The organism is Mucilaginibacter sp. (assembly GCF_035492695.1).
Taxonomy (GTDB): Bacteria; Bacteroidota; Bacteroidia; order Sphingobacteriales; family Sphingobacteriaceae; genus Mucilaginibacter.
Genome location: NZ_DATJJC010000006.1, coordinates 288,358 through 346,028, shown reverse-complemented (window position 1 = coordinate 346,028; position 57,671 = coordinate 288,358). Strand labels below are relative to the sequence as shown.

The window sequence follows — 57,671 nt, the reverse complement described above, 5'->3', positions numbered from 1 at the left end:
CTGCTTGAAATAAAAGTGCTGGACACTGGCATCGGCATCAATGCAGATAAGCAGGAAAAGATATTTGAAAGGTTTTTTCAGGATAATATGCCCCAAAATCTGTTAAACCAGGGCAGTGGCATAGGTTTATCCATCACACGTGAATTCGTAAAAATGCATGGCGGCGATATCTCTGTCGAAAGCGAGGTTGGTGAAGGAAGTTGCTTTACCATTCTTTTGCCTGTTATTGCTGAACATCGGGTGCCGGAAACGGACGGACAGCAAAAAATGGCGCCGGAATCGAAAAAGGCCAAAGAACATACAGGCGATCCGGCACGGAAGCCACTTGTATTGTTGATAGAAGATAACGACGATCTGCGCTTTTATCTTAAAGACAATTTAAAACACTTGTTTACTATTATTGAAGCAAATAATGGCAAAGAGGGTTGGCAGAAAGCTTTGGCTTTACACCCCGGCATCATAGTGAGTGACATTCACATGCCAGAAATGAACGGCATAGAATTATGCGAAAAAATAAAAGCAGATAGCAGGACAGCGGACATACCGGTAATACTGCTTACCGCTTTGTGCGAGGAGGAAGACCAATTGTCGGGACTGGGAAGCGGCGCTAATGATTACGTGATGAAGCCTTTCAACTTTGAGATATTGCTTTCCAAAATGCAGAACCTGCTGCATTTGCAGGAAACGCTGAAAAGGACCTATCAAAAACACGTCGAAGTAAACGTACAGCAAATGGAGATCGAGTCGGAGGACGAGAAATTCATAAAAAATGCGGTTAATATCATTGAAGCAAATATTACTAATTATAATTTCTCGGTTGAGGAATTAAGCCGGCTTCTGCTAATGAGCCGGGTATCTTTATATAAAAAATTGCTGACTCTTACCGGCAAAACACCCGTCGACTTTATCAGGTCCATCAGGTTGAAAAAAGCGATCCAATTATTGCAGAAAAGCAAGCTGAATATTGCAAGTGTAGCTTATGAAGTAGGATTCAGCAACCCTACCTATTTTGCCAAAGTATTCCGTGAAGAATTCGGAGTGCTTCCCTCAGATTACGTCAACCAGCTTAAGAGGAATGAGGCCAGCCACGAAAGGAGCCTGGCCGGGGTTAAATAGTATCATCATCTGATGCTATCTCTCTTACGAACACGTGATCTTACACGGATTTAACATTTATTATATTTATTTTAACTTTTGTTGCAGGTAAAAAAAAATGCTTCAAATAGTTTTACAGCATATTGTCATTGGATAAATTCGATGACTCTTTTTTAGTTTACTTGGGCGATACCTGATATGCTGTTTAACCTGGATTTCAGAAATATTTTCAGACCTGTTTGTTGCGCAATATTGGCATTGATCCAATCGACGGCATTTGGTCAATATAAATATCCATTTCAGAACCCGAACTTACCTGCTGAAACACGCATAACGAATTTGCTTTCATTAATGACCATTGATGAAAAGGTAGACTGCCTGGGCACCAACCCAACGGTCGAACGGCTTGGCGTGAAAGGTACCCGCCATATTGAAGGACTTCATGGTGTTGCAATGGGTATTATTGGCAATTGGGGTGGCAAAACGCCTGTGCCTACAACTATATTTCCGCAAAGTATTGGCCTGGCCGAGACCTGGAGCCCCGAATTGTTGGAGCGCGCTGCATCAATAGAGGCCAATGAAGCAAGATATCTTTTCCAATCAGAAAAATATAAAAAAGGAGGACTGGTGGTTCGGGCGCCTAATGCCGATCTCGGACGCGACCCGAGATGGGGCCGCACTGAAGAGTGCTATGGAGAGGATGCTTTTTTTAATGCAACAATGGTTGTAAGTTATATAAAAGGGCTGCAGGGCAACGATCCGAAGTATTGGGAAACCGCGGCCCTGATGAAACACTTTTTGGCCAACAGTAATGAAGATGGTAGGGACAGTAGCAATTCGGTATTTGATAGCAGGTTATTTAACGAATATTATGGGTACACTTTTCGCAAGGGTATAGAAGTTGGCGGTTCAAAGGCGTACATGGCTTCTTATAATAAAGTTAATGGCATCCCGCAGGCTGTAAATCCTATGCTTAAAAATATTACGGTTGACCAGTGGGGACAAAATGGCATTATATGTACCGATGGCGGTGCCTATAAGCTTTTGATGACTGCCCATCATTATTACACAACTCCGGAAAAAGCTGCTGCGGGATGTATCAAAGCGGGTATTAACCAGTTTCTCGATAACTACAAGGCTGGTGTAAAAGGCGCGCTGGATAACAATTTAATAACAGAATCGGATATCGACCAAAACCTGCGCGGCGTGTTCCGGGTGATGATCAAGCTTGGTCAGTTGGATCCGCCTGAGATGGTACCTTATTCAGCAATTAAAGATGGACCTGAACCCTGGTTAAGCAAAAGCCATCAGGATTTTGCACGGTTGATCACTCAGAAATCGATCGTATTACTGAAGAACACGCAAAACCTTTTACCGCTTGATAAGAACAAACCCGGAACTATAGCGGTAGTCGGTCCCCGGTCAGCAGAAGTATTACAGGACTGGTACAGCGGCACCCCACCGTATAGTGTGAGTCCGCTGGAAGGAATAAAAAATAAGGTCGGGACGGGCGTGAACGTAATTCACACTACAAATAATTTAGTTGCCATAAGTATGGCCAAAGCTGCAGATGTCGTTATCGTATGTGTAGGTAACAATCCTTCAGGCAATTTGGGGTGGAAAAAGGTGGACGGACCGACCGAAGGCCGCGAAGCGGTTGACCGGCAGAGCATAGCGCTTGATTCGTTACAGGAAGAGTTTGTTAAGAAATTGTATGCTGTTAACCCGCATATAGTAATGGTGTTGGTTAGTAGCTTCCCATACGCTATTAATTGGGAACAAGAGCATATAGCTGCTATTCTCCATGTGACCCACTGCAGCCAGGAACTGGGCAGTGCACTTGCCGATGTCATTTTTGGCGATGTTGATCCCGGTGGAAAACTGGTCCAAACCTGGCCTGGATCGGTAAGCCAACTACCCCAAATCATGGATTACGACATCCGGCACGGGCGCACATATATGTATATGAAAGATAAACCGTTGTATCCTTTTGGCTTTGGATTGAGCTATACCACTTTTAAATATTCGAACTTGCGGGCACCGGCTAAATGCGATGCAAAAGACAGCCTTTCAGTTACTATCGACGTGGAAAATACAGGAAAGCGGATTGGCGATGAAGTGGTGCAGCTATATGTTAAACATTTGGGATCGAAAGTTGAACGCCCGTTAAAGGAGTTAAAAGCCTTTAAACGGATAAGCCTGGAGCCCGGAAAAAAGCAAACGGTACAATTAAAATTTGCGGCACAAGACCTTGCTTACTGGAACGATCGGAAAAACGATTTTTTAGTGGAAAGCGAACCTGTGATGTTAATGGCAGGAAGTTCTTCGGCCGATATTAGGGAAACAGCGACAGTACAAATAAAGAATTAATTAAACCAATAATACATTTTCATGATCAGTAAATACCTCCCCAACTACTCCCCTAAGTTGCTAATTATAAGTTTGGCCCTGTTTTGTGCCGATATAGCCCGCGCGTCTGTCAAAAGCTATCACAAAGACGACGATGGCGTAAGCTTTACGCTTGACAAAGGGTTGATGAAGATTAGGGTTTGCAAACCAGATATTGTTGAGGTGAAATACACGGTATTCGAAAAGATGCCTGTGTTTAACTCGCTGGTTGTGAATAATGCATTTAAAATGCCATCGAAATTTACAGTCACCCAGTTTGCTAATAGTATTGATATCAATACCGGAAAGCTTATCATCAGGGTAAATCGCAAGACCAACGCGATCACCTATCTAGATGCTGCCGGGAAGATCATAACATCCGAAGACAAAAGCAATAAAGAGATGCATCAGCAAACCGTGGCGGGCATCGATACTTACAGTTGCAGCACAACTTTTAATTCGCCTGCCGACGAAGCCCTTTTCGGATTGGGGTGCCATCCAACAGATTCTTTATCTATCAATTACAAGGGTCGCAACCAGGATATGGCTATTAAGTATATGACCGGTGCCATACCTGTGTTGCTATCAACAAAAGGTTTTGGGCTCATGTGGGATAATTACTCCGCATCAAACTTTTATGGAACCGAAGCCGGTAATACAAAATTTAAATATGTTTCGGAAAGCGGAAAACAGGTCGACTATTATTTTTTCTACGGCCCGGCCTTTGACCATATTATCGATCTGTACCGCATTACCACTGGCAAAGCGCCAATGTACCCCAAATGGGCCTTCGGTCTGTTCCAGTCACAGGACCGGTATTTGAGCCAGAAAGAAATACTTTCAGTTAAGGACAATTATCGTAATAACCATATTCCGGTAGATGTAATCGTGCAGGACTGGTACTATTGGGATCCTCTGCCTATTGGTTCGCATGTGATGAAACCCGAACGCTACCCGGATCCAAAAGCTATGGTAGACGAATTGCACAAAGCTCATATACACGGCATGATATCCATCTGGCCGGTGTTTGGTAAGGGAACACCCAATTATGATGCCCTGGATAAAAATGGCTTCCTGACAAGCATTACCTGGGATAACGTGGTTACGCACACTTTCGATACCTATTACGACGCGCATAACCCTGCCGCCCGCGAAATGTATTGGGACCAGGCACGCGACAGCCTTGTAAAACGTTATGGCTGGGATGCATGGTGGGTAGACCAATGCGAACCCGATAATGGTACACTGCTTGATGAACGCCGCAAAGCCAATTTTTCAGTTGGTAAAGGCATCGATTACTTTAATACCTACTCGCTTGAACATTCCAAAGGCTTGTACAAAGGCTGGCGGCGGGATATCCCGGGCAAAAGGGCCTATTTTCTCATCAGGCAGGCATTTGCAGGAGAACAGCGAAATGCGGCTACCTTATGGTCATCGGATATCTCCTGTTCATACCAGGCGCTGAAGAGCCAGGTGCCGCAAGCCATTAACGCATGCGTATCAGGTATCCCCTATTGGACATCTGACATTGGCGGCTACCATTACCACTGGACCGCCCCGGATTGGTCGAAACCTGAGTTCCAGGAATTATTTACCCGCTGGTTCCAGTTTGGCACCTTCAGTCCTATTTTCCGGATACACGGGAAGGGCGAAAGAGCACTATTCTCAAAAAACTGGAGCGACCAGACCAAAGCCATATTACTAAAATATGATAACCTGCGCTACAGGCTGCTTCCTTATATCTACTCATTGGCGGGCAGGGTAACACAGGAAAATTATACTATTATGCGTTCGTTGGCATTTGATTTCAGGAATGATAAAAACGTATATGATATTCCAGATCAATATATGTTTGGTTCCGCATTCCTGGTAAACCCGGTTACGGAGCAATTGTATTCGGGTGAGAATGCTGCATCAGGCAAACATACGCGTGAAGTATACCTGCCTGCCGGAACTGCATGGTATGATTTCTGGACGGGCAAAAAATACTCGGGCGGTAAAAAAATGGAAGTAAACGTACCGATAGAAACTATGCCGCTGTATGTAAAGGCCGGTTCCATTGTTCCAATGGGCCAGCACATGCAATATGCAACAGAGAAACCCGCGGACAAAATCGAGCTTCGGATATATCCGGGCGCTGACGGCGAGTTTAAGTTTTACGAAGATGAGAACGATAACTACCATTATGAAAAAGGCAGATACGCTACTTTCAAGATCACCTGGACCGACAAATCACACCAATTGAGTATTTCTGATACCAAAGGCAATTTCCCCGGCATGCTTAAAAAGCGGACATTCAACATCGTGCTTGTAAAAGATGCCCATGGCAGCGATGAAGGGATAACAGCAACAGCTGACAAAACTATAACCTATACAGGCAAAGCGATGGTTGTAAAATTATAGTTTAGTACAGCAGGGAATCGCTTTAAAAATAGGGTTAACATGGTTAACACAATTTCATATAGCTGCCATTATAAATTATTGATTATCAATTATTTAATCAAATATCGCCTGAAAAAGTGTTAACCATAAAATAGTGATGCTGGCGAATTACCCCTGTTTCGTCCAGGCAAAATGTAAAGTCACTGCTAAAATTGCTATTTGATGGAATTTTTAAAAGATTTGTCATTCAATCCTGTTGTTTGTCATCCAAATTCCATTTAAAGATAATTTTTGATGCAAAAACATAAAAACATTTGGAAGATTATTCAAAACCGTATTACTTTTGCTAACACCGTTAGGTTATTGACATGGGAATTGTAGAGCGCAGGGCGAGGCAGAAGGAAGAGGTTCGGAATAATATCATCTACACCGCCTGGGACATGGTAAAAAAAGACGGGTGGCAGGCTTTATCCATCCGCAAAATTGCCGAAGCTATTGAATATAGCGTTCCGGTCATTTACGATCACTTTGAAAACAAGGAAGCGATACTGCTTGAGTTCGGTAAAAAAGGGTTTCGTAAAATGGGCGATAAATTAGAATTCGCCAGGAACCAATATACCAACCCGTCCGATCAGATAAGGGCCATGGCCGACGCTTACTGGGAGTTCGCACTTAACAATGTTCAGCTTTATCAATTGATGTTTGGCATTGGAATGGCGTCCTGCGAAAGTGAAAAATGCACCTGCGAATACAACAGGTTTATTGACATCATGATCGAACCTATTGAAAATGAATTGAAATTAAATAATAGAACTGATGTGAACGCCTGTCTTAAATATCATACCCTCTGGTCGGTACTGCACGGGTTGGTTTCCATCAAAATAACAGGGACATCCCCGGCAGACGATGAGCTTACCAAAGTCGTACTTGACGACGCCATAGCAGGCTACATAAAAAATTTGAAATAAAATTTTTTCCAGATAAACCTAACATCGTTAGGAAAAATAACATCATAAAATTATCATTAAGTAATCATTAATTCTCACGCATATGGAAACCACCACAATCATCAGATCGATCAGGCATTATTTGCCTCTATTTATAGCGATCGCCGCCATTGCACTGTACACCAGTTGCAGTTCGTCAACGGCCGGCAACACCGCGCCGCCACCACAGGAACTACCTGTTGTAAGCATAACCAGCAAACCTGTTACTGTTTACAGCGAATTTACTGCTTCGTTACAAGGCAAGCGCGATATCGAGATCCGTCCACAGGTAGATGGCAATCTTGACGCCATTTATGTCGACGAAGGCGCTTATGTTCACAAAGGGCAGCCACTGTTCAAAATAGATGCCCGCCCTTACACCGAGCAACTGAACAATGCAAATGCTACTTTGCTTTCAGCAAAAGCTTCGTTAGCGAATGCTTTGATCAATGTGAACAAATTGACACCACTTGTACAGAACAATGTAATATCAGATGTTCAGTTGCAATCTGCTAAAGCAGCTTATGATGCAGCAAAAGCTAATGTCGAGCAAGCAAAAGCGCAAGTAGAATCGGCTAAGATCAATGTTGGCTACACCACCATTACTGCTCCGGCCGATGGGTATATAGGTACCATTCCTTTTAAGACCGGAAGCCTGGTAGTTAAATCACAGGCAGATGCATTAACTGTATTATCCGAAAACAAGGAAATGCACGCATACTTTACCCTGAGCGAAAGTGATTTCATCAACTTCAAGTCGCGTTTTGCAGGTGCAACCCTGCAGGACAAGATAAAACACCTGCCCGAAGTAGAGCTGGTGCTTGCCGACAACTCCATCTATCCTGAAAAAGGCAAAGTTGAACTAGCCGAAGGGCAGTTCAGCAAAACAGATGGCACGATAAGTTTCAGAGCTAATTTTTCCAACCCGAACGGGCTATTGCGCTCGGGCAATACAGGAAAGATCAGGCTGTCAAACACGGTCACCAATTCATTGCTGGTACCGCAGGAGGCAACTTTTGAATTACAGGATAAGGTATTTGTTTACGCTTTGACAGATAGCAACAAGGTTATTGGCAAGCCATTGACGGTAACAGGTACAAGCGGCAACTTCTATCTTGTTTCGGGAGGAATAAAGGCAGGCGACAAGATCGTTTACCAGGGTATCGACCGGTTGCACGACGGGGTTATCATTAAGCCCAAAACTATGCCGGCCGACAGCTTGTTCAAAACAGCATCGCTGTAAGCCACAAAGCCCGCTCACATTTTGTTTAACTGTAACCCGGGAGCATTTCCGGGTTACGCAACTCACAAACTATGTTACGAAAATTCATAGAAAGGCCAGTCCTTTCGACAGTGATATCTATTCTCCTGGTTTTGCTGGGCATCATATCACTTTTCACGCTGCCTATCACGCAGTTTCCGGATATAGCGCCACCTACCGTACAGGTAACTGCCTCGTACCCGGGTGCTAACGCCGAAGTGGTAGCACGCTCGGTGGCTACCCCTATCGAGGAAGCGGTAAACGGTGTGGAGAACATGACCTACATGACGTCCAACTCGAGCAATGACGGTTCCATGAGCCTGAATATCTATTTTAAACAAGGGACAAATCCTGACATTGCGGCCGTCAACGTACAAAACCGGGTTTCTAAGGCTATCAGCCAGATACCGCAGGAAGTGGTTCAGTCCGGGGTATCAACCCAGAAAGTGCAGAACAGTATTATCATGTTCGTTGCACTGACGAGTAAGGATACCAGCTACAACGAGACGTTCCTGCAAAACTATATCAAGATAAACCTGATACCCCAGTTGCAACGTATTCCCGGCGTGGGACAGGCTCAGCCATTTGGTGCGCACGATTATTCCATGCGCATTTGGCTGAAGCCGGACAGGCTGACCGCCTATAACCTTTCGCCACAGGATGTTACCGCTGCTATCAAAGATCAGAGCCTTGAGGCAGCGCCTGGCCGTTTTGGCGAAAGCAGTAAGGAATCCTTTGAATATGTTTTAAAATACAAGGGTAAATTAAATAAGAACAAGGATTTTGAGAATATCATAATCCGCGCCAACAGCGATGGGTCTGCAGTGAGGCTAAAAGACGTGGCACGTGTCGAATTCGGTTCGTTCACTTATTCATCCAATAGCCAATTGAACGGCTTCCCGACTTCAGGCCTCGCAATATTCCAGACGGCCGGCTCTAATGCGAACGACATCCTGACAGAGGCACAACGCCAAATAAAAGAGTTTTCCAGTACCCTGCCAAAGGGTATCGAACCAGTGGTGATGTACAACTCCAAAGAGTTTTTGGATGCGTCTATCGACCAAGTAAAACACACCCTGATAGAAGCATTCGTGCTGGTATTCATAGTTGTGTTCGTTTTCCTGCAGGATTTCCGGTCGACACTGATACCGGCAATTGCCGTACCCGTAGCTATTATCGGCACTTTCTTTTTCATGCGCCTGTTCGGCTTCAGCATTAATTTGTTAACGCTGTTTGCGCTGGTACTTGCTATCGGTATCGTTGTGGACGACGCTATCGTCGTCGTCGAAGCGGTGCACGCCAAAATGGAAAGCACCACGCTTTCTGCCCGTAAGGCAACTATCGAATCGATGAGCGAAATATCCGGAGCGATCATTTCCATCACCCTGGTAATGGCGGCGGTGTTCGTCCCTGTTGGCTTTATGCAGGGCCCTGCTGGTGTATTTTACCGGCAGTTTGCATTCACGCTTGCCATCGCGATTTTGATATCGGCTGTAAATGCATTAACCCTCAGCCCTGCCTTAAGTGCTTTATTTTTGAAAAACACGCATAGCAGCGAAGGGCACGACACCAAAAAAGGCTTCGGCGCCCGTTTCTTTGCAGCGTTCAACGCAGGTTTTACCGCGGTTACGAACAGGTATGTAAGGTCACTTCAGTTTTTGATCAAGCGTAAATGGGTAGCCTTATCGGCGTTGGCATTGATCTCGGCGGTTACTTTTGTTATGATCAAAAAGACACCAACCGGATTTATTCCTACCGAAGACCAGGGTTTCCTGCTGTATGCCGTGAATACCCCTCCGGGCAGTTCATTGGAAAGGACACACAAGGCGATGCAGGAGATAAACGATATTGTGAAGAACGACCCGATAACCAAAAACCATTACATCGTTGAAGGTTTGAACTTTATTTCCAACGCAAATGCATCACCTTATGGTGCCGGCTTTATCCGCATGAAACCACAGGGCGAACGCGGTCCGGTGCAGGACCTTAACCAGATAACTGCGATGATGACCCAAAAGGTGGCCTCGCAGGTAAAAGGGGCAAATGCTTTCTTCTTTACCTTCCCTACCATCCAGGGTTTCGGTAACGTAAGTGGTTTTGAGTTTATGCTGCAAGACCGTACTAACGGCACCATGGGCAAACTCGATTCAACAACCCATGCCTTCCTGGGGGCGCTGATGCAGAAAAAAGAAATTGCTTATGCGTTTACCACATTCGCTGCTGGCAATCCTCAATACGAAATTGAAGTGGATAATGAAAAGGCCAAGCAACTGGGCGTGTCGATAGCCGATCTGCTCCAGACCATGCAGGTATATTACGGCAGCAGCTTTGTAACCGATTTCAACCGCTTTGGTAAATATTATAGGGTAATGGCCCAGGCCGATGCGCAATACCGGTCGAACCCGCAATCGCTTGACAACATCTATGTGAAGAATAACCAGGGACAAATGGTGCCGGTAAATGGCATTGTTAAGTTAAAAAGAGTCTACGGGCCCGAAACCGTTACCAGGAACAACCTGTTCAACGCGGTGACGATAAACGGCGTACCAAAACCGGGATACAGTACGGGCGATGCTATCAAAGCAATTGAAGAAACCGCAAAGGAGACGCTGCCGCGCGGGTATGGGTATGAATGGACCGGTATGACACGCGAAGAGATCAATTCGGGTTCACAGATATTGTTAATATTTGCGATGAGCCTCATATTTGTGTACTTCCTGTTAGCTGCTCAATACGAAAGTTACATTCTTCCGTTTGCTATTATCCTGACCATACCACTCGGCGTATTCGGATTGATGCTCTTTATCAATATGATGGGTATCGACAATAACATTTATGTGCAGGTGTCCCAGATCATGCTTATTGGTTTGCTGGCTAAGAATGCCATCCTGATAGTAGAATATGCGGTACAACGCCGCAGGGCCGGAATGAAACTGGTTGCCGCTGCGCTCGAGGCTTCCAGATTGAGGCTCCGCCCAATCCTGATGACATCATTTGCATTCATCGTTGGTCTTATCCCGCTGATGAGAGCAACCGGCGCATCGGCTTTGGGTAACCGGTCGATAGGCACAGGCGCCGTGGGCGGTATGCTTACCGGTGTACTGTTGGGTGTGTTTGTGATACCGGTGCTCTTTGTTGCGTTCCAGTACCTGCATGAGCGTATCAGTACAAAGAAAATAGAAGAACCCGGATCGGTTGAGGAAGCTGAGCCGGAACTGTTAAATGCTTAATAATATTATCATGAACAAGTATAGGATCATTATATACTCCGCTTTACTTATAGTGCTGTTCAGCGCTTGTAAGGTTGGGAAGAATTACCAGCGACCTGAGGTCGATCTGCCTAAGCAATTTAATACTGTTGCTTATGCAGATACGAGCAGCATAGCTGATGTGGAGTGGCGAAAATTTTTTACCGACACCACGTTGCAAGGTCTCATTGATCGCGGCATCAAATACAATTACGATCTGTTGATCGCGCTTAAGCGCATCGATATTGCCGGTCAGCAGGTTAAACAGGCCAAACTACTACTCACCCCTGAGTTGAATTTGCAGGTGAGCGGCCAATATAACCGCTTTTCAAAAAATGGCATAAACGGAGTGACGGCCGATATTACGGGCAGCAATCACTACGAAGATTATAATGCCAGTTTAGGATTGTCGTGGGAAATAGATACTTGGGGCAAAATACGCAGGCAAAAGGAAGTTGTGCTGGCGCAATACCTGCAAACTTATGAAGCTACCAAGGCTGTACAGACTAAATTGGTTGCTGACATAGCGCAGGATTATTATAACCTGCTGATGCTGGAAAAACAGTTGGATATAGCAAAGCAAAATTTGAAGCTTGCCGATACCACGGTTAACCAAACCACTTTGTTAAAAAATGCAGGCGAAACAAACCTTCTTGCTGTACAGCAAGCAGAGGCGCAACGTCAAACTACGGCCTTGCTTATACCTCAGCTGGAACAAAATATAGCTATCCAGCAAAATGCACTGCAAATTTTGACCGGGCAATTGCCAGGGTCCGTAGCTCATTCAACTAACCTCGACAATGTGCAGATACCAAAGCAACTACCAACCGGGCTGCCTGCAGCCATTTTGAGCCGCCGGCCGGATGTCAGGTCGAACGAAATGGCATTGGTTGCAGCTAACGCTAATGTTGGTGCAAAACAAGGTAATTTGTATCCATCGTTAACTATCACAGCTGCCGGCGGTATGGAAAGCTTGCGGGCAAGTACCTGGTTCAATCTCCCGGCATCATTATTCGGAACGGTAACTGGTTCGGTGCTTCAGCCTATATTTAATCACCGGGAATTGAAAACCCAGTTTGAGGTGGCAAAAGTACAGCGTAAGCAAGCAGTGTTACAGTTCAGGCAGTCAGTATTAAATGCGACCGGCGAGGTTAGTAACGCGCTGGTACAAAACGAAAAGCTTGAGCAACAAATGACCATAGCCGGCCAGCAGGTGGCAACAACACATAAAGCGGTCAAAAATTCACAATTGCTTTTCAAAAGCGATCTGGCCAATTACCTCGAAGTAATAGCAGCGCAAACCAATGCCCTGCAAGCCGAGTTAAACCAGGCTTCGATAAAACGACAGCAAATGGGTGCAGTGGTAGAATTATACCGTGCCCTGGGTGGTGGCTGGAAATAAATAAACTACAACCAATTGCAAAAAGCGGTGCGGATCTTCCGCCCGCTTTTTTGCGTTTTGCACGATTTACAGACGTTTGCGGCCTTAATTTTAATTTAATTTATACGCAAGTATTTTTTTTAAAACCGGATATACTACTTTTGGGTTTTACGAATCAGTATCTCAAAGCAGAGGTACTCTCCATTATTGCCTGAAAAAATATTTTATAATACTGCTTATTGAATTAGAATATGTACGATTATAATATTCTTGAGGATAGTGAATTGATCCAACGGCTTTCTGCGGATGATAATCATGCATTTACCGAAATATATAATCGTTACTGGAAGAAACTTTTTACCGTAGCTGCCAATAAAATAAACGACCTGGATGAGGCCGAAGAAATTGTGCAGGACATATTTATTTCGCTATGGAGAAGACGCGAAGAGCTTACTGTAATTGATACACTAAGCTCTTATCTCGCGGTATCTGTAAAGTATAAAGTGATCAAATTGTTAGACAAGCGAAATACCAGGCAAAAGTATTTGGGTTACAGTAAAGACCATATCAGTATTGCCGATAATTACACCGAAGAGTGGCTGGAGTTTGAAGAACTAAAAAGTCGCCTAACGATTTTTGTAGCCGAATTACCCGAAAAATGCCGCATGGTTTATCAACTCAGCCGTGAATCGGGATATTCTCAAAAAAAGATAGCAGCGGAAATGGGTATTTCCGAAAAAACTGTTGAGGCTCATCTTGGCAAGGCCCTCAAAACCTTGCGTGCACGGTTAAGCCAATTTCTTCTCTGAACGCATCCCGCAAGACTTCTTAAAAAATATTTTCAGTTACACTAAGGGATATCATCCTACTGGCGGACTTATATATTAAAGCACGCTAAATGAACAGTAACGGATCCTTAGACAGATACCAGGAACTGGCCAAAAAATGGCTTAATAAAACCATTACTCCTGCCGAGCAGGAGGAATTTGCAGCGTGGTACAACACAGGTCAGGACATGCCGGTAGATATCCCGGCAGGTTTTGCAGAAGATGAAGAATCGCACCGGGCCAGGATATTAAACAAGGTAAACGAGGCTATTAAATACGACCGCTCGCATCGAAATAAAATAAGATACATGCGGTGGGCCTCCATAGCGGCGGCTTGTTTACTGCTTTTATCTATCCCTCTTGTTTATTTCCATATACGAAAAAAGATCACTCAAAAAGGTGATATTGCCTATCAGCAAAAATTAGTAAAAAATGATGTTGCTCCCGGTGGCAATAAAGCTGTACTTACGTTGGCTAATGGGTCAAAGATCGTTTTAAATGATGCAAAAAACGGCGTGCTGGCCAAACAGGGAAAAACACTGTTAAACAAAGCAAAAACTAACCAGCTTATATACGTGCCCCCTGCTTCGGTCACTAATAATCTTCCGGTTGTTTACAATACTATCTCTACCCCCCGTGGTGGTCAATTCCAGGTGGTGTTAAGCGACGGCACAAAGGTTTGGCTCAACGCAGCATCGTCCATCACCTTTCCTACCGTTTTCACCAAAGGAGAGCGCCGGGTGAATATTACCGGCGAAGTTTATTTCGAGGTAGCTAAAAACAAGCACCTGCCGTTTAGGGTTATCGCCGGCAAACAAACGGTGGAAGTTTTAGGAACTCATTTTAACATTAACGCTTACACGGACGAGAGGTCGATCAAAACCACACTCGCAGAAGGTAGCGTAAAGGTATCGGCCGGGGGCCAGACAGTTTTTCTCAAACCTGATGAGCAAGCCAATGTATCGAATTCCGGAAAGGCTGACATTAGCATAAACACGGTAGATACGGACGATATCCTGGCATGGAAGGAAGGCAGCTTTGTTTTCGAGAAAGCCGACATACCATTCATCATGCGCCAGGCTTCAAGATGGTATGATGTAACCATTAAATACGAAGGCAATATATCCGACAGGCGGTTCACCGGCAGCATTTCGCGCAGTGTGAACCTGTCCGAATTGTTAAAAATGCTAAAATATACAGGTGTGAATTTCAGGATAAGCGACAAAACCATCGTCGTCGGCTCCTGACGCCTGCACATTTATAAACTAATGAAAAACATTTAAGATCAGCTTTACCAGGCTGGTTTTACAAGATATCGGTTCAACTACCATTTGAGCCGGATACTAAAAATGACCAATTACTAAATTTAAAAACAGATCCCATGAGAAAACCGATACTTCGAGCACCGTAAACAGCAAACTTTTTATTTGAGATAGTTGAGGCCAGGTAAATGAACCGGGTAGCGTTGCAGCGCTATCCCGGTCAATATCTGGGTTACCCTCATTTTACAATCGTGAATTGGAAACCAGGTTATTAACCCAAACACTACAAAACTATGAAATTAAATTGTAAGGTCTTGCCTATAGACAGGCATGGCCTGTTCAAAATTCTATTAGCTATGAAGCTAACCGTTGTTTTTATTATTGCAGCGATGGTTAACGTGAGTGCCAAAACTTACAGTCAAAGCATCAATATCCACCAAAATCGTACCTCGGTAGGTAAAGTATTAAAGTTGATTAAAAAGCAAAGCGGGTACAATTACCTGTACGAGGAGGACGTGCTTGCTAAAACATCAAAAGTAAACATCGATCTATCAAATGCAACGGTTACGGAGGCGCTGGATCAGTGCCTGAAAGGCCAACCGCTCACTTATAAGATAATCGATCAAACAATAGTTATTAAGGCCAAAGACGACCCTGCATCTACCAAAGCAGCTGCCGCCCCCCAGAAAGTACAGGGAACGGTAAGCGATGAAAAAGGACTTCCTTTACCTGGAGTATCGATTAAAGTAAAAGGCACCGGCGTGGGTACTGTTACCGACGTAAACGGGAAATACACGTTCGATAACGTGGACGGCGGGGCAACGCTGGTGTTCAGTTACATTGGCTATGTTACCCAGGAAGTACCTATTGCCAATCGTGAGACGGTCGATGTAAAGCTCGCCGAAAGCCAAAAGTCCCTAAGCGAAGTGGTAGTAGTAGGTTATGGCACGCAAAAACGTGTCGATCTTACCGGTGCAGTAGGAAGTGTGAACAGCAAAGAGTTAGAAGAGCACCCCGCAATAAATGTAGAACAGGAATTGGCGGGTAGGATAGCGGGTGTTAATGTATCGGTTAACTCGGGCGCACCGGGCGGCGAAACAAAGGTGAGGATACGTGGTTACAGTTCTATAAATACCACAACCGATCCGTTATATGTGGTCGACGGCGTGGTTTGGACCGAAGGCGGAAGTTCGATTAACCCGAATGACATAGCGTCAATTGACGTATTGAAAGATGCGTCTTCGACCGCGATATATGGTACGCGCGGTGCTAACGGTGTAATTTTAGTAACCACCAAGCGCGGCGGGGGCAAAAAAGGCGGCACGGTAAGTTACGATGCTTACGGAAGTATCAGCAATATGGCCCATGAGATCCCGGTGCTGAATGCCAAAGAATTTTTAGCTGTGGAGGATCAATCTTATAAAAATATTCAAAAATATGACCCGGCAGGATGGGCAGCAGGTAAATATGCTGATGACGACCCGGTAAAGATCAGGACGGCTTTGATAGGCAAATTGTTCGACTCGAACTTAAACCCTTTATATGACGTGGATTGGCAAAAGGCAACAACCCGCACTGCGTACGGCCAGAACCATAATCTTTCATTTACAGGTTCGGCCGATAATTTGAACTACGGCTTATTCCTGAATTATGCCAACGACGAGGGTATCATCCTGAACAGCTATCAGAAACGGTACAATGCCAGGTTGACTTTTGACCATCAAACCAAATCGTGGTTAAAAGTGGGCGCGACCATTAACTATGACGACCGGGTTACCCGCACAGCGGACGATGGTACCGGCGGTAATAACATCCCCCGTATGCTGATCGAAATGATCCCAATCATACCGATTAGATACCCTGACGGAAGCTATGGAAAACGGACGGATTATCCTAATATGGAAGGTGGTGACAACCCGGTTGCACAAGCAAACGAGATCGAGTCGCTTACTTACAACAGGGTGTTTAGCGGTAATGGCTACGCAGATATAACATTCTTCCCCGGTCTTGATTTTAAGACGACCATCGGCGTAACCAATTCCAGTAACACTCATCCCCATTTCCAAAGCGGGCTTGTCGGCGGTTCAACTGCTAACCAAACTTACAGTTCAGCTTCGATTGATCAATGGAATAATACTTTCTGGCAATGGGAAAATCATTTAACCTACAATAAGGTGTTTAACAAAGTGCATACCATCAACGTAGTTGTAGGTACCGAGCGCCAGAATTTCAGTCAATTACGTTCTTATGGATCGACGCAAGATCTTTCAGACAACTATTATCAATATTATAACCTGGGTTCAGGCGGCATACCGGGCATACCCTCTTCAAATTACGATGCATGGCAAATGCAGTCATTTTTCGGAAGGATCAATTACAACTACAAAGAAAAATACTTGTTGACCGTAACCGGGCGCGAAGACGGTTCATCACGATTCGGAACAAACGCCAAATATGGTTTCTTTCCGTCCGCTGCAATTGCCTGGAGAGTGTCAGAGGAAGATTTCTTGAAAAACAATAAAACCATATCCGATCTGAAACTTAGATTAAGCTACGGTTTAACAGGTAATTCGGAGATCGGCGAATATCAATCATTGGCAAATATTAATACAACAAACTATGTTTTTGGTGGCACACAGGCTATTGGCACAACCCTCACCAGCATAGGGAATGACGACCTGCAATGGGAAAAAACGGCAGAATACGACTTCGGGTTTTCACTCGGATTGTTTAACAGCCGGCTTAACATCGAAGCCGATGCATTTCTGAAAAAAACCAAGGCCCTGTTGCTCAACGCTCCTTTACCCGAAACAAGCGGATTCAATAGTGTTTATAAAAACATCGGAAGCATTCGCAACGAAGGCATCGAGTTAACGATCAACAGTGTAAACATCAGGTCGAGCAACTTTAGCTGGAACACCAGTTTTAATATCTCGTTCCTTAGGAACAAAATATTGAGCTTGGGAGCATCAAACGACGATATCTTCCTTGGCCCAACATTCCTTTCCCAGTTTAACCTGGCGCGGGTAGGATTACCTGCCGGAACTTTCTGGGGTTATAAAGTATTAGGTACCTGGGGAACTGCCGAAGCAACCGAAGCAGCTAAATACGGCTTGCTGCCGGGCGATTTGAAAATATTTGATAAGAACGGTGATGGCAAAATAACAGCCGATGATAAAACGGTATTAGGCAAATCGATTCCCGACGGATATGGTACGCTGACCAACACCTTCCGTTATAAAGGCTTTGATCTCGGCATCGAGTTGCAGTTTGACTATGGGAACCAGATCATGAACCTCACCCGTCACTCGGGCCAGGACCGTACCGGGCAGGCAAATAGCTACGCTACGGTATTGAATGCATGGACACCTGAAAACCAGAATACTTTTATAGCGGAGGACAGACCTGCTTTCGTTCGTTATCAGACGGAGATTTATTCCACCAAAGTTGAGAATGGCTCGTTTATCCGCGGCAAAACGGTGACGTTGGGATATACCTTCGGACAGGATCTTGTTAAACGGATCGCGTTAAGCAGACTGAGGGTTTATGTCCAGGCACAGAACCTGTTCCTTTTGACTCATTACACAGGCTACGACCCCGAAACGTCAACCTATAATGGCAGCAGTAACTTCACGCAGGGCATCCAGTTTTACGACTATCCAAAACCGAGAACCTTTTTACTTGGAGTAAATGCTAGTTTTTAATCAAAAGCCAAAAACATACGATCATGAAATTTAATTTAAGAAAATATTGGATCTGCATTGTTCTACTGGTCCTTTCTGTAAGCAGTTGCAAAAAGTATCTTAATGAAAAGGACTATGGCAACTTTGTAAAGAATAATTATTTCACCACCGCGTCGCAGGCTCAAACCTTTGTTAATGGGATATATACTCAATTACACTTGTTTCAGAATGGAGATGCTTACGGTGAAAGCCCGTTTATTACTATTGAACTTTTTGCCGGCCATGCAACTTCATTGGGACAAAGTGTCAACAACGGGAACGTGATACATCAGCGTACGGACCCTGTTAATCCTGGATTTGAAGACGTTTGGCAGAATAGCTACAACGCTATAGCGAATGCCAACCTTGCGCTGGAGCGTATACCTGGCATCGCCATGGACGACACACAAAAGAACAAACTGTTGGGTGAGGTTTATTTTCTGCGGGCTTTCTTTTATTATCATTTGGTACGCCTTTATGGTGATGTGCCGCTGATAACAAATTCAGTAACGGTTAACAGCCCCGACCTTTACCCTTCCCGGTCGCCGGTTGCCGATGTATATGACCTGATCATTGGCGATCTGCAAAAAGCGGAAGCTTCAGGCCTGCCCGAAACAGACCAAACGGGGCGCGTTTCGCTGGGTGCTGTACACACTTTACTGGCGAGCGTCTACTTAACTACGGCTGGCTTCCCGATGCAAAAAACCGACAATTATGCCCTTGCCGCAACCGAAGCAGAAAAAGTATTAAATGAATATACCTTGTTTGATAATTATGCTTACCTGCACGACAATGCGCACAAAAATCAGGGTGAACTGATATTCCAGGGGCAATATCTGGTTGGTGTAGCTACGAATGCCATACCGCAGTTGACTTTACCGTTCAACCTTCCAGTCGGCGCTTACGGCGACCATTTGGGCGCTATGATCCCTACGGATGAGTTTGTGGCGAGTTACGAAGCGGGAGACCTGCGGGCCGAGGAGCGTCAATTCTATTTTTCAAGCTACCCGCAGTATGGTGACGACACTAAAACAGTAGTTTTTGGCGTACATGCATTGTATAAGTATTTCCATGCGGAAAGCGCACTGGGTAATGGTCAGAGCGACGAGAACTGGACCTTCCTGCGGTTACCGGAAGCCATGCTGATCTATGCGGAAGCAACCAACGAAGTTAGCGGACCAACGCAAGCAGCTTACGACCAGGTTAACAAAATCAGGGCCAGGGCTAAGTTAGCGCCATTAAGCGGCTTGACCAAAGATCAGTTCCGCGAAGCGATATGGAGGGAGCGTTACCACGAGCTTGCTTATGAAGACAAGGCTTATTTTGATATCCAGCGTACTCATATGGTATATGATGTCGTAAACAACACTTTCGGCGACGCATTATCAACCCCTAATGAGCAGGGCGTAACCATGAAGGAACAATATTATCTATGGCCTATCCCCCAGCGCGAGATAAGCACCAACAACAAACTGACCCAAAATCCGGGTTGGTAATTTGCTCACAACAACAGCAGGGCCGGGTATTAAAACCCGGCCTTTTTTATGTCCATAACTATAGCTTCACCTCCATAAACCCGGGTAACGCAATTTTTATTATTACCAATTGTTTTGTATTATGTAAAAGCTGTAATTTGTTATTGCCTTTTAATTTTAAGGAGTGCCCATAAAGGATGAAGGAGATTATTGACATTGTTGCCGCTTACGACGAAGCGTTTAAAGAGGGGAAAAAAACTGCGCTCGCTACTGTGGTGCAGGTCGAGGGCTCTGCCTATCGTCGCGCGGGTGCCCGGATGCTTATTACAGAAGACGGGCAACTTACCGGCGCAATTAGCGGCGGCTGCCTGGAAGGGGATGCTTTACGCAAGGCACGCATGGTGATATTACAGCAGGAGCCGTTGCTTGTTACCTACGACACCCGCGACGATGACGATGCCAAATTGGGAGTTGGCCTGGGTTGCAATGGTCTTATCCATATCCTCATAGAACCTATAAATGACCAGCTTCATAATCCTGTCAGTTTATTAAAAAAGATCATTAATAATCGAAGTCATGCCGTGCTTGTTACTATTTTTTCGACAGCGGATAGAAAAACAAAGCAGCCGGGTACTTGTATTTGCTTGATGGATAATGGTAAAATAACCACCCGGGCGGAAAATCTGCCCTATTATCACGATCTTTTTAACGACGCTTTAAGTGTTTTGGAAAACCAGCGATCCGAAACTATGTATTATCGCGATGGCATCGAATACACGGCTTTTGTGGAGCATGTGAAGCCATTGATATCCCTGGTGATCATTGGCGCGGGAAACGATGCTGTTCCGTTGACAAAGATCGCTTCTGTTTTAGGCTGGGATATTACAGTGATCGACGGGCGCCCTTCCTACGCCGAACCTGCGCGATTCCCCTTAGCAAAAAAAGTCATAGTGTCCAAACCGGAACAGGCACTGTCACATATCATAATAAATAAATGGACAGCCTTTGTGCTGATGACACACAATTACAATTACGAGATAGCTTTATTGAAAGAATTATTACCAATGCAACTACCCTATATCGGTATCCTGGGCCCCAAAAAGAAATTGGAACGTATCCTGGGTGAATTAGAGGAAGGTGGTGTGCAGATCACCGACGACCAGTTAAGCCGGATCTATGGCCCGGTTGGGCTGGACATAGGCTCCGAAGGGCCGGAAGAGATCGCATTGTCGATTGTTGCCGAAATTAAGGCAGTATTGTCATCAAGAAATGGCTGCTCATTAAAGCTCAAGGACACCCCTATTCACAATACCGATTTAAAATTATCGTAATAATGACCGGGCTTATTATTCTTGCTGCAGGCTGCTCATCAAGGCTTGGCGAACCGAAACAAAACCTTGTATTCGAGGATAAAACCCTGCTGCAAAGGGCCATCGATGCCGGAGTTGGTTCCGGCTGCAATCCTATTTTTGTTGTGTTAGGTGCGAATGCCGGCGATATCGTTCCTGTTATCAGCGGACAGGACGATATTCTGATCATCATTAACCCCGGTTGGCAGGAAGGGGTCGCTTCGTCGATACGAACCGGCTTAACCGAAATTGAGAGAGACGATCATATCAGTAATGTTATCGTTATGCTTTGTGACCAGCCTTTTGCCGATGCGGCACTTCTGGAAAAACTGATCCTGACGAAACAGCAGTCAGGCAAAAAAATTGTCGCTTGCAGCTACGCAGGAGCCGTAGGCGTGCCCGTTTTATTTGATAGAATATTATTTGCGAAGCTGCAGAAGCTGCATGGAAAAGATGGGGCAAAAAAAATCCTGAAAGACCAACCGAATGATATCGCAACCGTTGAATTTAGCAAGGGCGCTATCGATATCGACACAAAAGACGACTACGACCATTTGCTGTCGCACGCCGACTGACCTTAATTCGAATGAGTTTTCTTGTCGTAATATGATTTAAAGAAAAACTTCTTATTCAGCCATGAATTAAGATAAACACTGCCGACACCCACTACTGCGCCGCCGATCACATCACTCGGATAATGCTTCCCAAGATACATACGTGAATACCCGACCGAGCCGGCCCATAGATAAGCCGGTACTGTGATATACCATTTTTTATATTGAATACTTAGTTCAGCCGCTGTAGAAAAAGCAAGGCTGGTATGGCCTGATGGAAAGGATTGACCGTGTACAGGTGCACTAGGGAAAACGAGGTCGGGATGCGCATCACCCGGCCGTGTACGATTGACAGCCTTTTTAAGGCCCTCCATAACCACCGAGCTTAAGACAAAGCCGGTAACTATTTCATATGATTGGTATTTTGCATGCTCGTCGCCGGATGTCAGACCATAAATAAGGGACCCGCCAACCAAAACTGTCGGAGCAACGTAGGCCGATAAACTCGTGGCTTTCCAATATTGTGAAGTAGGGTAACGCGGATTTATGCTTTCGAGTATTCTGAGGTCGAGACCCTGGGCAGACAATTTGACACTCAGAAGCGTCAGTACAAATATGATTGGGGTAATGAAAACTCTTCTAAAATTCAATGGAACTGCTCTAATTGTGATAAATTTCTGTATTATAATACCATGGAACGATATTGGACGTCCGTATGCCAGGGCAAATTTAAAACATACTTAACATCATTCTAACATTTTTATTGTGCGTACATTTCAATCGATGCTTTTTTGTAGATTTCTACGCCAAAAAAAGGGCAGATCACACCGATATTTGCCCACCAGTTGAAAAATGAAAAATATCCGGAAAATCTGTATTCTTTTTGTAGTCCTTTTAAATGTATTTACACTTAAGGCACAAGACCGCACCTTTTCGCTACGTAAGGGCGTAATCATTAGCCATTCCGTGATCATCAAAAAGAAAGTCTATCACTTTAACCATACCGACTCATTGTACCAGGCTCCGGTCGTAATTGAGGGCGATAATATAACTGTAGATTTCAATGGTTCGGTAATCGACGGTTCGTTGGAAACCGCATACCCGGACAGGTTTACCGGTACAGGTGTTATTATTAAAAGCGGGAAGAACATCACAATAAGAAATCTGATAGTTAAGGGTTTTAAAGTAGGCCTGATGGCGAAGGGTATAAACGGGCTTACTATATCTAATAGTGATTTCAGCTATAACTTCAGGCAACATTTGAATAGTAACCGCGAACGCGAGGACCTGGCCGACTGGCAAAGCTACCACCATAACGAGAAAGATGAATGGCTACGGTTTGGAGCGGGGATCTATTTGAGAAATTGCGACAGCACTGATGTACATGACAATACAATTATCGAAGGGCAATGCGGGCTAATGATGACCGGTTGCAATAGAGGCCTGATTTATAACAACAATTTCTCTTTTAACTCGGGAATCGGGATCGGGATGTACCAGAGCAGTAACAACCGTGTACTTTATAACAAGCTTGATTGGAACGTGCGCGGGTTTAGTGATGGTATATATTACCGGGGACAGGATTCGGCGGGCATCCTTGTATTTGAGCAATGCGACAATAATATCTTTGCCTGGAATTCTGTAACCCATTCGGGCGATGGGTTCTTTCTATGGGCTGGCCAAACGACGATGGACACCGGCGATGGCGGCTGCAACGACAATCTGCTTTTCTCGAACGATTTTTCCTACGCCCCTACAAACGGTGTCGAGCTTACCTTCAGTCGGAATAAAATGATAAATAACATTATACATGATTGTTGGCATGGTGTATGGGGCGGATTTAGTTATAATACCATTATTGCCAATAATGACTTTGCAGGCAACATGTCCTCAATTGCGATAGAGCATGGGAAAGATAACATCATTGATCAGAATCACTTTACCGGCGAAAAGACCAGTATTGAATTATGGTCGAACCCTAAAAGGCCGAAAGACTTTGGCTACCTGCAAAAAAGAGATACCAGGAGCATCAACTACAGCATCAGGAACAACGCTTTTACCGATGTGAAGAATGTTTTCAATATCAATAATACAGATAAAGTACTGATAGAAAATAATAAAATATCGGGCAGCTCTTTACAGCAAAAATTTGACACAACGGTAAATGACCTGGAATTTGATAAAACGGGCGACCGTGCAAAACCAACTATCGACAGCGGGTATTTTCCTAAACCGGCCGGAATTACAAACGGGCAAAATACGCGTTTACCTGGGGGGCAACTTCAAGGGAAAAAATATATTATGATGACCCAATGGGGGCCTTACAGTTTTAAATATCCTATAGCGTGGCGGAATAAAACTGATAGTTCAGGTAAAATAAGTTTAGATATGGCAGGCCCTACAGGTAAGTGGAAGATCATCAGCGCAAAAGGGGTTACACAGCCGTCATCAACTTCAGGTACCGTGCCTGGGAGTCTCATCGTCCAAGGGGATACAACTGCGCTGGCCGATATCGACATTCAATTTGAATATACCGGCGAGGCCGTTACTTCGACGTTCGGAGCAAAATACAAAACAGGGCAGCCTTACCGCTTCCATTACAGGCAATTTGATATCCCCTATAAATGGGAAACAAAATGGTTCGTGTTTGACACGACAAACGAACCGTTGAAAAACGAGGCTAAATTCAGGCAGCTATTGGCTGGCCAACCAGTTAAAACAACACAGGGACCTGACTTAAGCACGGTATTTGGAAAAGGCTTTGGTAAAAACATTGCAAGGGAGAAGATAGCAACGGTTTCCACATCAGTTATCAATGTGCCGCAGGGGCTTTATAGGATCGGGATTAGTGCATCGGAGATGGTGAGGGTTTACATCGACGATAAACTGGTGGTAGAGAACTGGGACCCCTCAAAGCTCATTTACGACGCCGATTATCACCGCGATGCGGTAGTAACGTTAAAAGGTCTCCATACTATCCGTGTAGAACAGGCTCAATACAGCGATTATGGTATGCTAAATCTTATTATTCAGCCTGTATATAAAGAAAAGTGATACTTGCAGGTTCAAATGAAAAAAGCCTTCAGATTTATCTGAGGGCTTTTCTGTGATAATTGAAGATCTATATGATCAATTATTTTACTCTGGAGCTTTTTTGAGGTACCAACGGTACTATTATAATAGCTATCAAAAGGGCAACCTCTAATACAGTTATCATGTTTTGTTATTATATATTAAATAAAACCATTTACAGCGTGGGCGCTAACCAGTTACGGGACGTAGTGCCTCGGTTCGATTACCGCTAAAAACATGCCATTTCAAAAATTCATTTTCTTTGAAAAAATTTACAAAAAAGGGAAATTACAAGAAATAAAAATTCACTTTGAAAAAAAACCGAACGGCAAAAAAATTTTAAACAGAAATTTTGGCGACGAAAAAAAATACGACAAAATGATTAAGAAATTCCTTTTTAAAAAAAATGACCAATAACTGAAAAAAAATGTCGGGTTTTATGAAAAAATGGAGCCGAATTAGCAAAAAAGAAGACCGCATGCCCTCATTTACCAGTTAAACATCAAAAAATCGTTCTTTTTTTCTATCTTTTTAAAAAATCAAGTATGATTTTTTGCAGTTTCCATCCCGGAAGCAAAAATGAAATAACATTTGACATTTTGTCATCTTTCAATTTTTATGCCAAGATGGCATAAAAATCCACATTGAAATCACTGACAATTTACTGCCAAAATGACAAACAGCACAAAATCGTGGTAAATTATCCCGTTTTCACCCCATGCCAAATTCCAAAGCCCGCAAACGGCGTCTAAATAACGTTCAGCATCTTTTGAGTAGCCTTGATGGCTGAAACGGTCTGATCACTATCGAGTCCGCGGGTTTTAAATTCCTTTCCACCATACTCCCATGTAATGATCGTTTCGCAAAGTGCATCAGATTTACCGCCGGGGGGGATTCGTACGGCATAATCCGTCAGCATAGGCAGTATAAGTTTCTTTTTCTGGTAGATCACTTTCAACGCATTCATAAAAGCATCGTATTGACCATCGCCTTGCGCATGCTCCTCGAATGTTTCGCCGTTTACATTGATCCGTAGGGTAACCGACGGCCTTAAATTTTTGGAGTGGGTAAGTACATAATTTTCTACATGTACCTTCTCTTCTATTGCATCGCTATCCAGTACATCAGAAATAATATAAGGCAAGTCGGATTGGGTTACTGTTTCCTTCCTGTCGCCTAATTCAATGATCTTTTGGGTTACCTTTTTCAGATCGGCATCAGAAAGGCGTATACCCAACTGCTGCAAATTATTTTCAATATTCGCCTTACCACTCGTTTTGCCCAGCGCATATTTACGCGTGCGGCCGAAACGTTCGGGCATCAGGTCATTAAAATACAGGTTGTTCTTCTTGTCACCGTCTGCATGTATACCGGCAGTTTGGGTAAACACATTTTCGCCCACTACTGGTTTATTAGCAGGGATTCGAAAGCCTGAAAATGTTTCCACTAGCTTACTTACCGAATAAAGCGAGCCTTCATCAACAGATGTTTTTACATCCTTCACAAAATCATTCAAAACAGCTATGGTGCTTGCCAGTGGGGCATTTCCCGCACGCTCGCCCATACCATTGATGGTAAGGTGCAAGCCTTTCACCCCGGCATTTACGGCTTCCAGTACATTGGCAATGCTTAGGTCGTAATCATTATGCGCGTGGAAATCGAAATGGATATCCGGGTATTTTTCAATTATCTCTTTTAAATATTCGCGGGTTTCCGATGGTATTAATACTCCCAGGGTATCAGGCAACAATATTCGCTTGACGGGTTGCGTGACCAAAAATTCAAGATATTGGAACACATAATCCTTAGAATGACGCATACCATTACTCCAATCCTCCAGGTATACGTTGCAGGCTATACCATTTTGCGCGGCATACGCTATCACCTCGCTCACCTCTTTAAAATGCTGTTCAGGGGTTTTCTTTAACTGGTATTTCAAATGGTTCATGGAACCTTTCGTCAGCAGGTTCATCACCTTTGCGCCTGCTTTTACCATCCAATCAACCGAAGTTGTGCCATCGACGAAGGTCAGCACTTCGATCTTATCGATAAAACCATTTTCAGATGCCCAATCCGTGATCTTTTTCACTGCCTGGAACTCCCCTTCCGATACCCTGGCCGAGGCTATTTCGATGCGGTCGACTTTGACTTCTGTGAGTAGCAGCTGGGCTATGGTCAGTTTTTCGGAAGCAGAAAAAGATACGCCGCTGGTTTGTTCACCATCCCTTAGCGTGGTATCCATTATTTCGATGTGGCGTTGCGATTTGGTCATTATAGTTTAAACAGGCTTTGTGCGCAAATATTTGAATGCGAACAATATAAATTTTAACAGGAGTGCAATAATCGGAAAAACAAGCGTAAATCGGTAATATTTTGTGAAAAACCTTAAAGACTATGGGATAGGTGGATTTTTAAATATTGCTTTCCAAAAAATTATTTATTGAATAACTTATAAATAGCTTATATTTAATAAATTATAAACCAACCTTAATCTCATGGACTTCAAAGATCAAATTCTACAGCTTGCCGTACGTGCTGAAAAAATGCTCCCACAAATACAAACAGAAGAAGCAACTAAGAACGCGTTAATAATGCCGTTTATCCAAATCATGGGTTACGATGTGTTTAATCCATTTGAAGTAAACCCCGAGTTTGTTGCTGATATTGGGATTAAAAAGGGAGAAAAGGTTGATTATGCTATAATGAAAGATGGAGAACCGGCTATTTTGATCGAGTGTAAGCACCACCTCGAAAATCTTGACCCACATAATTCGCAGCTATTTCGATATTTTCATACAACCAAAGCAAAGTTTGGCTTGCTTTCTAATGGTATGACCTATCGTTTTTATACAGATCTGGTCGAAAAAAATAAAATGGACACTACGCCATTTTTTGAGTTCAAATTGAGTGAAATAAAGGAAGTAGAGATAGCCGAGCTAAAGAAATTTCATAAGTCATATTTCGATGTAGAAAACATAACAAATACGGCTAGTGAACTTAAATACCTTAACGAGCTAAAAATCATTTTAAATAAAGAGATTAACGCGCCGTCCGAGAATTTCATCGCATTCTTCACTAAACAAGTTTACCCTGGTGTACTAACGTCAAAAATCAAGGAGCAATTTACTCCGATAATTAAAAGGTCATTCGCTCAATTGATTAATGATATAATAAATGACCGACTAAAATCAGCATTAAACCAAGAAAAGCAAAAAGACGCCCAGGAAGCAATAAAAATTGAAGAGGCGCAGGAAAACGCACAATCCAACATTGTTACTACCGAAGAAGAGCTTGAAGGATTTTATATAGTCAAATCAATATTGAGGCAATCAATAGATGCAAAAAGGATCACATATAGGGATGCCCAATCTTATTTTGCTATTCTTCTTGACGACAATAATAGAAAAACTATCTGCCGTTTGTACCTTGATCATAAAAAGCATCTTGCCATACTTGATGAAAGTAAAAAGGAAATTAAGTATGAGATTAGTGGGATTGATGAAATATATAAGTATGGAGATATTTTAATAAAAACAGTCGAAAGGTTAAATAAAAAATAAATAGTGATTTAATAACTGTGCTATTTATTAAAGGGCTAATCATCTTTATTTAATAGAATAATTATATCCTTCCAATACATCCAATGCTGGTTCAGCTTTTCAGCGCCAAGTGAGGCATAAAACTTCCGGGCGATATCGTTTCCTGGATCGACGCATACTTTTTGTACGTCTTGTTCACCAAACCATGCAGCCAATACCAGGGCCAATTGGCTTGCGATGCCTTTTCTGCGATAACCGGTAGTTACATCTATCCATTGCAGTTCACCTTCACAATCGAGTCGCGCTGTCAGGTGGCCCGCGATGAAACCGACAATCTTATCCCCATCCGTCGCTACGAAAGCAGCGCGTGCTGCCAACGCCTTTTGCGGGTGATGTGTGCCATTTAAATAACCTGTTATCCGTGGCATCCAGTAATCCGCCTCGCCCCAGGTTTCCGAACGCAGCCTGGCTAACGCCGGGATATCGGCGTTAGTCGCGATGCGGTAGTTTATTTCCATCAATAGAATTTCAATGAATTCCCCGGCGAAATGTGATCAACCTTTACACCCGGTATATTTTTGTCCAGCCACTCCAACATAAATTGGGAACCGGGCTCTTCACTGGCAATATGGCCCAGCACCACCAAATTGATATTATCACCTTTGGCCCTTGCATCGCGTACATATTCGGCAGTTTCCCATTCGGATATTTCGCCGCAGAATAAAACGTTTGGTTTTTCTTTACTGATCGTTTCGATCTGGCGCTGGCCGCCGGCGGCTCCCGGCATAAATATTACCCGCCTGCATGGAGCCGAAAGATCGCCGATGTATCTTACCGTATCAATACGCAATACTTTTTTAGCATGGCTTATCAATTCGTGAAGCGGAGTGCTGGACATGGTGAGGATATTAGGTATATCCTTATCAGCGTACTGATCCCAGTCCAGCAGCTTTAGCGCAGCAGTTGTGACCGGATCAGGGTTCATTGTGTGTATATAATCGTGGTTACGCCAAACAGCAATATTATGTTCCTTTAACAAGTTGGCTTTGTATTGATAAACATCATCGTCCTTTAGCCAATCGGTGTTGTCCGTATGATTATAGAAAGTTGGTTCGTGAGCGATAATAAAATTCGCGCCCAATTTTATCGCTTTCTCAATAAGACCGATGGTTGCAAACATGGTAGTTACTATGCCGGTAACTACGGTATCCGGGCTGCCTGATTTCAGCGTGTCAACAGTATTACTTTTTACCCCGCCGGGCACCTGGCTGATAAACTTATCCATGATCTGCCTGACGGTGTACGCGCCATCGGGTTTAAAAAATCCGGCGGCGGTACTCATTTGCGGGATAGATAAAGCGACTGCTCCCACCCCGGCTATCAAAGCGGAATCACGGATGAATTTACGGCGGCCTGGATTGTTTTCAGCTGCATTGTTTTCGGTTGACATCATGTTTTGTTTTTGATCAAATATATTATTTTAACAACGAACTGCTTTCCGCATCAAGAAACAACGCCGACCCTGAATGCTGACGTAATATCGATGCCGGAACGAGTTCATTAACGCTATTATATAAGGTATGTTGCACCGCTTTCGCTTTGTTTTTGCCCGGAACCATGCAGTAAATATGCTTGCCGGCCATCAAAGCCGGAATAGTTAGTGTGATGGCATGGGTTGGCACTTTTTCGAGAGCCGCAAAACAACCGTCGTTCACTTGCTGCTGGCGGCAGGGCTCGTCCAGGTCAACGACCTTAACTTGTAACGGATCGTTAAAATCAGCCACATGCGGGTCGTTAAAAGCAATATGCCCGTTCTCGCCTATACCCATGCAAACGATGTCGGGTGGATTTTGATAAAGCAAGTCAGCATATCTCTGGCATTCAGCCCGGGGATCGGGGGCATTTCCATTAATGTAATTGACTGAACGGAATGGCAAATGGCCGAATACTTTTGCTTTTAAAAAAGCCCCAAAGCTTTGTGGCGCATCATCGGGCAGGCCGATGTATTCATCCATGTGGAATGCGTTTACACGGCTCCATTCTATGTCTTTACGTTCGACCAATGCCTGCAGGAATTCATTTTGAGACGGCGCCGCAGCAAAGATCATGTTGACAAATTGCTGCCGCGAAAGCAGTTCGATGAGTTTTTGGCAAACGATAACAGCGGCATCATTACCCATATCCGGCTTGGCCTTATATATCCTGACCGTTAATTCGTCTATCTTAACTTCCCGGTGCATGCTTATCAAACATTATTTTACCATTAACCATCGTTTTGCTAATATTAATATTGTCATCAAAGAATATTATGTCGGCGTCCTTCCCCACTTCCAGCGAACCCTTTTTGTTATTAATTTTCATGATACGCGCCGGGGTATGCGAAGCCATGCAAATGGCCTCAATCAACGGAACATCTGCCATTTTAACCATGTTGCGAACCAACTGGTCAAAGGTGGCTACACTGCCTGCAAACGATTGGCGGTCGGGCATTTTGGCCACGCCGTCCTCTACAATAACTTTCGCGCCATTTTTCAGTCCGCCCAAAATACTTTCGCCAGGTGGCATACCCGCAGCGCGCATGGCATCGGTTATCAGAGCTGTTCGCGTCGGGCCCTTTATTTTATAAATAAGCTTTAACAATGGCGCGGGAAGATGTATGCCGTCGGCGATGATCTCCACATCCATATCATCGATCAGGTAAGCGCTTTCAACTACCCCGGCATAACGATATGCATTCCGTCGGGTAACCCCCGACATGGCCGAATAAAAATGTGTAGCCAGCGAATATCCTGCTTTAAACGCTTCTATCACTTCCTCATAAATAGCATCGGTATGGGCAATGGCAGGCAGAACGCCGTTCCTGACCATGTAACTCCCGAATTCGATCGCACCTTTCAGTTCGGGCGCGGCACTCCAGCGTTTGATAAATTTTGATTGGGATAATATTTCGTGGTATTCCTTCGGATCAGGATCTCGGATATAACGCGGGTCCTGCGCACCACGCTGGCTCATGGCAAAATACGGGCCCTCCAAATGGATACCCATAAATTGTGCACCGGCGATGTTTAACTTGTCAGCTTCTTCGTAAACTTTTAAGGTATCTAACAGATCGGTTTTTTCGCAGGACAAAGTTGTAGGAAACATCGCCGTTGTGCCATGTCGGGCATGCATTTTGGCGATCTCCAGGTAACCGGTGGCCGAGTTATCCATAAAATCATGCCCGCCGCCTCCATGGACATGAATATCAACAAAACCAGGCGAAACGTATTGTCCTTTGGCATCGATAATAGCAGCATCGGGCGCATCTATCTTGCCTTCAGATACAACCGTGATTCTGCCGTCGTAAACCAATACGCTTCCATTATCAAAAATTTTATCACGGGCAATAACACGGCCGTTTAAGATGAGTTGTGTGGCGGTCATTTTTGACGGGATAACCTATTATACAATAACTCTGCTTTAGCATTACGAAGTTCGCTTTCTTCCTGCAATTCACCAGGGTATAAATAGTCCTGGTTCAGTTGTTCAAAAGCCGCATCGAGCCTGGCCTGGCGATTCATAAGGTCTTTCAGCTTATCAAGCACTACCGGTATCTCAGCGGGGTCAAACGATGGTGAATTCACTCTCGATTCAATGAATTCATAACTTAAATAATGTAAACGAATAGTCATCATCAGTCCATATTGCTTAAACTCTTCCTGATTTTTTGTGGGATTTAACGAATTGAATACATTTAGCGCATTTCCTGCTTCAGCCAGCAACTGTTCAACCGACATTGAGGCTGGCGATATTACTTTGCCCTGCATTACCTGGTATTGCGGTGTCTTTAAAGCATGCCAGAACTCAACCGCCTGGTCCTCGTTCAAACCGTAGTTATCAATTGCGTATCTGGTGACAAATCCATCTATGTCCAACGGTTTTTCCGATTTCAGACTTTCAGCGTAAGCCGCCAAAAGCATGTTAAAACCGCTGATCGGGTACACGTGCCTGATGGCATACAGATCAAGAAGGTTTTCATCCGTTTCCCAAACTGAAGAATAGGCGCCGGAGGTCGACCATGAGGTCATGATCATGCCTTTGTACCCCAGCTTACGGCAGGCCGGCACAAAATCGCGGATGTTTTTGAAATGTTTTTCCCATTCCGTCAGGAAATAGTTATCCGGGTGTGAACGCAGGGCAGGTGCACCCCAAATCTCGAAACCACTTTCCACTAGTTTTTTATGCTCGCCGAAGTTATTCATATCCCAACCGTAGTTCCAATCCACCAGGATGGTTCCTTTAGGTAGCAGTTTGATAGCCTCCGGGTATTTCAGTGCGATATCAGCCCACATCACCGGGCGCTTACCAAGTTTGATCACGATGTTGCATAACATCCTGATGTAGTCGATGTATAATTTGGATTTACCTTCTTCAGCAACCTTTTTCTGGCATCTCGCATCATGGCCTAAAAGATAAGTTTCGTCCCCGCCGATATGGATGTATTTCGAAGTATGCGTTGATGCCAGTTCGGTATAAAGATCAGTAAATAGCAGGCTGTCCTGTTTAGTTTGAAGCGGGCAAACCTGCGAATAATCCTTCTGGTCCTCACGCAGATCTTTGTACTTTTCGTTCCGCAATATATACTCTACATGCCCGAAACTTTGCTGTAGGGGGATAACATCAATGCCTAAGCCATTACAATATTGTATAAAATCGACTATTTCTGCTTTAGTGTAGGCGTACCGGTTTGGAATAAGCGGGTGCTTTTCAAAGGGGTATGTTCCCTCCCACTCCATGATCAATGTATTCATGCCGTTTTGTTTCAGCTTCAGCGCGAACTGCTTTAGGGCAGGCATTGGCATTACCTGTATACGCAGATCGAGATGGAAACCTTTTACCGCGAAATCGTGCGTTTGGGCATAATTACTTTGGGCATACGCAAGCATAACGAGTAAAAGCAAAAGACATTTTTTCATAGCGAAATGGTTTACGCTATAAAATTAAAAGTTTATGGTAAACTCTGTCTGCCGCGGTGCCACTGTTTTTAAGGAAAATTCAAAAGCGTGATTGACCAGTATCTCACGAACCAGTGTAAGACCTATGCCTTGTCCGTCTTTTTTAGTGGTGAAGAAAGGCGTGAACAACTGCTCACTTTGTTCGCGGCTTATGCCTTTGCCGGTATCGCTGATAATTAATTGCCTTGGCATCAGGTTTACAGAGAGCTTCACTTCGCCGTTTTCACCAATCGCCTCGATGGCATTTTTAACGATATTGATCAGCACTTGTTCCATTTGCTGTTCGTCAGCGGAGATATTAACGGGCATAGGGTTCAATTGAGCAATCAATTTGACGTCCTTTTCAGATGCCCGAAGTTCCATCAGCGTAACTACTGATGTAACCAGCTTGTTCAGGTCGATGAGTTTACGATTTGGCTCAGGCAGCTTAACCAGGTCGGCAAAGTTGCGTATGAAAAGATTAAGGTTCTGGTTGCGGTCGAGACCCACGCCGAGCGCATCCTTCAAGTCGTCGGAATGGTGTCCATCCCATAGTTTATCGGTTTTTAAGGCAGATTGTATAATAGAATTTACCGGTCCGATGGTGTTATTCACCTCATGCGCCATCATACGTATCACCTTACCGTACACATTCTTTTCTGCGGCAAGTATTTCAGCCGTAAGTTCCTCTATCATGATAAAATCGCGTGCGAAACCGCGATCGATAAAATGTGACCGCTGCAGGCGATAAGTGGTAGCCCCGTTAAGCTTAAATATTTTTGAATCTCCTGGCTTCACCATTTTGATATGCTTAAGGAACTCATCCGGCAAATATTCAACTGAAAGTTTCAGCAACTCCTTTTCGTTAACATTGAGTATAGTACAAGCTTTGGGGTTGATCTGGTGAATATTGTTATCGTAATCCAAAATAATGATACCTGTGGGAGAAGTATAAATCAACTTTTCAAGAAAAAAATGCTGCTGTTCCTGTATGGTACGTTCGGTACGCAGGTGGTCGATCATTTCGTTATACACGCCTATCAACTGGTCGACCTCACGTTTACCCGTTGGGACAAATTTTACATTAAAATCTCTGTCACGGATAGCCTCAATGCCCTGCATCAGTGACTTTAGTGGCTGGATCAACTGGCGATACAAATTCCACGCAATGATCAGCGAGATTATAACGAAAACCTCCGATATGATAAAAAATACCAGGTCTTTTTCAAGAATATAGTAGCTAAGCACCAGCACAATGAGGTGCAGGATAACAACAAACAGGATGTACTTAGTCCTCAGCTTCATCAAACGGTATCTGGTATTTTTCGAGCCTGCGGTATAGGGCGCTCCTGGTAAGGCCTAATGATTTTGCGGCCTTCGCTATTTTGTTGTGATGAAATTCAAGCGCGCGTTTGATCATCTCGACTTCCATCTCCTCCAGGGTCACCACTCCCACTCCCGGCATTTGCAAATTACCTTTTTTTACTGGTGATAGTTCCAGTTGCGACCGAAAATCTTCAATATCGAGCACATCCTTTTTGCTGATGAGGATAGAACGCTCCACCAGGTTTTTCAACTGGCGGATGTTGCCTGGCAAAGGCAGGGTTTGCAGCCACTTCATTGTGCTGACCGATACCGTTAACCCGGGGCGATTGTATATTTCTTTCAGGTTATTGATAAAGAAATTCACTAGCAAAGGGATGTCCTTCGGGCGCTCCCGCAAAGCGGGTAAATAAACTGTGATCAGGTTTATGCGGTAAAGCAGGTCTTCTCTAAAGCTTTGACGATCAACCAGTTCATTCAGATTTTTATTAGTGGCACACACTACCCGAACGTCAACTGTTTTTGTGCGGCTGCTGCCCAATACTTCATAGGTACGATCCTGTAATACCCGAAGCAATTTCACCTGGCTACCGGCATCCAGTTCGCCTATTTCATCCAAAAAAATAGTGCCCTTATTCGCCATTTCGAAACGTCCCATCCTGTCAAACCTTGCATCCGTAAACGCTCCCCTGATATGCCCAAACATCTCACTTTCAAATAAGGAAGTCGAGATGCCGCCCAGGTTAACTTTAATAAAAGGCTTATTTCGCCGCAAACTGTTTTGATGGATGGCTTCTGCTATCAATTCCTTCCCTGTTCCGCTTTCACCCATCACCAGCACAGAAGCGTCCGTGCCCGCAACCCGCCCGATGGTTTCCAATATATCCAGCATTTTCGGGTCTTCGCCTATGATATGCTGAAAGTTATACTGGCTATCCAATTGTTTTCGGGTGCTGTGTTGCACCTTTTGACCCTGAAGGTCGAGCAGTGTTTTTACTGATTGCAGCAAATGATCGTTATTCCAGGGCTTATTAATAAAATCATTGGCGCCAAGTTTCATGCCTTTTACTGCCAGTTCGATGCTACCCCAGCCTGTTATCAATATCACCGGTATCGCCGGATCGATCTGTCTGATCCTGGACAGCAAGCTCATACCCTCCTCACCAGAAGTAGCGATGGAAAAATTAAGATCGAGTATGATCAGTTCCGGATGTCGTTTTTTGATGATGGTTAAAGCTTCACCAGGCACGGGTGAATCAGCAACCTCGTAACCTTCGCTTTTTAAAAGCAATTGCAACGAGGTACGTACGGCAATATCATCATCAATTATCAGTATCATATTACAAACGCAAGTATAAGCAAATGGTTATTCTTCGTGGAGCGCCACCGCCGGGTAAATTGCTGCAGCCTGTTTACCCGGATATAAGGCGCAAACCGTGACCAGCAAATAAATAAATATGATCGACAGTATAAGCGCGGCAATATAAATCCCTGCTTCAAGGTTGAACACATTCAGGAGCGGAAACTGAATCGCAAAGAAAGTACCGATTATAAGGGAGAACGTGGTCAGCACCAGCGCTTCCGAAACTAGCTGCGATGACACCGACTTTGCAGTGGCCCCAATGGCCCTGCGCAAACCTATTTCGCCGCGACGTTTATTAATGTTGTACCAAAGTACGCCGAACAATCCCATCGCCACGTTAATGATCAAAAAGCAAGCGACGATCGATGTGACGATCATTGGTATAAGGCTCCATAGGTTGGCGCTTTTGCGCTTGTTTGCCATATGCTCTATCTCGACGTTCGAATCCTTCATATAATTAGCCATCGTCTTATATAGTTTGCTTTCAAATGCAGCATCGGCGCCCGGCGTCACCCTGATCATGATCTTACCCAGCCAATGGAATGATCCGGTATCGATCCTTTTATAAATAGCCGGACGGGCCAGCGCATAATCCCCACCTGCTTTTACTCCCTGTACCACACCTATAATCCTGAGGCTGTTTTTTGCATCCCCCTCATCCATCAATTTCCCAACGGCTTCTTCAGAACCAAATAATTTATCCTTGAGTGAGGTATTGATGATGACCGGCGTTGTTTTTGCCATGCCATCTGCTTTTTCGAACCACCTGCCCTGCAGTACTTTAATATTCATCGTTTTCTTATAGTTATCATCCCCCGTATAATGGTCGGCATTGGCTGTGCCTCCTTTATAATGCACATCGCCGGTCCATTGGTTGTTCGAAAAAGGAATATTATCGCTGCAAAAACTTGCTTCCTTTACCAAAGGCATCGATCTGATAGTTCCCCTTAAATTTTCATAGAAAGTGTTCAATGAATCCGTATTTGTAGTTTTATAGGTATTGTTGTAGCTCACCGCCCACAAATCGTTATAATCAAATCCGATAGGCTTTTTGTAATTATTATAATAGTAAACGAAAAGTGTGAATACCGCGAAGATGACCAGGAACGAGACCAGCATCTCGGACATCAATAAAAAGTTTTGTTTCTTTTTATTCCAGATCAGTTTAAATAAATGCTTGAACATGATATATTGATTAAAATGATTTTAATTATTGCGCTTTTAATGCATTTACTACATTTAATTTGGACATGCGCCATGCCGGATAGACGCCCGACAGCAGCCCGAACAGCAAACAAACCAACAGGCCGATAAACAGCACGGTAAAGTTGATAGTGAGTTCGAGGTTGGCGATAAGATGCGCGCTATTAATAACCTGTAGGGCGATAAACGATAATACGATACCTATCAAGCCTCCAAGAAGCGTAAGAATGATATTCTCGACGATAAATTGATAGACCAGTGTTATAGAAGACGCACCGAAAGCTTTACGAACCCCGATCTCCGACGAACGCTCCATAATGCGGGTAATGTTGATATTGACAAGGTTAAGGGTAGGCAAAAGCATTACAATGACGGCAAATATGCTAATGGCCGTGATGGCGATAAATGTACCTGAATGCTTGTCGTCACCGGTATCAACATAGGCTTTGATATAGGGGTCGGCATGGCTGCTCACGTGGTCAAATTGCTTATCTTCAGGTTTGAGCCTTTTTATCATGTCCTCATATTCGTTATGCATTTTGTCGAGCTCTCCAGATGACTTGGCCAGCAGAATACCATAATACCCGCCGCCGTAACCCTTATTGTTTTTATATCCCTGGTCTTTGGCCACCGTATAAGGCAAATAGATATCGCTATAAAGCATATAACTGGTAATTGGCACATTTTTTACAACTCCAATTACCCTGTACTTCACATTGTCAGCCTCGATATACTGCCCCACTACCGATCCGGCATCGCCGAAATATTCCTTTTTCATATCGGCCGAAATGACAGCAACCTTGTCGGCGTTCTCAACTTCTTTCTTGCCAAATGGCTTCCCCTCAACAAAATCATATTCCAGTATTTCCCAATACTCAGCGTTGGTGTATTTGTAGTTTACCGCTATTTTTTTATTGTTCACATAGGTGTTTGTTCCGTTAAAGCCTGACGAAATGCCGATGCTAACAGGGGTTTTTAGGGTACGGGCGTAATGGTCTAAAAAATAAAAAGAAGGCGGTCCCGATTGCATGGTATTTTTCCCGGTTTGCGAAATGCGGGCGATATACAAAGAACGGTCGCGCTTTTTATCCGGATAATTATCGCCCACAACCTTATCAATAAATGCGGTAAGTACCAATAGGATGGTTAATGTAAAGCTGATACCAAACAAGCTGATAAAGGTGAAGAATTTTCGCCTCTTGAGTACCGCTATGGCTATTTTGAAATAATTTTTAAGCATGGCTTGAACTTTTTAAAGTGATTATTGAACCTGCGAACCATCAAATAACCGCACCAGGCGGTGAGTTTTGTGTGCCATATTTTCGTCGTGTGTTACCATCACAATGGTGGTGCCATCCTTTTGATTAAGCTGCATCAGTATGTCCATTATCTCGTTACCCATGGCGCTGTCAAGGTTACCGGTGGGCTCGTCGGCAAGGATAATTTCCGGTCTTCCAACTATCGCCCTTGCTATTGCAACACGTTGTTTTTGACCGCCCGACAGCTGGGTTGGAAAATGCTTTACACGGTTTGATAAACCCACTTTTGCCAAAGCTTCAGAAGCAAACTGCTTCCGTTCTTTGGCCGAGATATTGCGATAAAGCAGCGGCAGCTCCACATTATCCAATACCTGCAGATCGTTGATGAGGTGATAGCTTTGGAAAATAAAGCCCAATTTTTTATTGCGGAACTGTGCCAGTTGTTTATCGTTTAGCTTTTCGGTACTTTGATCGTCTATTTTTACTCCTCCCTTGGTGGGTGCGTCCAGCAAACCCATAATATTAAGCAGGGTACTTTTTCCGCAACCTGACGGGCCCATAATGGACAGGAATTCGCCTTTGGCTATATCAAGGCTTACACTGCTCAGCGCAAGTGTTTCAACTGTATCGGTGCGGTAAACTTTTTCGATGTTTTGTAAACTTATCATATTGTTGTTTTCTTTTTAAGGTTATTTATAAGTGATCTTTTGGTTCGCGTCGAAATCAAAAAGTGACAGATAACGCAGTTGATAATAAGCGCTCCAGAAATCGCGCAGCGCGGCCACGTAATCCCGTTTTGCCTGGTCATTTTCCTGGAACGCAATGCTTAGGTCTGTAATGCTTAAATTACCCAATACATATCGCTCCTTTGCTATTTGATATTTTTCCCCGGCAATGCTATCAGCCTGGGCTGTAAGGCCCACCTGCTCTTTCATTTGATTGAAAAGCGTCACCTGGGTCACTATTTGCTGTTTAAATGTCTGCTTATCCTGTTCCACTGCATACTCTGTAAATTTCTCATTGGCCTCGGCAGTTTTGATCTTCGATTTTGACCGGCCCCAGTCCAAAACCGGTATAGTGAAAGTCAGCTGTATCAATTCCTGTGTTTGTGGCGACCGGTACACGCCTGCAATATTAGAGGCTGCATTTGACGTACCCAGGTTTGCGGTAAGAGCTGCGGTAAGGCCGGTTTGTCCGTGCGCTATGGCTACATCGCGCCTGGCTTCGGCTATCCTCCTCACAAAAGCGATGGCATCTGAACGGTTGGCGTAGGCCTCTTCCAATACCCTATCGGCTGATACAGTCATCGAACTAATACTCTCCGGTACAACTAAAGTAATGCGGTCGTCCCCTTCCTGGCTGATATAGCTGCGCAACGTCAATGTTGCCAGTTCCATATCCCGTTTGGCATTGCCCACTGCCTTTTTCGCATTCAATAGTTCAAGTTGCAGCTGCAATATCTCGTTCCGTGTGATCTTGCCCATCTGGAACTTCGCGTTAGCAATATTGAGGATATTTTCGGTATTGGAATAGTTGGTTTGGGCAATATGTAGATTTACCTGGGCCAGCAGCAGGTCGAAGAAATAGCCTGTAGCGGTAATAGATATTTGCTCCTGTGCCTCGATGTAGGCCTGTTTGCTTTCGTTATATAAAAGCGGCTGGATCCTTTTCTCCCATTTAAGGCTATTATATTGTCCTAAAGGCTGACTAATACCTATCGCATAAGGAACACCGTTGTATAATACATTGTGCCTGTCAAAATCGTCGAACCGCTGCAATTGGGTTTGCCCGTAAATGGTAGCACCCGTGGCGGTTATGCTCTGACTAAAGTTCAGCGTCATTTCCGAGTTATCATTATGGATCGGCTGAAATAGTATGGAACCGTCAGGCTGCAGCACCTGCAGGCTTGTTTTACTGTAACCGGGCAAATTACCGGTCAATGAAAGCTGCGGGTTATAGTTCGACTTAAAAGTGCGCCATTGCCAGTATTTGGTTTCGCGGGTGGTAACTGCCTGTTTTGACGCAATGGAATTACCTTTTGCAAGTTCAACTACATCGTGCAACGTAAGCCGGATAGTATCGCTGCCTGCGCAGAAGGCTGTGGTACTAAGTAAGATTAATAATATGGTATATATATATTTCATTTATTTTGACCTTTAATTTGTTTGATACTTCGCGACTTACTTCACCGTCAACTCCTTCGTATTCTTATATTCACTCATATCTGATGTAATAACCTGGTCGCCTTCTTTTATACCATCCACTACCTCTACATAATCAAAATTGCTAAGGCCGGTATGAACTGAACGCATTACAGCCTTGTTGCCATTGATGACAAAAACGTCCTGCGGACTGGCTCCTTTAAATGCCGCACCGTTTGCTACACGCAACACCCTGGTATGCACTGCTGTCACCAGGAAAACATCCACCTTCATATTCGGGCGCAGCTGTTTATTGTTGCGTTCTTCCAGTTGAATGTCAAAATTGATAATGCCATTTTGCACTGATGGATTCACATTGGATACCGTTCCCTTTAGTTGGGTATCGTTAATTCGCACGATAATCGGCATACCTGTATGTAACTGATCGAGGTAAGTATCTGAAAGGCTGCCCGTAACTTTAAAACTGCTCAGGTCGGCGATACGCGCCAGCGTCTCACCCTCTTTGATATTGGCCCCGATATTTTTGTTGACGAAAGTGACCACCCCACTACGGGTAGCTACCACATTGGCAAGTTTCAGTTTACGTTCCAGTTCATTCAAATCGTTCTGCTGGATGTCGGCGGCTATCTCAGCCTCCTTTTCCTCTATCAGCATGGTTTTCTGTTTACTTTTTATCTCATTCTCTATTTGCTTTTTTTCCAGCATTGCAACCTTAAGGTTCAATTCGGCCTGTTCTATGTCTTCACGCGTTCCACCGCCTGCTTTGAAAAGGCGCTTTGCATTTTCGACTGCGTCTTTCAAATTGCCTATGCGTAATTCCTTAATATCATTATTGGATTGAATGTCGAAATAGCTTTTATCCAGGTCGAGCTTAAGTTTGGCTATCTCGGCGCGTTTGGTTTCCAGTTGGAATTTCTGTTTAGCGTAGTCATTTTCCGATGCGGATTTATCAAGTGTCAGTATCGATTGCCCTGGTTTTACCTTACCACCTGCATCAGTCATCACTTTAGTTATGGAAGCATTTACCGGGCTCGTAATGATCTCTTCAAACTCGGGCAAAACCTCGCCCGTTGCATTCAATGTATTCTCGACATCTCCTACTTCAACTTTAGCTGTTGTTATTTCTGCACGTGTTACGGACGAGCCAAGAAATATCCTGATGAGCCATATTGCAAGGACCATAGCAGCAATTGCTATAATGATGACAACTGTTGGTTTCTTTCGCTTCTGTACCAGTACTTCCTGTGTAATTTCGGTATCCATGTAATATTTTTACACAGTACCTTGCAATGCCTATGCCATATTTAAATTACTAATTATCAATACATTGTATTTTTTACCCCAAGAAAAAGTGTCCGATACCGGACAAATAATTTGATTTTGGAAAAATTTATTCCACCCCGGTCAGTCCAAAAATTTATTTTGACGGAATTTTTGCAATTTCTTATATTTACTTAATAATCAACCTATTCGTCTATTTACTTCAAACTAAAAACATCATGAAAAAACTTTATTCAATTTTAGGATTCGTAGCCTGTTTAATTTTCACCAACGCAAAAGCGCAATCAACCGGCGACTGGCATCTTGATGTCGGGCCGAATGTGGCTGCTCCTATTCGCAACCTGTCCTATTATACTTCGTTCGGCATTGGGGCCGATATTGCAGCCACCACTAATATAACTACCGAGATAGCTGTGGGCGGGCGGGCAAACTATTCTTATTTTTTGGGGAAGACACCACTTTTAGGCAATGAAAAGCATGGCGCCAGTGTTATAAGTATTACCGCCGATGGCAGCTATACTTTCCCGATGAATATATTTGCCGGAGTCGATCTCGGGGTTGGTTTCTTATCATCGAACGGCCAAAGCGACACCCAATTTGCGCGTATATTTAACCTTGGTTATAAATGGGACCAAAGCAAGCAGCACACCTACATTTTTACTGTATATTTCGACCAGACAACTTACCAGAAATGCCTGGGTTTAAGGGGAGCAATAAGGCTTTGACCAGGTTGCAAACACTTTATTGTAAAGCCTGTTATTAATAATACCATTAACAAAACCTGACATGAAAAGGCTTACCAAGCAGGACATTGATACGCAGCTCAAAGGGCTAAAAGGCTGGGAATACAAAGAGAACTATATCTTTAAAAATTTCACTTTCCCAACATTTTTTGAGGCGTATACCCTGTTGTGCAAGGCGGCGTTCATCGCTGAGAAACTGGACCATCACCCGGACTGGTCGGGCGTTTATAATAAAGTTACTTTAAAGCTGAACACCCACGATGCCGGTGGTGTAACTCAAAAAGATATTGATTTTGCCATTGAAATTGAGAAATCGATGTGAAATAGTACATCTTCTGTTTCACATCGATTGACCACCATAGAAAACGGGGTATATTAGCAGCATCATTCCAATATTAAACCTATTTTACTATGAGGTCATTTAAAAGCAGCCTGGCACTGCTATTATTGTTGATATCCTTTACCGGGCTGACTGCACAACAAAAGAAATTAACCTATTGCAATCCCTTAAACCTCGACTACGGTTATACGCCTTTCAAAGATTTTTCCAAATGGGGACGCCACCGCGCCACAGCCGATCCGACGGTCACCCTGTTTAAAGGCAAATACTACCTGTTTTCTACCAACCAATGGGGTTACTGGTATAGCGACGATATGCTGCATTGGCATTTTAATTACCGTAGTTTTTTGCGGCCATACAACGAGAACCAGGGCGATAACCTGTGCGCCCCGGCTACTTTGGTTTTGGGTGATACTTTGCTCGTCATCGGTTCAACCTATAATAAGGATTTTACCTTATGGATGAGCACCGACCCGGTGCATAACGAATGGAAGGCTGCTAAAGATTACTTCAAAGTAGGCGCCTGGGATCCCGGGATGTTTGCCGATGATGACGGGCGGGTTTATATCTACCACGGATCGAGCAATACCTTACCGCTTTACGGGCAACAGATAGATCGCAAAACGTTTGAACCGATCGGCCCGAAGGTGGAAACTTTACACCTTGACTATAAAGAACATGGTTGGGAACGATTTGGCGAAAATAACGACAACGTTTTCCTGGGAGGATTTATGGAAGGCTCGTGGATGAACAAGCATGACGGCAAATATTATCTGCAATTCGGAGGCTCGGGTACGGAAGGCCGGGGTTATGCCGACGGCGTTTTTGTGGGCGATAAGCCGCTTGGACCATTTACCTACCAAAAACATAACCCATTCTCCTATAAACCCGGCGGTTTTATTAAGGGCGCGGGACATGGGGCAACGTGGGCCGATAAGTATGGCAACTACTGGCATATATCCACTATGGTAGTGAATGTGAAGAACAATTTTGAGCGGCGAATCGGATTCTGGCCGGCCGGATTCGATAAAGATGGCGTTCTTTATTGCAACACGGCCTACGGCGATTTTCCGCAATATTTGCCCAATGGAAAAGAAGATCACCTGGACGGCAATAGCAACTTTACCGGCTGGATGATCCTTAACTATAACAAACCTGTTGAGGTCTCGTCGACCCTTGGAGGCCATCATGCTAATGATGCTGTAGACGAAGACATCAAAACCTACTGGAGCGCAAAAACGGTTAATAAAGGCGAATGGCTAAAAAGCGACCTGGGCGAAGTTTGTACAGTAAATGCCATCCAGGTTAATTATGCCGACCAGGATGCTGAGTTCCTTGGTAAATCGCGCGGAGTATTTACCCAATATATTATTTATTCTTCCGCCGATGGTAAAAACTGGAAAGTCCTGGTGGACAAAAGCAAAAATAAGACCGACGTCCCGCATGATTATATCGAGCTAAGTAAACCTGTTAAAACCCGTTATCTGAAGCTGGTAAATATCCACATGCCTACCGGCAAATTTGCCATATCAGGGTTCAGAGCGTTTGGTAAGGGCGCCGGTGCAAAACCGGGCCAGGTACAAGACTTTATGGTATTGCGTGGTGAAGCCGAACGACGTAACTCGTGGATAAGGTGGCAGCCAGTTGATAACGCTGTCGGCTATACTATTTACATGGGAGTGGCCCCTGATAAACTATACAATAATATTATGGTTTACGGCAAGAACGAGTACTTCTTCAATGGCATGGAGAAAAGCCTTCCCTATTATTTCCAGATAGAATCATTTAATGAGAACGGTATATCGGAAAGAACGAAGGTGATCGAGGTGAAATAGGAAGGTGAAAGGGCAAAACCAAAGGGGGAAATATCTTAAATCATAGCTTTACACCGATAGAAAACACATCCTTCAGTGCCCGCTTGGCAGCATAATAGCCGCACATACCATGGACACCGCCCCCGGGCGGTGTAGATGAGGAACAGATATAAATTCCCCTGGCTGATGTTTTATAGGGCGACCAGCGCAGCGCAGGACGAGTAAACAACTGCCCCAGGTCGATTACGCCGCCGTTAATATCACCGCCTATGTAGTTTGGGTTGTAATCTTCAAGCTGTGTTGTATTCATGGTATGTTTGGCCAGTACCCTTTCGCGAAAGCCGGGCGCAAAACGTTCAATTTGGTTTTCAATGGCTGCAGTCATATCTTTAGTTGAACCGTTTGGCACATGGCAATATGCCCAGGCGGTATGTTTACCTTCCGGGGCACGCGATGGATCGAACAAGCTTTGTTGCGCCAAGAGCACGAAAGGCTTTTCAGGATGCTCACCATCCCATATCGCCTGTTCCGAATCCATAATTTCATTAAGCGTATTTCCGATATGAACGGTACCCGCCTGCCGGCATTCTTCCGCGGCGAAAGGTATCGGCCCATCCAGGGCCCAGTCCACCTTAAAAACGCCCATGCCATAGCGATAACGCCCCAATTGCCATTTATAGATATTCGAGAATTTGTGCCCTGCTATTTGCAGTAACTGCCGTGGTGTAATATCGAATAACACTGCATGCGACGAAGGCAATTGCTCCAGCGAAGTGATGTAGCTATTTGTTTCGATTATGCCGCCAATCGATATAAAATACGACGCAAGAGCATCGGCTATTGTTTGAGTACCGCCCTTTGGCAGCGGCCAGCCCTGCAAATGCCCCGCTGATAATAGCACTAAAGCAATAGCTGCGGTACTCAAGGTGGTTAAAGGCTGCATAGAATGCGCCGCCATTCCTGCGAATAATGCTTTGGCGGCGTCTGTGGCAAAACGGTCCGCTACTGCGGTTGCGGACCTTAAAGCCGTCAATCCAAACCTGGCCATCGCAAGCGGATGTTTAGGGTAATGAAGCGGCCCGAGCACATCAGACGCAATCCCCGGCCAGGCGTTTACAACTGGTTGCATCAGCCGTTCGTAGATCTTTGCATCGGTGCCCAGCAACCGGGCGGTGTCGCTTACCGAATGAAGTAGTACGGCGGCTTTCCCACTATCAAATGGATGGGCGGCAGCAATGCCTGGGTAAATGTACTCAAGGCCATACCCGGCAAGCGGAAGTGTTTTAAAAAAAGGAGAGCCTACCGCAAGCGGGTGAATAGCGGAACAAATATCATGCGTAAATCCAGGAAGTGTTAACTCAGCCGAACGCATACCACCGCCGATAGTATCCTTACCCTCGATCAATAAAACGGAAAGCCCGTTTTGTTGCAACAATATCGCTGCTGCCAGACCATTGGGGCCCGAACCTACTACAACAGCATCGTATTCACGTTTTTCAAGCTTCATAGCGGCCTCCGGGTTATTCAGATTTAAAAATCGGAATATTCGGTGGGGTGAAGAAATATAATATCTGCTTTCGAAACGTTGTGCTGGTATTCCGGAGCAGCCGACAACTTCTTCCACACCTCGTCATTTGAAAACTTTTGCCAGTGTTCGTCCCTATCAGCTTTATTTTCAAAGGTGGTCATATACATCAGGTTAGGCATGTGGCTGCCTGATATAACATCCGCATAGAAAACGGCATTAAAATTAAGCCGTTTGAACAGTACCGTTTCACCACCATCATTAAACATTTTAACCTTGTTGATATGATATTTTTCTGTGGGACTTTCGTAGCTGCGCAGCTCATAAACACGGTCGGTCTTGGCGGCCTTCAATACCGGTTTTTGAGGAACCGGAGCTTTGGGGAATGCCTTCAAAACAATTGTTTCCATCCGGTTGTAAGGAGCATCGTTATACTGCGCATCGATATAATCCTTTCCGTCGGCCAGGTATTTGTTATCCTTCAGCAAGCTATTATCGGTATTTTGCAATGCTGCCATGCTGCCGTAAGGGATCAGCACATAGATCGTTTTCTCCGCAGTGTCCGTTTCAACTGGTTTGAAAACCCCCACATTAACTATATGTGCACGATGTAATGCGGGCAAATAAGCATTTTTAAAATAATTATCGAGCCTGTCTTCCTGGGCCTGGGTTTTGAGGTGATATATTTTTATCTGATAATAGTAACGCGGTGTTTGCGCGTTCGCATTCAAACTCAGGCATAGTATTGCCAGGCAAGTGATGGAAAATAATTTGATGTATCTGGTTTTCATAGAAAACTTATTTTACCCATTTATGCTCCAATGTCTTCATAAAATAGCCACCTACAACACTCCTGGCCTGGAACCCGACCATTTTCCCGTTGGTGGTTTCGTGCCAATCGCTAAGCGGCACTCTTGTTGGCGTTTCGGTAGCATATTTATAAACCGGGTCAGTCAATGCTTTAAAGCTCTGTATATTATTGCTTAGCGAGGCCGTCCAGATGATCCAGTCCGACTTGGTATAAGTTTTTCTGCTGTCCAGCGGCAGCCCGAATTTATTTTGTTTGGTCAGGTAATATTTTATTTCGGTATCATAAACTTTCTGCGGAAATAAATGAAGGCCCAGCACTTTGTCCCATACCATGTTGTATTTCTGGCTCCACGTATTCTTATCACCAAAAACCAATGAATAATGATTGCCTGCATCTGCTTTCTTTATCCAATTTTTCGCCATTGAAAGTGCAGTACTGTGATAATTCGCTGCTACAAGCGGCTGTTTTAGTTCGCCTGCCAATTGGGCGTAGCAAGCAATGCCTTCGATTGCTTTTATTGAAAGATTGGCGTTATGTGCCAAATGCCCGGCAAAATCATCTGTACATAATTGATTCGCCGGGTCGAAACCGGCCTTCACCAGGTAGTTTGCCCAGGTTGTGAGTGTTTGCCAATGACTTTTTGCAAAATCAGGTTTGCCTTCGGCTTTGCAAATAGCTGCCGTCAGGATCAGCATATTGCCAGATTCTTCTACAGGCATATCCTCGCCATAGGTTTGCCCGTTGGCAATTGGATAGGTGCCCAGGTCATGCGCTGCGAAGGGCTTTTTCCATTTCCCGCTTTCACTGTAAAAGAATATACCGTTTAGCATACCCTCCATCAGTTTAGGTGCATAGGCCAGGTACAACGGCGCCGAGGGATAGGTAACATCCACCGTATTGATGGAGCCGTTACTGAAATTCTCCTTCGATAAGAATAGAATATTGCCTTGTGGGCTTTTAACCAACACATGCGCGGCGACGCTTTGCCGGTAAGCTATTATGCATAGGTCGGCATATTTATTGCCGCCTGCTTTTAAGGCGTCGGTGAATATCATTTTATCAAAGGCGCTGCATTTTTTCATAACAGGTGCGTAATCGTCATAAGCTATATTCAGCTCTTTTTCGATGGTTTTCGTGCCATCGGCTTTCCACCAGGGTTTCAGCGGAATATCAAAAAACATCACAGGGAACAAGTCGTCATAGCCGATCTCGACGAAGTTCGAAACAAAGTTTCTGCCTACCGTACCGAAAGGGATTATTGTATTAAGGGATAGATCCTTACCCTTTACGGTATCAGTTGTAGTGTATATTTTTGCGGCGAAAGGGTTGATGGTTTCTTTAGCCTGGCTGACGTATTGAATGGCGTTCATGGCCTTTGCCACAGCCACATGCATATAGCCCCAATCGATACGGAGATCATCGCCTTTTTTCTTTAAAACAGGTTGTTCAATGGTACCCGCCCTAATGATCGATAATTTGTTGTTGGTATAAGTTACAGCAGCAACTTCCTGTGCCGGTCTGTTGACCGCAATATCTGTCGAAGCACCAAGGAATACCTTGATATCATGCCGGTTATTGTCATTCGACCGGACACGATAGGTGATATACGATACCGGCCTGATAAAAACGTCCATATCGTTAATAAGCAAGGGGGACGTAAATGTTACCAGCAGGTCAGCCTTACCGCACCTAAACTTATAATTGGTTTGGGTAGCGGTCATATCCAGACCTGTTTGCACCGCTACTTTTACATCATTTCCCGATGGCTCCTTTACCTCGTCTAACAGGCCAGCATCCAGCCATGCTCCTCCGGCGGTGTTAACGCAATGGATGGCCAGTACATTGGTGCCGGCTCTCAATTTTGCTTTTACGGCATCCCTGAGCGGGATGAGTTGAAAATCGCTTGTCCAACCGATGTTGCCATAGGCCCGCTCGCCATTCAGGTAAACCTCCACATTGTCATCATGCTGAAGTTTCAGTATCAATTTATCTATATTGGTATTGTCCAGGGTAAAAGTTCTTCGCATCCAAATACCCCTGCTTTTCCAAAGAGTTTTAGCCTGGACCTTATCGTCGGTAAATGGCGCACCACCTGTGTTCCAGTTAGCATCATTAAATTGCGGGCTCATCCAATTATCGGCAGGCCTGGTTTCTGTGTACTTGCATTGATAGGCTTTCTCATCCGACGCGGGCAGTAATGTCTTATAACTCCTGGGGGCCTTGCCCATAAAGCGGTATACTTCGCCATCTACCCTGATGAAGCCCAGCAACGATTGATCTTTACCTGTCCAATGCTTTGTTGCAGACGATGTTAATGTATCGCCAAAGGACCATATGCTCATGTAAGTATTATGGGTAATCAATGGATAAGCTGGAGCCTTTTCAACCTGCGCAAAAAGCGACCGGCACACCAGCACAAGGCAAAACATCGGAAAAAGTTTTCTCATAGTTTATAAATACCGTTGAAAAGCAAGACGTTAGTCAGGTCAGTTAAGGCAAATATAAACGAAAAAATCACTCATAAAAGAGCATCCTGTTATTCCGCGCAAACTACCCGGGAATAAAGTTAATATGCTACTGATTGTTAGTGCGTTTGACTCGAAATTTTTGTGCGCGACTGTGAATATGTGCTCCACTTTTCGAGCGCGGCAATTACTTCCGATAATTTCATCGGCTTGCTCAGGTAGTCGTCCATGCCGGCTTTAAGGCATATCTCCCTGTCTTCGGCCATGGCGTTAGCGGTCATGGCAATGATCACCGGCTGCTCGCTCATGTGCGTGCGGATAAACTGCGTTGCCTCAAGGCCATCCATTTCCGGCATTTGTACATCCATCAAAACCATGTCGTAGCGTTTTTTGGTAAACGCATTCAACACTTCGTGCCCGTTTGATGCTATATCGGGTTGATAGCCCATCTTTTCGAGTATATGCACAGCCAATTTCTGGTTCACGTAATTATCTTCGGCGATCAAAATGTCCAGGGGGTGCTGTTTGGCAAAATCAAGCGAGAATTGAGTTTTAACCGGATGCGGCTCTTTGGGTAAATTATTGCCGTTCTTCAGCTGATCGATAATATGTTTGTAAAGGACGTGATGTTTGGCCGGTTTGCTCAATATAACATTAAACAAGTGCGACTCGGTCCGGCTCTGTTCATTCCCGGCTGAGCTTAACAGAATGATATGCATTTCGGGGCTGACCTTTCGTACACTTTTTGCTAATGCGATACCGTCCATCTCGGGCATGTTCATATCGCATATGATCAGATCGATCTTGTGAGCAGCCAGCATTTCAAGCGCCTGCCAGCCAGACTCAGCCATAAGCGGGATAAACTTCCATTGCGTAAGTTGGGCTGCCAATATCTCACGATTGGTATAATTATCGTCGACTACCAGTATGTTCTTATTTTCGATGTCGGACGTGTTGAGGTGAACATAGTTACGGGCAGATTTTGACCCGGGCTTTGCTTTTATAGTAAAAGTAAAAGTTGTACCGCGCCCAGGCGTGCTTTCGACGCCTATAACACCACCCATTAACGTAACCAGTTTTTCGCTAATAGCCAGGCCTAATCCGGTGCCGCCATATTTGCGGGTAGTGCTTGAATCAACCTGGGAAAATGCTTTAAAGAGCTTATCTAATTTGTCGGCAGGTATACCTATGCCTGTATCACGGACACTAAACTGCAGTTCCAGGCTGCCGTTTTTATTACTGATAGCATTTACGCTTATAAATATTTCACCCTTGCTCGTAAATTTAATGGCGTTGCCCACCAGGTTGATCAAAACCTGCCGCAACCTTAAATTATCACTCACAATTTGTGCAGGCACATCATGCCCTATCTGGTATACAAGATCGAGATTTTGCTTTGTTGCGCTGGTTGCAAATACGTCGAGCACACCTTCAACGCAATCCCGCAGGTCGAAATCTTGTTCATCCAGTTCCATGTTGCCTGATTCGATCTTGGAAAAATCCAGTATGTCGTTAATAACTGTTAGCAAAGCGTCGCCACAGTTTTTGATCGTTTCGGTATAGTCCTCCTGTTCCTGTGTAAGTTCGGTGCTTGACAGCAGCGTTGCCATACCGATGACACCGTTCATTGGTGTGCGGATCTCGTGGCTCATCGTTGCCAGGAATATGCTTTTAGCCTTGTTAGCATGTTCGGCTTCCTCGCGTGCTTTCTCGGCTTCTTTGCGCGAACGGCGCTCATCAATAGTCATTTGCGCAAGCAATTCGGTGCGTTCTTTTACCTGCTTTTCGAGCGTTAGTTTTTGAGATTTGATGGCTCTCATGCGTATTTTAAAAATACCGTAGATCAACCCAACAGCAGCAAATACGCCTAATGTTTTGAACCACCATGTAAGCCAGTACGGCGGAACAATAGTTATCTGCAATGGTTCGGACACCGGCGACCACAAACCCGCACTATTCCGGTACTTTACCTTAAAAGTATAAGTCCCATCCGGCAAATTGGTATATGAAGCAGTATTCCTGCTGCCAACGTTATTCCAGTCTGAGTCAAAATTTTCAAGCTTATATGCATATTCTTTTTTGTCGGGCGAACCAAAATCAAGCGAAGCATATTCGAGCGTGACAAAAGATTGCTTGTAGGATAATTTAATAGCCCTGGTATCAGCAATATCCTTTTTCAGTGGCGAGGCGTCGCTGCTATTTTTTGCAATGGTCAAAGGCTTGTTTGATACCTGTATGGCCGTCACCACTACGGGCGAAAATGCTATAGGACTCAATATCTGGTCGGGGTAAAATGTGTTAAACCCATTGATACCGCCGAAATACATTTTACCGGCAGAGGTTTTTAACGCCGAATGCGGTTTAAATTCATCGCCCTGCACGCCATCTTCTGTTGTATAGTTTTTGAATTTCCCATTAATGGGATCGTACATAGACAAGCCAGTGTTTGTACTTACCCATAATTTACCATAGTCATCCTCTCTTATGGCATACATAATATCGCTTGGGAGGCCATTTTTCTTATTAAATATGGTAAAATGCTTCGTAGTCGGGTCAAATTCATCCAATCCGGCCAGTGTACAAAGCCAAAGCTTACCCCTGCTATCTTCAAATATATCGGTAATGCCGTTATTGCTGATGCTATTATGTGTTTCGCTATGTTTAAAATGAGTAAAGGTGCCCGTCCGGCGATCCATCAGATCAAGGCCGCCATCAGACGTCCCGATCCAAAGATTTCCCTTTTTATCTTCGAGCAACGAATAAATGTAGTCACTGGCTATACTTTTTGGGTCCTGGGCATTGTAGTTATAATATTTGATGGTGTTGGTCGCCTTATCATAACAATTAAGTCCGGCCCCGAATACACTGATCCAAATTTTGCCGTCCCTTGTCTGCAACAAATTATAGACATTATTGCCGCTTAATTTATGTGATCCTGCCGCATCCTTATTCAAATAGTAACACTGCTTAGTTTTGGTATCCATTACGGTAATACCATCCCCCCAGGTACCTATCCATAACTTGCCATCGGTGCCCTCCTTTATAATCAGGTCATAATTACCGGATAAACCACCCGCTTTTTGTTTGTAATTGATAAAGGTGCCGGTCTCCGGATCGAATTTGCTAATGCCGCCGCCATCTGTTCCAATCCAGATATTTTTTTCCTTATCCTGGTAAAGAGCCAGCACATAATCGTTCGATAAACTGGTGGGGGAAGCATTATGTTTGTAAACCGAAAAACTTGCGGTCGTCTTTTTAAAAAGATTAACACCACCACTGAAGGCACCAAGCCACATATTACCGAGTTTATCGCGGCATATACCGTATATCGAGTTGCCATTAATGCTATTGTTATCAACCTCGTCGTGACGGTAGGTATAGAATTTTTGATTCTTTGGATCGAATATAGACAGCCCGCCATTTTCCGTACCGATCCATAATTTGCCCGAAGCGTCTTTGCTCATACTGTAGATAGTATTGCTGGAAATGCTGTTAGACGGACTATCTTCGTGCGTGTAGCGTTTAAAAGCCTTCTCTTTTTTATCGAAAAGGAAAAGGCCGTCTTCCTGTGTACCCACCCACAATTGATCTTTGTTATTATCCAGGATACTGATAACGTTGCTGCCCGCCACGGTACGTTTTGCAGGATCGATGTAAGGGAAGCTACTAAAACTATTGGTTTTCCTGTTGTACAGTGCTAATCCGGCCTTTGCCGTGCCTGCCCATATATTGTTTTCTGAATCGCGGAATACCGTACGAATAGTGTTGTCGCCGATACTGTTCGGGTTGGTGTCTGAATGCAAATGGTGGCTGAATGTTTTCCTTTTCAGGTCGAAATGATCAAGTCCCCCTGTTTGCGTTGCAATCCATAGGCTGCCATCGCTATCGAAGGTCAGCCTGCTTAAAATATTGTTCGAAAGGCTCGATTTATCGTGCTCATCGTGAGCATAACGGACAAATTTACCCGTATTTCTTTCATACATGTTCAGACCGTTCTGTGTGGCGATCCAAATATTCCCGTCACGGTCCTCGGCCATATCGGTGATCATGTTGTTGCTCAGGCTATTTTCATCTTGCGAATCATTACGAAAAGTGATGAATTTATAACCGTCATACCTGTTCAATCCATTACGGCTGCCTATCCACATAAAGCCGCGGCTATCCTGGATAATGCAGTTCACGTTGATCTGCGTCAGTCCCTCACGGGTACCGAAATGCTCAAATTTGAGGCTTTGGTTTTGCGAAAAACAAAGAAAGGGGCTGGTAAGCAGGAGCGTAAAAAGCAACCTGCGGGTAATGCGTATTATAACGTGGCTATCGTACATCCAATCAACTTCAAAATCCATTCGCCACCCTTCCGGGGGTTTATAATCAGGCTTATATAAATTGGATGTTTTTACGAAAAAGCGATATAAAGGTTAGGAAATGTTAATAAATAATTAAGTCGGACGTTACGCTATTTTAACTTAAACGAAAAATAGCGGGCCTCCCCAATTGGGAAAGCCCGCTCAAAAAATGTTTTTTAAACCCGGTATCAGAGTTCGCGCACCCAAATGTTGCGGAAGCTTAGCGGCTTACTTTTATCACCATGTGCCTGCAATTTTATTGGCGAAGGGCCGTGAGCCTTATATTCGGGCTTGCCTATGTATAAGGTAGGCCCTTTTAATTCGTAGTGATTTTCCACCAATACCCCGTTAAAAAACACAGTGGCATAGGCGGGCGATTTCAGTGATCCATCTGCGTTAAATACCGGTGCTGTCCAAATCACGTCATAGGTTTGCCATTCTCCGTTTTTACGACCCGGATTAGCTAATGGAATTGCCTGCTTATACAAGCTGCCGGCCATGCCGTTCACATAAGTTTTGTTATTGTACGAATCGAGTACCTGTAGCTCATAACCGGCGTCGCCCTTGCCAATAGAGGCCAGGAAGATACCGCTGTTGCCCCTGCCCTGACCGGTACCTTCAAGTCCATCAGGTTCGCGCCATTCAATATGCAATTGGTAATTGGTGAATTTCTTTTTGGTCTCGATATTACCGTAATTCTTATTCACAGTCAATATGCCGTCGGCTACATCCCATTTTGCCGGGGAGCCATCGCTGTTTTGTACCCACTCATCCAGGTTTTTGCCGTCGAATAAAACAATAGCATCCGACGGTGCGTCGCCCAAATGTTCGCCCGGTGTCACCACCTTAGGAACTGGTTCCCATATTTCGGTATCTTCGGGCTTTGCTTTCTCCTGTGCTTTGGCCATAAAAAGGCTTCCTGCCATCATCGCGGTTAAAATAAGTTTGTATTTCATTTTGATAATTTAATTGGTTAAAAAATGTTTTACACGTGCAGGGTGTTTTTCATGTAATTGCAGCTTTCAGTAATGCTTACATAAGGGTCTATATTGGTAAAATTCTCCTGCTCCATTATAAAATGTGTTACTCCGGCGGCGCGTGCTGCAGGAATGATCGCTTTAAAGTCGATGCTCCCCTTGCCTATTTCGGTGTTCAGATCGGTTTTGGTTTTATCCCTGTCCTTTACGTGTACCAGCGCATAACGCCCGGCGTGTTTCTTTAATATTTTTATCGGGTCCTGCCCGGCGCGCACCACCCAAAATATGTCCATTTCCATGTGGACCAGCTTTGGGTCAGTCTCTGCAAGTATGGTATCATAAAAAGTCGCACCGCCGCTGAGCGGTTTCCATTCAAAATTATGATTGTGATAGCCCAGCTTTAAACCGGCTGCTTTGCAGATATCAGCAGCTTTATTCATCTTTTCGGCAACAGCTTTACACTCGTCAACAGTTTTGATGAACTCGCCGTTAAGCGATGGTATCACCACATACGTTTGGCCAAGGGTTTTTGCAACCTCGATGTATCGCTTTAACTCTTCGGTATCACCTTTGCCAAAAAAGGAGTCGATACCATAATGGCCACTCGGCGTAGTCAGTCCATTATCCTTTAACAGTTTTCCAAAGTCAGCAGTATGCAGGCCCCAATAGCCTGTTTTCATATCATAGCCGAAAGTCTCCACCTCTTTGTAACCCGCTTTGGCTACTTTTGCTATTACACCCTTTACGTCTTTCGGAAGCTGGTCGCGTAGTGTATATAATTGAAGGCCCGGATAGTGCTTACCAGCCGCCTTTAATAACTCGGGCGCCAGCATAATAGCGGCTGAAGCCAGCCCTGCTTGTGCCAAAAATGTTCTCCTGTTAGTCATGTAGATTTATTTAGTTTTAGTTTGTTGGTTTGTCGATCTTAAACAACGCATCAAACCCTGTTGCTTAATTGCGGCTTAACGCCACCGATGCGTGCCTGCTTGTTTTATAGACTTTTATTTTTGCCGATGGATTAATGCTATACATCACAAAGCTGTATAGCCTGGCGCAACGAAGCGATCTTATCGGGCCGTTTCGGCACAAATTCCTGTCCCACGTATCCTTTAAAACCGGTTGCGACAATAGCTTTCATTACTGCCGGGTAATACAATTCCTGTGTGTCGTCAATCTCGTGCCTGCCTGGTATGCCGCCGGTATGAAAATGGGCGATGTATTGGTGATAGTCTGTAATATTCCTGATGATATCCCCTTCCATTATCTGCATGTGATAGATATCGAACAGCAATTTAAAACTATTGGAGTTAAGCCTCTTGCAAAGCTCTACACCCCATTCAACATTATTACACTGGTAATCCTTGTGGTCGATCTTGCTGTTCAGCAATTCCATACATAAAACCACGTTGTGCTTTTCGGCCAGCGCAACCAATGGTTTAAGGCCGGTTACACAATTGTTCCACCCGGTCTCATTGTCTTTACCCCTGCGGCTTCCGCTGAAGCAGATCAGGTTTTTGTACCCGTTCTTTTCAACCAACGGGATCATGTCGGTATAACTTTTCTGCAATGTTGCATGAAATTGCGTATCGCCGAAACCATCGGTCAGGTTTATCTCGGCGCCATTACACATCGGCGAATACATGCCATGCTTTTGCAATGTCGGCCAATCTTTCGGCCCGCAAAGGTCGATACCCGTAATACCAAGGCCCTTGGATGTTTCGCAAAGCTGATCGAGCGTCAGCTCGCTGTAGCACCACGGGCTAACTGAATGGTTGATATTTCCTTTGAGCGGGGCGAACTGCCCGTCGCGCTTTTCACTTGTTGTAAATGATGATAGCATTCCTGATGCGGTGATAGCTGCTGTGCCTGCCAGCATATTTTTAATAACCGATCGGCGGTTTTGGTTACCCATGTTTAATTGGTTTTTATATCTCAACTTTGGGAGATGGTTCTTCAATATCCAATCCTGGTTGTTCTTCGGTATGTTTCTTGTCCGTAAAAAATAAGAGGAAGAAAATCATCACTACCACTGCTATTCCGCCCGGTATAAGCCAAATTGTCGTCCAGTTATGTGTGGTTTCGGATGTTTTCCAGTGATCGACAATTGGTCCCGACATATAATACCCAATCATCATTCCCAAGCCATAGGTAGCCAGGGTAATGAATCCCTGCGCGGCGCTTTTAAAGCGTTCACCAGCAAACCTATCCGTATATATCTGGCCCGTCACGAAGAAGAAATCGTAACAAATACCATGTAAGACAATACCTGCAATAAGCATCCAATAATTAGCCCCTGCATCACCATAGGCAAAACAAACATAGCGCAGCGCCCATGCCAGCATACCTAATGCCAGCATTTTTTTCACTCCGAGTCTTACAAAAAAGAACGGCATCGCCGCCATAAAAAACAACTCGGAAAACTGGCCCAGGCCTTGTACCGCAGCTGCGCGTTTCATGCCTACTTCGTTCAAAAACGGATTGGTAAAGTTGTAATAAAATGCCAGTGGAATACAAATTGCAACTGATGCCAGGAAGAAAACCAAAT

Annotated in this window: 41 protein-coding genes (2 of these 41 only partly in view); 19 read left to right on the top strand and 22 right to left on the bottom strand. The window is 44.4% G+C overall.

What is annotated here, in order from left to right:
* The 13 genes from VL525_RS03900 to VL525_RS03840 all read left to right on the top strand — a co-directional run.
* Positions 1 to 1,116 carry the final stretch of a two-component regulator propeller domain-containing protein gene (locus tag VL525_RS03900; protein WP_325383553.1) on the top strand. Its footprint begins 3,060 nt before the window's first position, so only the last 1,116 of its 4,176 coding nucleotides appear in the window; the start codon falls outside the window, past its left edge; the stop codon is at positions 1,114 to 1,116.
* A gap of 177 nt (positions 1,117 to 1,293) precedes the next feature.
* Positions 1,294 to 3,465 carry a glycoside hydrolase family 3 C-terminal domain-containing protein gene (locus tag VL525_RS03895; protein ID WP_325383552.1) on the top strand — a complete coding sequence of 724 codons (2,172 nt, stop codon included), beginning with the start codon at positions 1,294 to 1,296 and terminating at the stop codon, positions 3,463 to 3,465.
* A gap of 21 nt (positions 3,466 to 3,486) precedes the next feature.
* Positions 3,487 to 5,886, top strand: a complete 2,400-nt coding sequence (locus VL525_RS03890) for a TIM-barrel domain-containing protein (protein ID WP_325383550.1) — start codon at positions 3,487 to 3,489, stop codon at positions 5,884 to 5,886.
* Positions 5,887 to 6,233: 347 nt separating this feature from the next.
* Positions 6,234 to 6,833: a TetR/AcrR family transcriptional regulator gene (locus VL525_RS03885; RefSeq protein ID WP_325383548.1), complete on the top strand. Its 600-nt coding sequence runs from the start codon at positions 6,234 to 6,236 to the stop codon at positions 6,831 to 6,833.
* A gap of 82 nt (positions 6,834 to 6,915) precedes the next feature.
* Positions 6,916 to 8,094, top strand: coding sequence for an efflux RND transporter periplasmic adaptor subunit (locus VL525_RS03880; RefSeq protein WP_325383546.1), 1,179 nt, complete (start codon positions 6,916 to 6,918; stop codon positions 8,092 to 8,094).
* A gap of 71 nt (positions 8,095 to 8,165) precedes the next feature.
* Complete coding sequence (locus VL525_RS03875; protein WP_325383544.1) at positions 8,166 to 11,342, top strand: efflux RND transporter permease subunit; 3,177 nt, start codon at positions 8,166 to 8,168, stop codon at positions 11,340 to 11,342.
* Positions 11,343 to 11,352: 10 nt separating this feature from the next.
* On the top strand, positions 11,353 to 12,762 hold the full coding sequence (locus VL525_RS03870; RefSeq protein ID WP_325383543.1) for an efflux transporter outer membrane subunit: 1,410 nt from the start codon (positions 11,353 to 11,355) through the stop codon (positions 12,760 to 12,762).
* 230 nt (positions 12,763 to 12,992) lie between these two features.
* Positions 12,993 to 13,550: an RNA polymerase sigma-70 factor gene (locus VL525_RS03865; protein ID WP_325383541.1), complete on the top strand. Its 558-nt coding sequence runs from the start codon at positions 12,993 to 12,995 to the stop codon at positions 13,548 to 13,550.
* Between the two features lie 89 nt (positions 13,551 to 13,639).
* Positions 13,640 to 14,815 (top strand): FecR family protein, encoded by a 1,176-nt coding sequence (locus VL525_RS03860; protein ID WP_325383539.1) that lies wholly within the window; start codon positions 13,640 to 13,642, stop codon positions 14,813 to 14,815.
* A 308-nt stretch (positions 14,816 to 15,123) separates the two neighbouring features.
* Positions 15,124 to 18,534 carry a TonB-dependent receptor gene (locus VL525_RS03855; RefSeq protein ID WP_325383537.1) on the top strand — a complete coding sequence of 1,137 codons (3,411 nt, stop codon included), beginning with the start codon at positions 15,124 to 15,126 and terminating at the stop codon, positions 18,532 to 18,534.
* Between the two features lie 23 nt (positions 18,535 to 18,557).
* Complete coding sequence (locus VL525_RS03850; RefSeq protein ID WP_325383535.1) at positions 18,558 to 20,048, top strand: RagB/SusD family nutrient uptake outer membrane protein; 1,491 nt, start codon at positions 18,558 to 18,560, stop codon at positions 20,046 to 20,048.
* Positions 20,049 to 20,224: 176 nt separating this feature from the next.
* Positions 20,225 to 21,358, top strand: coding sequence for an XdhC/CoxI family protein (locus VL525_RS03845; protein WP_325383533.1), 1,134 nt, complete (start codon positions 20,225 to 20,227; stop codon positions 21,356 to 21,358).
* 2 nt (positions 21,359 to 21,360) lie between these two features.
* Complete coding sequence (locus VL525_RS03840) at positions 21,361 to 21,951, top strand: nucleotidyltransferase family protein (protein ID WP_325383531.1); 591 nt, start codon at positions 21,361 to 21,363, stop codon at positions 21,949 to 21,951.
* Positions 21,952 to 21,953: 2 nt separating this feature from the next.
* Here the strand turns inward: VL525_RS03840 and VL525_RS03835 are convergent, their stop codons facing one another.
* Entirely contained in the window at positions 21,954 to 22,580 is a 627-nt protein-coding gene (locus tag VL525_RS03835) for a phosphatase PAP2 family protein (protein ID WP_325383529.1), read from the bottom strand.
* Positions 22,581 to 22,782: 202 nt separating this feature from the next.
* Between VL525_RS03835 and VL525_RS03830 the strand changes: the two genes are divergently transcribed.
* Positions 22,783 to 24,984, top strand: a complete 2,202-nt coding sequence (locus tag VL525_RS03830) for a right-handed parallel beta-helix repeat-containing protein (RefSeq protein ID WP_325383527.1) — start codon at positions 22,783 to 22,785, stop codon at positions 24,982 to 24,984.
* A 255-nt stretch (positions 24,985 to 25,239) separates the two neighbouring features.
* Complete coding sequence (locus tag VL525_RS03825) at positions 25,240 to 25,419, top strand: hypothetical protein (RefSeq protein ID WP_325383525.1); 180 nt, start codon at positions 25,240 to 25,242, stop codon at positions 25,417 to 25,419.
* A 331-nt stretch (positions 25,420 to 25,750) separates the two neighbouring features.
* On the opposite strand, the gene VL525_RS03820 is transcribed toward VL525_RS03825, so the two are convergent.
* Positions 25,751 to 27,274, bottom strand: a complete 1,524-nt coding sequence (locus tag VL525_RS03820) for an alpha-isopropylmalate synthase regulatory domain-containing protein (protein WP_325383523.1) — start codon at positions 27,272 to 27,274, stop codon at positions 25,751 to 25,753.
* 223 nt (positions 27,275 to 27,497) lie between these two features.
* Between VL525_RS03820 and VL525_RS03815 the strand changes: the two genes are divergently transcribed.
* Positions 27,498 to 28,562 (top strand): type I restriction endonuclease, encoded by a 1,065-nt coding sequence (locus tag VL525_RS03815; RefSeq protein WP_325383521.1) that lies wholly within the window; start codon positions 27,498 to 27,500, stop codon positions 28,560 to 28,562.
* A gap of 35 nt (positions 28,563 to 28,597) precedes the next feature.
* On the opposite strand, the gene VL525_RS03810 is transcribed toward VL525_RS03815, so the two are convergent.
* The 12 genes from VL525_RS03810 to VL525_RS03755 are packed head-to-tail and all read right to left on the bottom strand — an operon-like array spanning position 28,598 to position 42,087.
* The gene (locus VL525_RS03810) at positions 28,598 to 29,059 is read right to left on the bottom strand and encodes a GNAT family N-acetyltransferase (RefSeq protein WP_325383519.1); all 462 of its coding nucleotides are present in this window, start codon (positions 29,057 to 29,059) and stop codon (positions 28,598 to 28,600) included.
* Positions 29,059 to 29,994, bottom strand: a complete 936-nt coding sequence (locus VL525_RS03805) for a Nif3-like dinuclear metal center hexameric protein (protein WP_325383517.1) — start codon at positions 29,992 to 29,994, stop codon at positions 29,059 to 29,061. Before VL525_RS03805 ends, VL525_RS03810 begins: the two co-directional genes overlap by 1 nt.
* A 22-nt stretch (positions 29,995 to 30,016) precedes the next feature.
* The gene (locus VL525_RS03800; protein WP_325383515.1) at positions 30,017 to 30,781 is read right to left on the bottom strand and encodes a glucosamine-6-phosphate deaminase; all 765 of its coding nucleotides are present in this window, start codon (positions 30,779 to 30,781) and stop codon (positions 30,017 to 30,019) included.
* Positions 30,765 to 31,964 carry an N-acetylglucosamine-6-phosphate deacetylase gene (gene nagA, locus VL525_RS03795; protein WP_325383513.1) on the bottom strand — a complete coding sequence of 400 codons (1,200 nt, stop codon included), beginning with the start codon at positions 31,962 to 31,964 and terminating at the stop codon, positions 30,765 to 30,767. Before nagA ends, VL525_RS03800 begins: the two co-directional genes overlap by 17 nt.
* Complete coding sequence (locus VL525_RS03790; RefSeq protein ID WP_325383511.1) at positions 31,961 to 33,496, bottom strand: beta-N-acetylhexosaminidase; 1,536 nt, start codon at positions 33,494 to 33,496, stop codon at positions 31,961 to 31,963. The genes nagA and VL525_RS03790 overlap by 4 nt, the downstream gene beginning before the upstream one ends.
* 24 nt (positions 33,497 to 33,520) lie before the next feature.
* Positions 33,521 to 34,819: a sensor histidine kinase gene (locus VL525_RS03785; protein WP_325383509.1), complete on the bottom strand. Its 1,299-nt coding sequence runs from the start codon at positions 34,817 to 34,819 to the stop codon at positions 33,521 to 33,523.
* Entirely contained in the window at positions 34,803 to 36,176 is a 1,374-nt protein-coding gene (locus VL525_RS03780; protein WP_325383507.1) for a sigma-54 dependent transcriptional regulator, read from the bottom strand. The genes VL525_RS03785 and VL525_RS03780 overlap by 17 nt, the downstream gene beginning before the upstream one ends.
* 27 nt (positions 36,177 to 36,203) lie before the next feature.
* A complete protein-coding gene (locus VL525_RS03775; RefSeq protein ID WP_325383505.1) occupies positions 36,204 to 37,385 on the bottom strand; it encodes an ABC transporter permease in 1,182 nt (393 codons plus the stop codon).
* Positions 37,386 to 37,410: 25 nt separating this feature from the next.
* Entirely contained in the window at positions 37,411 to 38,643 is a 1,233-nt protein-coding gene (locus VL525_RS03770) for an ABC transporter permease (protein ID WP_325383503.1), read from the bottom strand.
* Between the two features lie 21 nt (positions 38,644 to 38,664).
* Positions 38,665 to 39,330: an ABC transporter ATP-binding protein gene (locus VL525_RS03765; protein WP_325383501.1), complete on the bottom strand. Its 666-nt coding sequence runs from the start codon at positions 39,328 to 39,330 to the stop codon at positions 38,665 to 38,667.
* 21 nt (positions 39,331 to 39,351) lie between these two features.
* Positions 39,352 to 40,806, bottom strand: coding sequence for a TolC family protein (locus VL525_RS03760; RefSeq protein ID WP_325383499.1), 1,455 nt, complete (start codon positions 40,804 to 40,806; stop codon positions 39,352 to 39,354).
* Between the two features lie 36 nt (positions 40,807 to 40,842).
* Positions 40,843 to 42,087, bottom strand: a complete 1,245-nt coding sequence (locus VL525_RS03755; protein ID WP_325383497.1) for an efflux RND transporter periplasmic adaptor subunit — start codon at positions 42,085 to 42,087, stop codon at positions 40,843 to 40,845.
* Positions 42,088 to 42,323: 236 nt separating this feature from the next.
* Between VL525_RS03755 and VL525_RS03750 the strand changes: the two genes are divergently transcribed.
* The 3 genes from VL525_RS03750 to VL525_RS03740 all read left to right on the top strand — a co-directional run bounded on the left by VL525_RS03750 (position 42,324) and on the right by VL525_RS03740 (position 45,023).
* Positions 42,324 to 42,830: a hypothetical protein gene (locus tag VL525_RS03750; protein ID WP_325383495.1), complete on the top strand. Its 507-nt coding sequence runs from the start codon at positions 42,324 to 42,326 to the stop codon at positions 42,828 to 42,830.
* Between the two features lie 61 nt (positions 42,831 to 42,891).
* On the top strand, positions 42,892 to 43,170 hold the full coding sequence (locus VL525_RS03745) for a 4a-hydroxytetrahydrobiopterin dehydratase (protein WP_325383493.1): 279 nt from the start codon (positions 42,892 to 42,894) through the stop codon (positions 43,168 to 43,170).
* 89 nt (positions 43,171 to 43,259) lie between these two features.
* Positions 43,260 to 45,023: a family 43 glycosylhydrolase gene (locus VL525_RS03740; protein ID WP_325383491.1), complete on the top strand. Its 1,764-nt coding sequence runs from the start codon at positions 43,260 to 43,262 to the stop codon at positions 45,021 to 45,023.
* Between the two features lie 40 nt (positions 45,024 to 45,063).
* On the opposite strand, the gene VL525_RS03735 is transcribed toward VL525_RS03740, so the two are convergent.
* The 8 genes from VL525_RS03735 to VL525_RS03700 all read right to left on the bottom strand — a co-directional run.
* Complete coding sequence (locus tag VL525_RS03735) at positions 45,064 to 46,509, bottom strand: NAD(P)/FAD-dependent oxidoreductase (protein ID WP_325383489.1); 1,446 nt, start codon at positions 46,507 to 46,509, stop codon at positions 45,064 to 45,066.
* A gap of 23 nt (positions 46,510 to 46,532) precedes the next feature.
* Complete coding sequence (locus VL525_RS03730; RefSeq protein WP_325383487.1) at positions 46,533 to 47,318, bottom strand: NIPSNAP family protein; 786 nt, start codon at positions 47,316 to 47,318, stop codon at positions 46,533 to 46,535.
* Between the two features lie 7 nt (positions 47,319 to 47,325).
* Entirely contained in the window at positions 47,326 to 49,785 is a 2,460-nt protein-coding gene (locus VL525_RS03725; protein WP_325383485.1) for a glutaminase family protein, read from the bottom strand.
* A gap of 137 nt (positions 49,786 to 49,922) precedes the next feature.
* Positions 49,923 to 54,149, bottom strand: coding sequence for a two-component regulator propeller domain-containing protein (locus VL525_RS03720; protein ID WP_325383483.1), 4,227 nt, complete (start codon positions 54,147 to 54,149; stop codon positions 49,923 to 49,925).
* Positions 54,150 to 54,337: 188 nt separating this feature from the next.
* Positions 54,338 to 55,105, bottom strand: a complete 768-nt coding sequence (locus tag VL525_RS03715) for a DUF1080 domain-containing protein (RefSeq protein ID WP_325383481.1) — start codon at positions 55,103 to 55,105, stop codon at positions 54,338 to 54,340.
* Positions 55,106 to 55,134: 29 nt separating this feature from the next.
* Positions 55,135 to 56,013, bottom strand: coding sequence for a sugar phosphate isomerase/epimerase (locus VL525_RS03710; protein ID WP_325383479.1), 879 nt, complete (start codon positions 56,011 to 56,013; stop codon positions 55,135 to 55,137).
* Positions 56,014 to 56,150: 137 nt separating this feature from the next.
* Complete coding sequence (locus VL525_RS03705; protein WP_325383477.1) at positions 56,151 to 57,038, bottom strand: hydroxypyruvate isomerase family protein; 888 nt, start codon at positions 57,036 to 57,038, stop codon at positions 56,151 to 56,153.
* A 13-nt stretch (positions 57,039 to 57,051) separates the two neighbouring features.
* Positions 57,052 to 57,671: the end of a nucleoside permease gene (locus tag VL525_RS03700; protein WP_325383475.1), read on the bottom strand. 631 nt of this gene lie beyond the right edge of the window; only the last 620 of its 1,251 coding nucleotides appear in the window; its start codon lies beyond the right edge, outside the window; its stop codon occupies positions 57,052 to 57,054.

Bases quoted from the DNA above. Each gene is read 5' to 3' on its own strand.
- VL525_RS03765 (WP_325383501.1), bottom strand. From the start codon at position 39,330: ATGATAAGTTTACAAAACATCGAAAAAGTTTACCGCACCGATACAGTT.
- VL525_RS03805 (WP_325383517.1), bottom strand. From the start codon at position 29,994: ATGATGTCAACCGAAAACAATGCAGCTGAAAACAATCCAGGCCGCCGT.
- VL525_RS03710 (WP_325383479.1), bottom strand. From the start codon at position 56,013: ATGACTAACAGGAGAACATTTTTGGCACAAGCAGGGCTGGCTTCAGCC.
- VL525_RS03860 (WP_325383539.1), top strand. From the start codon at position 13,640: ATGAACAGTAACGGATCCTTAGACAGATACCAGGAACTGGCCAAAAAA.
- VL525_RS03745 (WP_325383493.1), top strand. From the start codon at position 42,892: ATGAAAAGGCTTACCAAGCAGGACATTGATACGCAGCTCAAAGGGCTA.
- VL525_RS03820 (WP_325383523.1), bottom strand. From the start codon at position 27,274: ATGACCAAATCGCAACGCCACATCGAAATAATGGATACCACGCTAAGG.
- VL525_RS03855 (WP_325383537.1), top strand. From the start codon at position 15,124: ATGAAATTAAATTGTAAGGTCTTGCCTATAGACAGGCATGGCCTGTTC.
- VL525_RS03775 (WP_325383505.1), bottom strand. From the start codon at position 37,385: ATGTTCAAGCATTTATTTAAACTGATCTGGAATAAAAAGAAACAAAAC.
- VL525_RS03895 (WP_325383552.1), top strand. From the start codon at position 1,294: ATGCTGTTTAACCTGGATTTCAGAAATATTTTCAGACCTGTTTGTTGC.
- VL525_RS03735 (WP_325383489.1), bottom strand. From the start codon at position 46,509: ATGAAGCTTGAAAAACGTGAATACGATGCTGTTGTAGTAGGTTCGGGC.
- VL525_RS03870 (WP_325383543.1), top strand. From the start codon at position 11,353: ATGAACAAGTATAGGATCATTATATACTCCGCTTTACTTATAGTGCTG.
- VL525_RS03740 (WP_325383491.1), top strand. From the start codon at position 43,260: ATGAGGTCATTTAAAAGCAGCCTGGCACTGCTATTATTGTTGATATCC.
- VL525_RS03760 (WP_325383499.1), bottom strand. From the start codon at position 40,806: ATGAAATATATATATACCATATTATTAATCTTACTTAGTACCACAGCC.
- VL525_RS03730 (WP_325383487.1), bottom strand. From the start codon at position 47,318: ATGAAAACCAGATACATCAAATTATTTTCCATCACTTGCCTGGCAATA.
- VL525_RS03875 (WP_325383544.1), top strand. From the start codon at position 8,166: ATGTTACGAAAATTCATAGAAAGGCCAGTCCTTTCGACAGTGATATCT.
- VL525_RS03755 (WP_325383497.1), bottom strand. From the start codon at position 42,087: ATGGATACCGAAATTACACAGGAAGTACTGGTACAGAAGCGAAAGAAA.
- VL525_RS03720 (WP_325383483.1), bottom strand. From the start codon at position 54,149: ATGGATTTTGAAGTTGATTGGATGTACGATAGCCACGTTATAATACGC.
- VL525_RS03715 (WP_325383481.1), bottom strand. From the start codon at position 55,105: ATGAAATACAAACTTATTTTAACCGCGATGATGGCAGGAAGCCTTTTT.
- VL525_RS03725 (WP_325383485.1), bottom strand. From the start codon at position 49,785: ATGAGAAAACTTTTTCCGATGTTTTGCCTTGTGCTGGTGTGCCGGTCG.
- VL525_RS03780 (WP_325383507.1), bottom strand. From the start codon at position 36,176: ATGATACTGATAATTGATGATGATATTGCCGTACGTACCTCGTTGCAA.
- nagA (WP_325383513.1), bottom strand. From the start codon at position 31,964: ATGACCGCCACACAACTCATCTTAAACGGCCGTGTTATTGCCCGTGAT.
- VL525_RS03825 (WP_325383525.1), top strand. From the start codon at position 25,240: ATGCCATTTCAAAAATTCATTTTCTTTGAAAAAATTTACAAAAAAGGG.
- VL525_RS03800 (WP_325383515.1), bottom strand. From the start codon at position 30,781: ATGCACCGGGAAGTTAAGATAGACGAATTAACGGTCAGGATATATAAG.
- VL525_RS03705 (WP_325383477.1), bottom strand. From the start codon at position 57,038: ATGGGTAACCAAAACCGCCGATCGGTTATTAAAAATATGCTGGCAGGC.
- VL525_RS03810 (WP_325383519.1), bottom strand. From the start codon at position 29,059: ATGGAAATAAACTACCGCATCGCGACTAACGCCGATATCCCGGCGTTA.
- VL525_RS03890 (WP_325383550.1), top strand. From the start codon at position 3,487: ATGATCAGTAAATACCTCCCCAACTACTCCCCTAAGTTGCTAATTATA.
- VL525_RS03790 (WP_325383511.1), bottom strand. From the start codon at position 33,496: ATGAAAAAATGTCTTTTGCTTTTACTCGTTATGCTTGCGTATGCCCAA.
- VL525_RS03845 (WP_325383533.1), top strand. From the start codon at position 20,225: ATGAAGGAGATTATTGACATTGTTGCCGCTTACGACGAAGCGTTTAAA.
- VL525_RS03770 (WP_325383503.1), bottom strand. From the start codon at position 38,643: ATGCTTAAAAATTATTTCAAAATAGCCATAGCGGTACTCAAGAGGCGA.
- VL525_RS03850 (WP_325383535.1), top strand. From the start codon at position 18,558: ATGAAATTTAATTTAAGAAAATATTGGATCTGCATTGTTCTACTGGTC.
- VL525_RS03815 (WP_325383521.1), top strand. From the start codon at position 27,498: ATGGACTTCAAAGATCAAATTCTACAGCTTGCCGTACGTGCTGAAAAA.
- VL525_RS03885 (WP_325383548.1), top strand. From the start codon at position 6,234: ATGGGAATTGTAGAGCGCAGGGCGAGGCAGAAGGAAGAGGTTCGGAAT.
- VL525_RS03865 (WP_325383541.1), top strand. From the start codon at position 12,993: ATGTACGATTATAATATTCTTGAGGATAGTGAATTGATCCAACGGCTT.
- VL525_RS03840 (WP_325383531.1), top strand. From the start codon at position 21,361: ATGACCGGGCTTATTATTCTTGCTGCAGGCTGCTCATCAAGGCTTGGC.
- VL525_RS03750 (WP_325383495.1), top strand. From the start codon at position 42,324: ATGAAAAAACTTTATTCAATTTTAGGATTCGTAGCCTGTTTAATTTTC.
- VL525_RS03785 (WP_325383509.1), bottom strand. From the start codon at position 34,819: ATGAAGCTGAGGACTAAGTACATCCTGTTTGTTGTTATCCTGCACCTC.
- VL525_RS03880 (WP_325383546.1), top strand. From the start codon at position 6,916: ATGGAAACCACCACAATCATCAGATCGATCAGGCATTATTTGCCTCTA.
- VL525_RS03830 (WP_325383527.1), top strand. From the start codon at position 22,783: ATGAAAAATATCCGGAAAATCTGTATTCTTTTTGTAGTCCTTTTAAAT.